This window comes from Streptomyces beigongshangae (assembly GCF_019710745.1).
In the GTDB taxonomy this organism is placed as follows: domain Bacteria; phylum Actinomycetota; class Actinomycetes; order Streptomycetales; family Streptomycetaceae; genus Streptomyces; species Streptomyces beigongshangae.
The window spans coordinates 1-57,113 of the sequence record NZ_JAHKJW010000052.1 but is presented as its reverse complement, the minus strand read 5'-3'; the positions used below and the strand labels follow the sequence as shown (position 1 = coordinate 57,113).

The 57,113-nt window shown below is 73.2% G+C and carries 50 protein-coding genes; 35 read left to right on the top strand and 15 right to left on the bottom strand.

The genetic code is table 11. From position 1 onward, the window contains the following. The 8 genes from KM933_RS30670 to KM933_RS30635 all read left to right on the top strand — a co-directional run. A partial coding sequence (locus KM933_RS30670; RefSeq protein WP_221358237.1) for an immune inhibitor A domain-containing protein occupies positions 1–1,692 on the top strand: 1,692 nt, incomplete at its 5' end. 46 nt (positions 1,693–1,738) lie between these two features. After that, on the top strand, positions 1,739–2,575 hold the full coding sequence (locus tag KM933_RS30665; protein WP_221358235.1) for a M55 family metallopeptidase: 837 nt from the start codon (positions 1,739–1,741) through the stop codon (positions 2,573–2,575). Beyond that, on the top strand, positions 2,568–3,950 hold the full coding sequence (locus KM933_RS30660; protein ID WP_221358234.1) for a M20/M25/M40 family metallo-hydrolase: 1,383 nt from the start codon (positions 2,568–2,570) through the stop codon (positions 3,948–3,950). Before KM933_RS30665 ends, KM933_RS30660 begins: the two co-directional genes overlap by 8 nt. Before the next feature lie 19 nt (positions 3,951–3,969). Further along, on the top strand, positions 3,970–5,961 hold the full coding sequence (locus KM933_RS30655; RefSeq protein WP_221358233.1) for a prolyl oligopeptidase family serine peptidase: 1,992 nt from the start codon (positions 3,970–3,972) through the stop codon (positions 5,959–5,961). Between the two features lie 7 nt (positions 5,962–5,968). Further along, complete coding sequence (locus KM933_RS30650) at positions 5,969–6,895, top strand: S66 peptidase family protein (RefSeq protein WP_221358230.1); 927 nt, start codon at positions 5,969–5,971, stop codon at positions 6,893–6,895. Positions 6,896–6,949: 54 nt separating this feature from the next. Beyond that, positions 6,950–7,582, top strand: a complete 633-nt coding sequence (locus KM933_RS30645) for a GNAT family N-acetyltransferase (protein ID WP_221358227.1) — start codon at positions 6,950–6,952, stop codon at positions 7,580–7,582. 5 nt (positions 7,583–7,587) lie between these two features. Then, positions 7,588–8,481 carry an arginase family protein gene (locus KM933_RS30640; RefSeq protein ID WP_308013595.1) on the top strand — a complete coding sequence of 298 codons (894 nt, stop codon included), beginning with the start codon at positions 7,588–7,590 and terminating at the stop codon, positions 8,479–8,481. Between the two features lie 133 nt (positions 8,482–8,614). After that, a complete protein-coding gene (locus tag KM933_RS30635) occupies positions 8,615–10,591 on the top strand; it encodes a DUF5107 domain-containing protein (protein ID WP_221358223.1) in 1,977 nt (658 codons plus the stop codon). A gap of 42 nt (positions 10,592–10,633) precedes the next feature. Here KM933_RS30635 and KM933_RS30630 read toward each other — a convergent pair whose 3' ends face one another. Further along, positions 10,634–10,987 carry a VOC family protein gene (locus KM933_RS30630; RefSeq protein ID WP_221358221.1) on the bottom strand — a complete coding sequence of 118 codons (354 nt, stop codon included), beginning with the start codon at positions 10,985–10,987 and terminating at the stop codon, positions 10,634–10,636. A 120-nt stretch (positions 10,988–11,107) separates the two neighbouring features. Between KM933_RS30630 and KM933_RS30625 the strand changes: the two genes are divergently transcribed. The 13 genes from KM933_RS30625 to KM933_RS30565 all read left to right on the top strand — a co-directional run bounded on the left by KM933_RS30625 (position 11,108) and on the right by KM933_RS30565 (position 20,021). Beyond that, positions 11,108–11,566, top strand: coding sequence for a phage holin family protein (locus KM933_RS30625; protein WP_221358220.1), 459 nt, complete (start codon positions 11,108–11,110; stop codon positions 11,564–11,566). 222 nt (positions 11,567–11,788) lie between these two features. Continuing rightward, positions 11,789–13,636, top strand: coding sequence for a transketolase (locus tag KM933_RS30620; RefSeq protein ID WP_221358219.1), 1,848 nt, complete (start codon positions 11,789–11,791; stop codon positions 13,634–13,636). Next, positions 13,633–14,559, top strand: coding sequence for a non-homologous end-joining DNA ligase (gene ligD, locus KM933_RS30615; protein WP_221358212.1), 927 nt, complete (start codon positions 13,633–13,635; stop codon positions 14,557–14,559). The genes KM933_RS30620 and ligD overlap by 4 nt, the downstream gene beginning before the upstream one ends. 58 nt (positions 14,560–14,617) lie before the next feature. Continuing rightward, positions 14,618–14,977, top strand: coding sequence for a gas vesicle protein GvpO (locus KM933_RS30610; RefSeq protein ID WP_221358211.1), 360 nt, complete (start codon positions 14,618–14,620; stop codon positions 14,975–14,977). A 47-nt stretch (positions 14,978–15,024) separates the two neighbouring features. Further along, complete coding sequence (locus KM933_RS30605; protein WP_221358210.1) at positions 15,025–15,450, top strand: gas vesicle structural protein GvpA; 426 nt, start codon at positions 15,025–15,027, stop codon at positions 15,448–15,450. Beyond that, positions 15,447–16,205 carry a GvpL/GvpF family gas vesicle protein gene (locus KM933_RS30600; protein WP_221358209.1) on the top strand — a complete coding sequence of 253 codons (759 nt, stop codon included), beginning with the start codon at positions 15,447–15,449 and terminating at the stop codon, positions 16,203–16,205. The genes KM933_RS30605 and KM933_RS30600 overlap by 4 nt, the downstream gene beginning before the upstream one ends. A 25-nt stretch (positions 16,206–16,230) precedes the next feature. Next, positions 16,231–16,497: a gas vesicle protein GvpG gene (locus KM933_RS30595; protein ID WP_221358208.1), complete on the top strand. Its 267-nt coding sequence runs from the start codon at positions 16,231–16,233 to the stop codon at positions 16,495–16,497. 11 nt (positions 16,498–16,508) lie between these two features. Next, positions 16,509–17,174 (top strand): DNA primase, encoded by a 666-nt coding sequence (locus KM933_RS30590; protein WP_260334396.1) that lies wholly within the window; start codon positions 16,509–16,511, stop codon positions 17,172–17,174. Then, the gene (locus KM933_RS30585; protein ID WP_221358206.1) at positions 17,167–18,357 is read left to right on the top strand and encodes an SRPBCC family protein; all 1,191 of its coding nucleotides are present in this window, start codon (positions 17,167–17,169) and stop codon (positions 18,355–18,357) included. The genes KM933_RS30590 and KM933_RS30585 overlap by 8 nt, the downstream gene beginning before the upstream one ends. Further along, the gene (gvpJ, locus tag KM933_RS30580) at positions 18,354–18,713 is read left to right on the top strand and encodes a gas vesicle protein GvpJ (protein WP_221358205.1); all 360 of its coding nucleotides are present in this window, start codon (positions 18,354–18,356) and stop codon (positions 18,711–18,713) included. The genes KM933_RS30585 and gvpJ overlap by 4 nt, the downstream gene beginning before the upstream one ends. Continuing rightward, on the top strand, positions 18,710–19,498 hold the full coding sequence (locus KM933_RS30575) for a GvpL/GvpF family gas vesicle protein (protein WP_221358204.1): 789 nt from the start codon (positions 18,710–18,712) through the stop codon (positions 19,496–19,498). Before gvpJ ends, KM933_RS30575 begins: the two co-directional genes overlap by 4 nt. Then, positions 19,495–19,683: a gas vesicle protein gene (locus tag KM933_RS30570; protein ID WP_107016810.1), complete on the top strand. Its 189-nt coding sequence runs from the start codon at positions 19,495–19,497 to the stop codon at positions 19,681–19,683. Before KM933_RS30575 ends, KM933_RS30570 begins: the two co-directional genes overlap by 4 nt. Positions 19,684–19,724: 41 nt before the next feature. After that, on the top strand, positions 19,725–20,021 hold the full coding sequence (locus KM933_RS30565; RefSeq protein ID WP_221358245.1) for a gas vesicle protein K: 297 nt from the start codon (positions 19,725–19,727) through the stop codon (positions 20,019–20,021). Positions 20,022–20,134: 113 nt separating this feature from the next. Here the strand turns inward: KM933_RS30565 and KM933_RS30560 are convergent, their stop codons facing one another. Both KM933_RS30560 and KM933_RS30555 read right to left on the bottom strand, forming a co-directional pair. Continuing rightward, positions 20,135–20,950 (bottom strand): class I SAM-dependent methyltransferase, encoded by an 816-nt coding sequence (locus KM933_RS30560; protein WP_221358202.1) that lies wholly within the window; start codon positions 20,948–20,950, stop codon positions 20,135–20,137. Between the two features lie 150 nt (positions 20,951–21,100). After that, positions 21,101–22,591: a bifunctional phosphatase PAP2/diacylglycerol kinase family protein gene (locus KM933_RS30555; RefSeq protein WP_221358201.1), complete on the bottom strand. Its 1,491-nt coding sequence runs from the start codon at positions 22,589–22,591 to the stop codon at positions 21,101–21,103. Between the two features lie 81 nt (positions 22,592–22,672). Between KM933_RS30555 and KM933_RS30550 the strand changes: the two genes are divergently transcribed. Further along, positions 22,673–24,292 (top strand): ABC-F family ATP-binding cassette domain-containing protein, encoded by a 1,620-nt coding sequence (locus KM933_RS30550; RefSeq protein ID WP_221358198.1) that lies wholly within the window; start codon positions 22,673–22,675, stop codon positions 24,290–24,292. A gap of 153 nt (positions 24,293–24,445) precedes the next feature. Further along, entirely contained in the window at positions 24,446–24,718 is a 273-nt protein-coding gene (locus tag KM933_RS30545; RefSeq protein WP_221358197.1) for a DUF6158 family protein, read from the top strand. A 115-nt stretch (positions 24,719–24,833) separates the two neighbouring features. On the opposite strand, the gene KM933_RS30540 is transcribed toward KM933_RS30545, so the two are convergent. Next, positions 24,834–25,391 (bottom strand): type 1 glutamine amidotransferase domain-containing protein, encoded by a 558-nt coding sequence (locus KM933_RS30540; protein ID WP_221358195.1) that lies wholly within the window; start codon positions 25,389–25,391, stop codon positions 24,834–24,836. 302 nt (positions 25,392–25,693) lie between these two features. On the opposite strand from KM933_RS30540, the gene KM933_RS30535 reads away from it, so the two are divergent. The 3 genes from KM933_RS30535 (at position 25,694) to KM933_RS30525 (ending at position 28,918) form a co-directional block, all read left to right on the top strand. Further along, positions 25,694–26,488, top strand: coding sequence for an RNA polymerase sigma factor SigF (locus KM933_RS30535; RefSeq protein ID WP_221358193.1), 795 nt, complete (start codon positions 25,694–25,696; stop codon positions 26,486–26,488). 171 nt (positions 26,489–26,659) lie between these two features. After that, positions 26,660–27,550, top strand: a complete 891-nt coding sequence (locus tag KM933_RS30530; RefSeq protein WP_221358191.1) for a hypothetical protein — start codon at positions 26,660–26,662, stop codon at positions 27,548–27,550. A 93-nt stretch (positions 27,551–27,643) separates the two neighbouring features. After that, positions 27,644–28,918, top strand: coding sequence for an aminotransferase class I/II-fold pyridoxal phosphate-dependent enzyme (locus KM933_RS30525; RefSeq protein WP_221358189.1), 1,275 nt, complete (start codon positions 27,644–27,646; stop codon positions 28,916–28,918). Between the two features lie 102 nt (positions 28,919–29,020). Here KM933_RS30525 and KM933_RS30520 read toward each other — a convergent pair whose 3' ends face one another. Beyond that, positions 29,021–29,647: a DedA family protein gene (locus KM933_RS30520; protein WP_221358187.1), complete on the bottom strand. Its 627-nt coding sequence runs from the start codon at positions 29,645–29,647 to the stop codon at positions 29,021–29,023. Continuing rightward, complete coding sequence (locus KM933_RS30515) at positions 29,644–30,483, bottom strand: MBL fold metallo-hydrolase (protein WP_221358186.1); 840 nt, start codon at positions 30,481–30,483, stop codon at positions 29,644–29,646. Before KM933_RS30515 ends, KM933_RS30520 begins: the two co-directional genes overlap by 4 nt. An 84-nt stretch (positions 30,484–30,567) precedes the next feature. Between KM933_RS30515 and KM933_RS30510 the strand changes: the two genes are divergently transcribed. The 4 genes from KM933_RS30510 (at position 30,568) to dnaK (ending at position 36,207) form a co-directional block, all read left to right on the top strand. Next, entirely contained in the window at positions 30,568–30,993 is a 426-nt protein-coding gene (locus KM933_RS30510; protein ID WP_221358184.1) for a hypothetical protein, read from the top strand. 304 nt (positions 30,994–31,297) lie between these two features. Further along, the gene (locus tag KM933_RS30505; protein ID WP_221358183.1) at positions 31,298–33,382 is read left to right on the top strand and encodes an alkaline phosphatase family protein; all 2,085 of its coding nucleotides are present in this window, start codon (positions 31,298–31,300) and stop codon (positions 33,380–33,382) included. A 271-nt stretch (positions 33,383–33,653) separates the two neighbouring features. Continuing rightward, positions 33,654–34,079, top strand: a complete 426-nt coding sequence (locus KM933_RS30500) for an OsmC family peroxiredoxin (RefSeq protein WP_221358182.1) — start codon at positions 33,654–33,656, stop codon at positions 34,077–34,079. 160 nt (positions 34,080–34,239) lie between these two features. Continuing rightward, positions 34,240–36,207: a molecular chaperone DnaK gene (gene dnaK, locus KM933_RS30495; RefSeq protein WP_221358180.1), complete on the top strand. Its 1,968-nt coding sequence runs from the start codon at positions 34,240–34,242 to the stop codon at positions 36,205–36,207. Positions 36,208–36,284: 77 nt separating this feature from the next. Here the strand turns inward: dnaK and KM933_RS30490 are convergent, their stop codons facing one another. Beyond that, positions 36,285–37,148, bottom strand: coding sequence for a helix-turn-helix domain-containing protein (locus tag KM933_RS30490; protein ID WP_221358178.1), 864 nt, complete (start codon positions 37,146–37,148; stop codon positions 36,285–36,287). 273 nt (positions 37,149–37,421) lie between these two features. On the opposite strand from KM933_RS30490, the gene KM933_RS30485 reads away from it, so the two are divergent. From KM933_RS30485 to KM933_RS30475, 3 genes are all read left to right on the top strand, one after another. Beyond that, the gene (locus KM933_RS30485; RefSeq protein WP_221358177.1) at positions 37,422–37,727 is read left to right on the top strand and encodes a 4a-hydroxytetrahydrobiopterin dehydratase; all 306 of its coding nucleotides are present in this window, start codon (positions 37,422–37,424) and stop codon (positions 37,725–37,727) included. An 8-nt stretch (positions 37,728–37,735) separates the two neighbouring features. Beyond that, positions 37,736–38,509, top strand: coding sequence for a class I SAM-dependent methyltransferase (locus tag KM933_RS30480; RefSeq protein ID WP_221358176.1), 774 nt, complete (start codon positions 37,736–37,738; stop codon positions 38,507–38,509). A 94-nt stretch (positions 38,510–38,603) separates the two neighbouring features. Next, on the top strand, positions 38,604–40,511 hold the full coding sequence (locus KM933_RS30475) for a rhamnogalacturonan lyase (RefSeq protein ID WP_430727389.1): 1,908 nt from the start codon (positions 38,604–38,606) through the stop codon (positions 40,509–40,511). A 69-nt stretch (positions 40,512–40,580) separates the two neighbouring features. Here KM933_RS30475 and KM933_RS30470 read toward each other — a convergent pair whose 3' ends face one another. Next, the gene (locus KM933_RS30470; RefSeq protein WP_221358175.1) at positions 40,581–43,247 is read right to left on the bottom strand and encodes a cellulose binding domain-containing protein; all 2,667 of its coding nucleotides are present in this window, start codon (positions 43,245–43,247) and stop codon (positions 40,581–40,583) included. 198 nt (positions 43,248–43,445) lie between these two features. Continuing rightward, entirely contained in the window at positions 43,446–46,358 is a 2,913-nt protein-coding gene (locus KM933_RS30465) for a glycoside hydrolase family 48 protein (protein ID WP_221358174.1), read from the bottom strand. A 484-nt stretch (positions 46,359–46,842) separates the two neighbouring features. Here KM933_RS30465 and KM933_RS30460 point away from each other — a divergent pair, with 484 nt between their 5' ends. Beyond that, entirely contained in the window at positions 46,843–48,555 is a 1,713-nt protein-coding gene (locus tag KM933_RS30460; RefSeq protein ID WP_221358173.1) for a glycoside hydrolase family 6 protein, read from the top strand. Between the two features lie 165 nt (positions 48,556–48,720). On the opposite strand, the gene KM933_RS30455 is transcribed toward KM933_RS30460, so the two are convergent. The 3 genes from KM933_RS30455 to KM933_RS30445 all read right to left on the bottom strand — a co-directional run bounded on the left by KM933_RS30455 (position 48,721) and on the right by KM933_RS30445 (position 53,057). Beyond that, entirely contained in the window at positions 48,721–49,509 is a 789-nt protein-coding gene (locus KM933_RS30455; protein WP_221358243.1) for an aldo/keto reductase, read from the bottom strand. Positions 49,510–49,819: 310 nt separating this feature from the next. Beyond that, positions 49,820–51,055, bottom strand: coding sequence for a DUF5005 domain-containing protein (locus tag KM933_RS30450; protein ID WP_221358167.1), 1,236 nt, complete (start codon positions 51,053–51,055; stop codon positions 49,820–49,822). 10 nt (positions 51,056–51,065) lie between these two features. Continuing rightward, positions 51,066–53,057, bottom strand: a complete 1,992-nt coding sequence (locus KM933_RS30445) for a sialidase family protein (RefSeq protein WP_221358164.1) — start codon at positions 53,055–53,057, stop codon at positions 51,066–51,068. Positions 53,058–53,276: 219 nt separating this feature from the next. Here KM933_RS30445 and KM933_RS30440 point away from each other — a divergent pair, with 219 nt between their 5' ends. Further along, positions 53,277–53,819 (top strand): isochorismatase family protein, encoded by a 543-nt coding sequence (locus KM933_RS30440; RefSeq protein WP_221358162.1) that lies wholly within the window; start codon positions 53,277–53,279, stop codon positions 53,817–53,819. Between the two features lie 230 nt (positions 53,820–54,049). Here the strand turns inward: KM933_RS30440 and fdhD are convergent, their stop codons facing one another. The 3 genes from fdhD to KM933_RS30425 all read right to left on the bottom strand — a co-directional run. Further along, entirely contained in the window at positions 54,050–54,913 is an 864-nt protein-coding gene (gene fdhD / locus KM933_RS30435) for a formate dehydrogenase accessory sulfurtransferase FdhD (protein ID WP_221358159.1), read from the bottom strand. 7 nt (positions 54,914–54,920) lie between these two features. Beyond that, positions 54,921–55,781 (bottom strand): 2Fe-2S iron-sulfur cluster-binding protein, encoded by an 861-nt coding sequence (locus tag KM933_RS30430; protein ID WP_221358158.1) that lies wholly within the window; start codon positions 55,779–55,781, stop codon positions 54,921–54,923. Next, the coding region (locus KM933_RS30425; protein ID WP_221358152.1) for a complex I 51 kDa subunit family protein at positions 55,778–57,113 on the bottom strand (1,336 nt) is incomplete at its 5' end. The genes KM933_RS30430 and KM933_RS30425, both read right to left, overlap by 4 nt.

Sequence of the window (57,113 nt, the reverse complement as noted above, 5' to 3'; positions counted from 1 at the left end):
CCGGCGGCGAACGCGCCCGGCCACGTCCTGCTGAGCGCGGCCGGGCGGCGGACCGAGCGCGCCCGTGCCCTGGCGGCCGCGCAGGTGGCCGCCGGCGAGGCGGTCCCCGAGGTGCACGGCACCTCGCGGCGCGTCGAGTACCGGCGGGGCGCGTACGCGGAGACGGCCCGCACCACGGACCGGATCTTCGTGCTGCCGGTGGAGTTCGCCGACCACACGCACAACCGCATCCCCGAACCCGACCGCGCCACCGACAACTCCACCGTCTGGACCGCCGACCACAGCCGGGCCCACTACCAGCGGCAGATCTTCGGCACGGCCGGTGACGGAGGAGAGCCGGGGGACACCCTCAAGTCGTACCTCCTGCGCCAGTCCGACGGCTCCTACACGATCACCGGCACCGTCCACGACTGGACGCGGGTGGACCGCCCCCTCGCGCACTACGGCACCGACGCCTGCGAGAAGGAGGGCGCGCCGGTCCCGACGTACCACTGCAACCAGCAGCTCGTCACCGACGGCCTCACCCGGTGGTACGAGGACCAGCGGGCCGCCGGCCGGAGCGCCGGCTCGCTGGCCGCCTACCTGTCCCGGTACGACACCTGGGACCGCAACGACCACGACCGCGACGGGACCTTCGACGAACCCGACGGCTACCTCGACCGCGTGATGCTGATCTTCGCGGGGGAGTCGCAGGTCAACGGCGGCGGTGCGCACGGCTCCGACGCCATCGGCTCGCACCGCGGCACCGTCGGCCACCGGCGGACCGGCGCGGACCGGACGGGCCCGGCCGGCGGGGGCCGGGACGGCGGCAGCGAGGTCGGCGACTCGGGGATCTGGGTCAACGACTACACGATGACCAACGAGAACCGGGGCCTGGGCACCCTGGCCCACGAGTACGGCCACGACCTGGGCCTGCCCGACCTGTACGACACCTCCGGCGCCGAGAACTCCACCGGCTTCTGGTCCCTCATGGCCCAGGGGTCGCTCCTCGCCTCGGAGGACGAACTGGCCGCCCACCCCGCGGACCTGGGCGCCTGGGCCAGACTCCAGCTCGGCTGGCTCGACCACGTGAGCGTCGGGGCCGGGGCCGCCGCCACGGTCACGCTCAACCCGCTGTCCGTGCCCTCCTCGACCGAAGGCCCGGAAGCACTCCTGGTGGAGCTCCCGGCCGACGAGGACGGCAACGCACGCCACTACGTCGTCGAGAACCGGCGGTACGTCGGGGAGGACGCGTTCCTGGCGACGGGCCCGTTCCACCTGGGCCGGCCCGACCGGCCCAGGCTCAAGGAACGGCTGCACTACGAGAGCGGTGTCCTGATCTGGTACTGGGACACCAGGTACCGCGACAACAGGACCAGGGCGCACGCGGGGCACGGGCGGATCCTGCCGGTCGACGCCCACGCCGAACCCGCGCGGACCGCCTCGGGGGAGGTGCTCCGCAACCGCCTCCAGTCCTACGACGCCCCCTTCGGCCTGCGGCCCACGGCTCCACTCCACGTCCATGTCGACGGCGTGCGGACGACGGTCCCGTCCCGACCCGCGGTCCCGGTCTTCGACGACCTCCGAGGGGTCCACCACTACGCCGCCGCACCGCACGGATCCAGCCACGACGCCGACTCCGGCACCACCGTCACCGTGGACGAGGAGTACCCCGACGGCCGGGTGAGGGTTTCGGTCGCCCCGGCCGGCTGACCTCCCGGCCCTGTGGGACGCCCCGTGACTGCGATACAACTGGAACATGGTAAAGATCCTCATCAGCGCCGACATGGAGGGCGCCACCGGGGTGACCTGGCCGGCCGACGTGCTGCCGGGCACACCCCAGTGGGAGCGGTGCCGGTCGATGTTCACCTCGGACGTGAACGCCGCGGCGCTCGGCTTCCTCGACGGCGGCGCCGACGAGGTCCTCGTCAACGAGGCCCACTGGACCATGCGCAACCTGCTCCTGGAGCACCTGGACGAACGGGTCGAGATGCTCACCGGGCGGCACAAGGCGCTCTCCATGGTGGAGGGCGTGCAGCACGGCGACGTCGACGGCATCGCCTTCGTCGGCTACCACGCGGGAGCCGGCATGGAGGGCGTCCTCGCCCACACCTACCTCGCCAACTCGATCACCGGCGTGTGGGTCGACGGCGAGCGCGCCAGTGAGGGCCTGCTCAACGCGCGCGTCGTCGCCGAGTACGGGGTCCCCGTCGTCCTGGTCACCGGGGACGACGTGGCCTGCGAGGACGCGCTCGGCTACGCGCCCGGGGCGCTGAAGGTCGCCGTCAAGGACCACGTCTCGCGATACGCGGCGGTGTGCCGCACCCCGGCCCGCACCGCGGCGGACATCCGCTCGGCGGCCACGGAGGCGGCGCGGCTCGCGGTGCGGTACGAACCCGTGCGGGCGGGCCCCTGCACCGTGGCGCTTGAGTTCGACGCCGAGCACCTCGCGATGGCCGCCACCGTCGTCCCGGGTGTCGAACGGACCGGGGAGCGGAAGGTGGCGTACACGAGCGGCACCATGTACGAGGGCATCCGGACCTTCAAGGCGGTCACCACGATCGTCTCGGCTGCCGTGGAGGAGACCTATGGATGACAGCGGCGTGAACGACGGGAGCCCGGTCGGCGCACCGGCCGTCGACGGGCGGACCGTCGACGGGCGGGCGCTGGACGAGGTCGTCCGGTTCACCTCCGACCTGATCCGGATCGACACGACCAACCGCGGCGGTGGCGACTGCCGGGAGCGGCCCGCCGCCGAGTACGCCGCCGCGCTGCTCGCCGGGGCCGGCCTGGAACCGGCCCTCCTGGAGCGCACGAAGGGGCGTACGAACGTCGTCGCGCGCCTGGAGGGCACCGACCCGTCGGCGGACGCGCTGCTCGTCCACGGCCACCTGGACGTCGTACCCGCGCAGGCCGAGGACTGGAGCGTCCACCCGTTCTCCGGCGAGATCCGCGACGGGGTCGTCTGGGGACGGGGCGCCGTCGACATGAAGAACATGGACGCGATGGTCCTCGCGGTCGTCCGGCAGTGGGCGCGCACCGGTGTACGTCCCCGCCGCGACCTCGTCATCGCGTTCACCGCGGACGAGGAGGCGAGCGCGGAGGACGGCGCGGGCTTCCTCGCGGACGAGCACGCGGACCTCTTCGAGGGCTGCACCGAGGGCGTCAGCGAGTCCGGTGCGTTCACCTTCCACGACGGCGCGGGCCGCGAGCTGTACCCCGTCGCGGCCGGCGAGCGCGGCACGGGCTGGCTGAAGCTCACCGCCCGCGGCCGGGCGGGCCACGGCTCCAAGGTGAACGGGTCCAACGCGGTGACCCGCCTCGCCGCGGCCGTCGCGCGGATCGGCGCCCACCGGTGGCCCGTACGGCTCACCCCGACGGTCCGCGCGGCGCTCACCGAACTCGCCGCCCTGTACGGGATCGAGCACGCCCTCGGCGGCCTCGACGACCCCGACGGCGTCGACGTGCTCCTGGAGAAGCTCGGCCCCGCCGCCTCCCTCGTCGAGTCCACGGTGCGCAACAGCGCCAACCCGACCATGCTGGACGCCGGTTACAAGGTCAACGTGATCCCCGGGGAGGCCGTCGCGCACATCGACGGACGCTTCCTGGCCGGCACCGAGGACGAGTTCCGGGCCACCCTCGACGAACTCACCGGACCGGACGTCGACTGGGAGTTCGCGCACCGCGAGACCGCCCTCCAGGCGCCGCTGGACACCACGACGTACGCCCGGATGCGGGCCGCCGTCGAGGAGTTCGCGCCCGGGGGGAAGGTCGTGCCGTACTGCATGTCGGGCGGCACGGACGCCAAGCAGTTCTCCCGCCTCGGCATCACCGGCTACGGTTTCACGCCGCTGAAGCTGCCGCCGGGCTTCGACTACCAGGCCCTCTTCCACGGGGTCGACGAACGGGTGCCCGTGGAGGCGCTGCACTTCGGCGTCCGGGTACTCGACCGCTTCCTGCGCACGGCCTGAAGGACCCAAGGGACAAGAAATGGGGGACACAGTGCAGACGCTGGCCTACGGTTCCTGGCCCTCGCCCATCGACGCGGCGCTCGTCGCCGCGCACGGCGGGGACCCCGACCACGTCGGATTCGTCGGCGACGAGGCATGGTGGACCGAGTCCCGGCCCACCGAGGGCGGCCGCCGCACCCTGGTGCGCCGGCGCCCCGACGGCACCGAGGAGCCGGTGCTGCCCGCCCCGTGGAACGTCCGCAGCCGCGTCATCGAGTACGGCGGACAGCCCTGGGCCGGCGCGGTCCGCGAGGAGGGCCCGCTGGTGGTGTTCGCCCACTTCGCCGACCAGCGGCTGTACGCGTACGAGCCCGCAGCCCACGGAGGACAAGGGGGGAGCGGGCCCCGCCCCCTCACCCCCGTGTCCTCCGTGGGCGGCGGACTGCGCTGGGTGGACCCGCAGGTCCGGCTGGACCGCGGCGAGGTCTGGGGCGTGCTGGAGGAGTTCACCGGCGACGGACCCGGCGACGTACGGCGGGTCCTCGCCGCGGTGCCGCTGGACGGCTCGGCCGCCGGGGACCGGACCGCGGTGCGCGAACTCACCCCCGTCCGGCACCGGTTCGTCACCGGGCCGCGGATCTCGCCCGACGGGCTGCGCGCGGCCTGGCTCGCCTGGGACCACCCGCGGATGCCGTGGGACGGCACCGAGCTGATGGTCGCCGACGTGCGCCCCGACGGGACGCTGGGGGAGCCCCGGACGGCCGCGGGCGGACCGGACGAATCGATCGCCCAGGCGGACTGGGGCCGGGACGGGTCCCTCCTGTACTCCAGCGACCGCACCGGCTGGTGGAACCTCTACCGCGACGGCGAGCCGCTGTGCCCCCGCGAGGAGGAGTTCGGCGGGCCGCTGTGGACGATCGGCCGGCGCTGGTTCGCACCGCTGGACAACGGGCTGATCGCCGTCGTGCACGGCCGCGGCGCCACCGCGCTGGGCATCCTCGACCCGGAGACCGGTGAGGTCGTCGACGCGGCCGGGCCCTGGACCGAGTACGGGGTCACCCTCGCCGTCGACGGCAGCCGCGTCGTCACCGTCGCCGCCAGCCCGCGCAGCGGGTACGAGGTCGTGGAACTGGACGCCCGCACCGGGCGGACCCGGGTCGTGGGGGCCGCGCACGACGACCCGGTGGACCCCGCGTACTACCCGGAACCGCAGATCCGCACGTTCGCCGGACCCGCCGGGCGGGAGATCCACGCGCACATCTACCCGCCCCACCACCCCGGCCACGTGGCCCCCGGCGACGCGCTGCCGCCCTACGTCGTCCGGGCGCACGGCGGCCCCACCAGCCGCACCCCGCTCGTCCTCGACCTGGAGATCGCGTACTTCACCTCGCGCGGCATCGGGGTCGCCGAGGTCGACTACGGCGGTTCCACCGGGTACGGCCGCGAGTACCGCAACCGGCTGCGCGAGCAGTGGGGTGTCGTGGACGTCGAGGACTGCGCGGCCGTCGCGCTCGCCCTCGCCGAGGAGGGCACCGCGGACCGCGACCGGCTGGCCGTCCGGGGCGGCAGCGCGGGCGGCTGGACCTCGGCCGCCTCCCTGGTGAACACCGACGTGTACGCGTGCGGGACGATCCTCTACCCCGTCCTCGACCTGGTGGGCTGGAGCGAGGGCGAGACCCACGACTTCGAGTCCCGGTACCTGGAGAGCCTGGTCGGGCCGTTCGCCGAGGTGCCCGCCCGGTACACCGAGCGGTCGCCCACCGCGCACGCCGACCGGATCACCGCGCCCTTCCTGCTCCTCCAGGGCCTCGACGACGTCATCTGCCCGCCGGCCCAGTGCGAGCGCTTCCTGGCCGGGCTCCAGGAGCGGGCGCGGCCCGTGCCGCACGCCTACATCGCCTTCGAGGGCGAGGGCCACGGCTTCCGCCGCGCCGACACGACGGTGCGGGTCCTGGAGGCCGAACTCGCCCTGTACGCCCAGGTGTTCGGCCTGAACCCGCCGGGTGTCACCGCGCTGGAGCTCGTCAAGTGAACCCCACGTGAAGGATCTCGGCCGGCCCCGGCGCCTGGTCGCCGGGTCGCGGGTCGCCGTCGTCGCCCCCAGCGGACCGGTGCCCGAGGAACGGCTCCAGGCGGGCCTGGACATCCTGCGCGGCTGGGACCTGGACCCCGTCGTCGCGCCCCACGTCCTGGACCGGCACGGGCGCTTCGGCTACCTGGCCGGGACGGACGCGGACCGGGCGGCGGACTTCCGGTCCGCCTGGTGCGACCCGTCCGTGGACGCGGTGTTCTGCGCCCGCGGCGGCTACGGCGCGCAGCGCATGGCCGACCTGCTCGACTGGGAGGCCCTGCGGGCCGCGGGACCGAAGGTGTTCCTCGGCTTCAGCGACATCACGGCCCTGCACGAGGCGTTCGCGACCCGGCTGGGCCTCGTGACGCTGCACGGGCCGATGACCGCGGGCGTCGACTTCGTCAAGAACGCCCGCGCCCAGGAACACCTGAGGGCCACGCTCTTCGCACCGGAGTCCGTGCGGACCGTCACCCCGGCCGGCGGGCGGGCCCTGGTGCCGGGGCGGGCCGCGGGCGTCCTGCTCGGCGGCTGTCTGAGCCTGCTCGCCGCGGAGCTCGGCACACCGCACGCCCGGCCCGGCGCGGCCGGCGGCCTGCTCTGCCTGGAGGACGTGGGGGAGGAGCCGTACCGCCTGGACCGCCATCTGACCCAGCTCCTGCGCGCGGGCTGGTTCGACGGCGTCGCCGGGATCCTGCTCGGCTCCTGGGAGCGGTGCGGCCCGTACGAGCGGGTGCGGGACCTCGTCCTCGACCGGCTCGGCGGACTCGGGGTGCCGATCGCCGAGGAGTTCGGCTTCGGGCACGGTGAGGGCGCGCTGACGATCCCGTTCGGGGTACGGGCGGAACTGGACGCGGCAGCGGGAACCCTGACACTGGACGAACCCGCCCTGAGGTGACCTTCGGGAGGATTCCCGCGTGCCCCGAACGGGGCGCCCACGTACCGTTGGGGGATGTCCGGCACCAGCCTGTACCTCGCCGAAGGCCCCCGCGTGGGCGTACGCCCCTTCACCCGCGGGGACGGGCCCGAGTTCACCGCCCGGGCGCGGGAGAGCAAGGCCCTGCACCAGCCGTGGCTCTTCCCGCCCCGCACCCCCACCGCCTACGCCTCGTACGCCGGACGGCTGATCGACGACCCGACGAAGGCCGGCTTCCTCGTGTGCGAGAAGGACGGCGGGGCGGACGCAGAGGTGAGCGGCGAGAAGGCCGGGGAGGTGAGCGGCGGGAAGGCCGGGGAGAGGGACGGGGAGAAGAGCGACGGCGGGCGGATCGCCGGGTTCATCAACATCAACAACATCGTCGGCGGCGCCTTCCTGTGCGGGGCGCTCGGCTACGGCGCCTTCGCGCACGCCGCCGGGCGCGGGCTCCTGCGGGAGGGCCTCGACCTGGTCGTGCGGTACGCGTTCGGCCCGCTCGGGCTGCACCGGCTGGAGATCAACGTCCAGCCGGGCAACGCCGCCTCGATCGCGCTGGCCCGCCGCTGCGGCTTCCGGCTGGAGGGCTTCTCACCCGCCTTCCTCTTCATCGACGGAGCCTGGCGGGACCACGAACGCTGGGCCGTCACCGCCGATATGATCCGGACATGAGCGCCGTGCGGAACCTCGTCGTCCTGGACGCACCCTCCAACCTCGGGCTCCGCCCGCCCGCCCCCGGCACGGTGCCCGGCTGCCACAAGCTCGCCGGCGCCCTGCGCGAGCAGCGGATCGTGCAGCGACTGGGTGCCCTGGAGGGCGGCGTGGTGGTCCCGCCGCGCTACGACCTGGGCGGCTGGCAGGAGGGCGACGGCGTCTTCAACGCCGCCGCACTCGCCGGCTACACCCGCACCCTCGCCGACCGCGTCGAGCGGCACGTCCGGGCCGGGGAACTGCCCGTCGTGCTCGGCGGCGACTGCTCCATCCAGCTCGGCGCCTCCCTCGCCCTGCGCCGCGTCGGCCGCTACGGGCTCGCGGCCGTGGACGCCTCGCACGACTTCCGCCACCCGGGCAACTCCGACCGGATCGGCGCGGCGGGCGGCGAGGAGGTGGCCCTGGCGACCGGGCGCGGCCAGGACGACCTCACCGACCTGGAGGGGCTCAAGCCCTACCTGCGGGACGAGGACGTACGGTTCTTCGGGATCCGCGACGCCTTCGAGGACGACCGGGCCGAGCTGGCCGCACTGAAGATCCCCACGGTGACCGTGGCGGACATCCGGGAGTGGGGCGCCGACGCCCTGGCCCGGGCCACCGCCGAGGCGTTCGACGTGCCGGACCTGGACGGCTTCTGGGTGCACCTGGACGCCGACGTGCTCGACCCGTCCGTGATGCCCGCCGTCGACAGCCCCGACCCCGACGGACTGCTGCCCGACGAACTGACCGCGCTGCTGCGGCCGCTGGTGCGCTCCCCGCACTGCGCCGGCTTCAACGTCACCATCTACGACCCCGACCTGGACCCCGACGGGACCGCCGGCGCCCTCCTCGCCGACATCGTCGTCGCCGCCTTCGCCTGAGCCCGCCGGTCCCGGCTTGTCCCGAGCGGTCCTGGCCGGTCCCGAGCGGTCCTGGCCGGTCCTGGCCGGTCCTGGCCCGTCCTGTCCGGGAGGAGCCCTGGCCGGTCCGCCGCCCACCCTGTTCCATGGTCGGGTGACGACCATCCGACGTGACGTCCTGACGCTCCCGGTCGCGGAGCCCGGCCCCGCCAACCCCCTGCCCCCGCTGCGGCCGCCCGACGGGACGCACCGCCTGGACGAGCGGGACCGCGCGGGCCTGCCCCGCGACATGGCCCGCCAGATCGGGTACGAGCCGCTGCGCAGCCTCCTGCCCGAGCGCGTCCGGGACGGATACGGCAGGGACCGCACGCCCCGCGGGATCGGGACGATCGTCCTGGAGAACGACCGGCTGCGCGCGACCGTGCTGCCGGGCTTCGGCGGCCGGGTCGTCTCCCTCTTCCACAAGCCGTCCGGCCGTGAACTCCTCTACCGCAACCCGGTGCTCCAGCCCGCCGACTTCGCGCTCAACGGCGCCTGGTTCTCCGGCGGCATCGAGTGGAACATCGGCGCCACCGGCCACTCGGCCCTCGCCTGCGCACCCCTGCACGCCGCCCGGGTCACCGCGCCCGACGGCACGCGGATGCTGCGCCTGTGGGAGTGGGAACGGCTGCGCGACCTGCCCTTCCAGGTCGACCTGTGGCTGCCGGAGGGCTCCGACTTCCTGTACGCCGGCGTACGCGTCCGCAATCCGCACGAACGGGCCGCGCCGCTGTACTGGTGGTCCAACACCGCCGTCCCGGAGGAACGCCGGGTGCTGGCGCCCGCCGAGGATGCCTGGCACTTCGACCATGCGCGCCGTCTGCGCCTGGTGCCCGTCCCCGTGCACGGAGGCGCCGACCGTACGTACCCGCTGCGCAGCACGTACCCGGCCGACCACTTCTACGAGGTGCCCGACGGGCAGCGGCGCTGGATCGCCGCCCTGGACGGCGACGGGCACGGGCTGGTGCAGACGTCCACCGACGTGCTGCGCGGACGCAAACTCTTCGTATGGGGCTCCGGCTCCGGCGGACGCCGCTGGCAGGAATGGCTCACCGAGCCCGGCACCGGCGGCTACTGCGAGATCCAGGCGGGGCTCGCCCGCACCCAGCTGGAGCACGTGCGCCTGGAGGCGGGGAGCGAGACGGCGTGGCTGGAGGCGTACGGGCCGCTGAGCGGCGACGCCCGGCGGGTGAACGGCGACGACTGGACCGACGCCCGTGCGGCCGTCGGGGAACGGCTGGAACAGGCCCTGCCGCGGCGGCAACTGAGTTCTGCGTACGAGCACTGGCGGGCCGCCGCCGCCGACACCGAGCCCGGCGAGGTGCTGGCCGCCGGCTCCGGCTGGGGCGCGCTCGAAGTGCTGCGCGGCGGGTACGCGCTGCCCGGCACGCCCTTCGGCGAGTCCACCCTCCAGGACGCCCAGCGGCCGTGGGTGGAGCTCCTCGGCACCGGTCGCTTCCCCGAACCCCGCCGGGCGGGGCCGCCCGGGGAGACGCTCGTCGCCCCGCACTGGCGGGACATGCTGGAGACGGCGCCCGCGGAGCCGCTCACCGAGTACCACCTCGGCGTCGCCCAGTGGCACGCGGGCGACCGGGCCCAGGCCGTGCGCAGCTGGGAACGCGGCCTCCGGCTGGCCCCGTCGCGCTGGCCCCTGCTGCGCTGCCTCGCCGTGGCCGACCAGGAGGCGGGCAACCGGGAGCGGGCCGCCGACCGGTACGCGGACGCCTTCGACGACCTGTGCCAGGAGCGGCGCGACGACGGCGCGACCTGGACCGCGGCCACCGCCGCGCTGGGCCGCGAGGCGATCGGCGCCCTGCTCGCGGCAGGGCGCCCGGCGGACGCGCGTGCCGTGTGGGAACGGCTGCGTCCGGCCGTCCGCGAACGCGGCCGGTTCCGGCTGATCGAGGCGGGGCTGCTGCTCGCCGAGGGCGACCGGGACGCGGCGCGTGCCGTCTTCGACGCCGGCTTCGAAGTGGCCGACCTGCGCGAGGGCGCCGAGGCGATCGGGGAGCTGTGGTCCCGGATCTGCGACGAACCCCTGCCGGAGCACTACGACTTCAGGATGCGGCCGCCCGCCGACGGCGCCGGCTGAACCTGCCGCGCCTACAGCGCCTGCCGCGCCACGCGGCAGCGCCTACTGCGCCACGCGGCGGTCCACGTACTCGTACACGTAGCCGTCCGGGTGCATCGCGATCAGGTTGCGCCCGGCGGGGGTCGCCACCGGGCCCGCGAGGACGTGGGCGCCCGAGTCGGTGAGCACCCGGTTGGCCTCGTCGACGTCCTGCACGGCGATGGTCGCCGAAACCTTGCGCAGCACCTCCAGTTCGCTCTCCGGGCCGCTCATCAACAGGAAGCAGCCGACGGCGGCGACGGAGACGCCGCCGCGCTCGAAGCGCTGCGCCGGCCCGCCGGCGAGTCTCTCGTAGAAGGGGACCGCAGTCTCCAGGTCGTCGACGCAGATGCGCAGCGTGGCTCCCAGAATGTCCATGGGGACGAGCGTAGTTGGGGCGGGCCGGGAAGGAGATCGTTTCGCGCGGATCCCGTGCCGGGGGCGCCCCGCCGGGTCCGGCGGGCGTTACGCGCCGGGGGCGGCGGGTACCCGGAGGCCATGGACCGTATCGACCCCACGGAACAGCTGGAAGGGCGCCTGGCCGACGAGTTGGCGCGGGCGGCCCGTGACGCCGTGCGCGAGGAACTGCGGGAGCAGACCCGCAAGCAGCGCCGTACGGCGGCCCTGTACGCCGCGTCCGGTGCCGTCGCCCTGTACGCGGGCGCGGCGCTCGCGCTCGCGGTCGGTCTCGCGCTCGCGCTCGGTCTGCCCGGCTGGGCGGCCGCGCTGATCACCGCCGTCCTGCTCGGCGGACTGGCGTACGCGCTGCGCAACGCGGCGCGGCCGTCGGCGTCCCGGCCGGCACCCGGCGGGGCCGCCCGGACGCCCGCCGGGGACGTCGTCGGCGGTGCGGCCGCGGGCATGCCCGCCGTCCCGCCGAAGCCGCCGGTCGCGCCCTCCGTGCCGGGCCCGGACGCCCCGGCCGGTTCCGCGGCACCGCACCAGCAGGAGCGGTAGGCCGCGCCCCCTGCCGACCGGGGCCACGACGAGGTGGCCCCGGTCTCCGCGTGACCGCCCCCGGGGCGGGACACCGCCGTCCGGGTGACCCGACGTTTGGGTTCCCCGGATGGGGGGACGCGGAAGGACCCTCGCGGGCGGCGAGACGCGCACAGGCCGGAGCGCGTGCACCCGAGTTCGCCGGAGGCGCCCCCGGACCCGACGCTCCGTGGAAGGAACACCATGAACTCCCTCCAGCTGTCCGAACTGGGGCAGCAACTGCGTGTCGACAGCGTGCGCGCGGCCGCCGCCGCGGGCTCCGGGCACCCCACCTCCTCGATGTCCGCCGCCGACCTCGTGGCGGTCCTGTTCGCCCGGCGGTTCCGCTACGACTTCGAGCGGCCCGCCCATCCCGGCAACGACCGCCTCGTCCTCTCCAAGGGACACGCCTCGCCGCTGCTGTACGCCGCGTACAAGGCCGCCGGGGTCATCGACGACGCCGAGCTGCTGACCTTCCGCACGCTGGGCAGCCGGCTCGAAGGGCACCCGACACCGCGCCGGCTGCCGTGGGTGGAGACCGCCACCGGCTCGCTGGGCCAGGGACTGCCCGTCGGCGTGGGCATCGCCCTTTCGGGCAAGCGGCTCGACCGGACCGGCTACCGGGTGTGGGTGCTGTGCGGCGACAGCGAGCTGGCCGAGGGCTCCGTCTGGGAGGCCGCCGAGCACGCCGGGTACGAGCGGCTCGACAACCTGACCGTGATCGTGGACGTCAACCGGCTCGGCCAGCGCGGACCGACCCGGCACGGCCACGACCTCGACGCGTACGCCCGCCGCTTCCAGGCATTCGGCTGGCACACCGTCCAGGCCGACGGCCACGACGTCGAGGACATCGAGCGGGCGTACGGAGAGGCCGTGTCCACGGCCGGGCAGCCGACCGCGGTCCTGGCCCGCACCCTCAAGGGCAAGGGCGTCGCGGCCGTGCAGGACCGCGAGGGCCTGCACGGCAAGCCGCTGCCCGACGCCGACGAGGCCGTCGCGGAACTCGGCGGGGTGCGCGACCTGCGCGTCGAGGTCCGGCAGCCGCCCGCCGCGCGGATGCTGCACGCCGTGCCCGCCGGGCAGCCGCGGCTGCCGCGCTGGGAGACCGGCGAGGAGGTCGCCGTCCGCGACGCCTACGGCAGGGCGCTGGCCGCGCTCGGCACCGCACGCGCGGACGTCGTCGCCCTCGACGCCGAGGTGGGCGACTCGACCCGCGCCGAGTTCTTCGCGAAGGAGCACCCCGACCGGTTCTTCGAGTGCTACATCGCCGAGCAGCAGCTCGTCGCGGCCGCCGTGGGGCTCGCCACCCGCGGCCGGGTGCCGTTCGCCTCCAGTTTCGCCGCGTTCCTCACCCGCGCCCACGACGTCGTCCGGATGGCGGCGGTCGGCGGCACGGGCATCAACCTCGTCGGCTCGCACGCGGGAGTCGCGATCGGCGAGGACGGGCCCTCGCAGATGGGTGTCGAGGACCTCGCCATGTTCCGCGCGGTCCTCGGCTCGACCGTGCTCTACCCCTGCGACGCCAACCAGACGGCGAAGCTGGTCGCGTCGATGGCGGACCTGGCGGGCGTCCGCTACCTGCGCACCTCGCGCGGCGCCCGGCCCGTCCTGTACGGGCCGGACGAGGAGTTCCCCGTCGGCGGCAGCAAGGTGCTGCGCGCCTCCCCGGACGACCGGCTGACCGTGGTCGCCGCCGGGGTGACCGTGCACGAGGCCCTGAAGGCCGCGGACGCGCTCGCCGCCGACGGCCTCCCCGTGCGGGTGATCGACCTCTACTCCGTCAAGCCCGTCGACCGGGAGACCCTGCGCACGGCCGCCGGGCAGACCGGCTGCCTGCTCACCGTCGAGGACCACCACGAGGAGGGCGGCCTGGGCGACGCGGTCCTCGACGCCTTCACCGACGGGCGTCCCACCCCGCGCCTGGTCCGCCTCGCCGTACGCGACATGCCCGGATCGGCCACCCCCGCCGAGCAGTTGCGCGCGGCCGGCATCGACGCCGAGTCGATCGTGGCCGCGGCGGAGCTGCTGACCGGGAGCGGGGTCCTGCGATGACCTCCGTACGCGTACGCGCGGGACGGCGCACCGTCGAGGTGCACCGGCCGGACAAGGTGCTGTTCCCCGGCGGCGGCGGGGCGAAGGAGTACACCAAGGCGGACCTCGTCGCGTACCACCGGGAGATCGCCCGGTTCATGCTGCCGCACCTGAAGGGCCGTCCCCTGATGCTGGAGCGGCACCCGAACGGGCTCGACGGGCCCATGTTCATGCAGAAGAACGTCCAGGACCACTACCCGGACTGGATCCGCCGCGTCGAGGTGGCCAAGGAGGGCGGCACGGTCCTGCACCCCGTCTGCGACGACACCGCGACCCTCGTCTACCTCGCCGACCAGGCGTGTCTGACCCTGCACCGGTGGCCGGCCCGGATCCCGTCCGGCGGAACACCGGACCACCCGGACCTGATGGTCTTCGACCTCGACCCGGCCACCGACGACTTCGAGCCGGTGCGCGACACCGCCCGGCTCCTGCACGCGCTCCTCGGTGAACTCGGCCTGCCCGCCGCCCCGATGACCACCGGCTCGCGCGGACTGCACATCGTGGTGCCTCTCGACGGCCGCCACGGCTTCGACGAGGTGCACACCTTCGCCAGGGACGTCGCCGACACCCTCGCCGGGGAGCACCCCGGCCGACTCACCACCGAGGCCCGCAAGAAGGACCGCGGAGACCGCCTCTACCTGGACATCCAGCGCAACGCCTACGCGCAGACCGTGGTCGCCCCCTTCACGGTCCGCGCCAGGCCGGGCGCCCCCGTCGCCGTGCCCGTCGGCTGGGAGCAGCTCGACGATCCCCAACTCACCGCACAGCGCTGGACGATCGCCGACGCGGCCGGGCAGGCGGAGACGAAGCCCTGGTCAGGACTGTTGCGCGGCGGCCGGGCCCTCGGACCGGCCAGGCGCCGGCTGGACGCCCTGCGGGGCTGAGCGCCGCCTCGCAGGTTTGGCGGGGGAGCGGCCGGTCACCCGTATGTCCGAGGTGGCCATGTCGAACACATCCAACACATCAGATTCACAGAGTTCATCGAACGCATCCAAGGGCAAGCGGAAAGACGTGACGGAAGAAGACGAAGAGCTGCGCCCCATGGACGTGCTGCGCGAAGCACGCGCACAACTCGCCGAACTGACCGGCATGGAGGCCGAGTCGGTGTCCTCGTTCGAGCGCACCGAGGACGGCTGGACGCTCGAGGTCGAGGTACTCGAACTCGTTCGGGTCCCCGACACGATGAGCCTGCTCGCGACGTACGAGGTGTCCCTCGACCCGCGCGGTGACATCACCGGGTACCGGCGTGTGCGCCGGTACGAACGAGGACGCGCCGACTCCCGGAAGTCCGGCGGCCGTTAGGCCGTCCACCCCACAACACACCCAACAGACAAGGAGGGTCGGTCGGTATGACCGTGGTTCCCGCACAGCAGTCAGGCGGCGGAGGTGGCTCCAGCGGCCTCTACGACGTTCTCGAACTCGTTCTCGATCGGGGGCTCGTCATCGATGCCTTCATCCGGGTCTCCCTGGTCGGCATCGAGATCCTGAAGATCGACGTCCGTGTCGTCATCGCGAGTGTCGACACGTACCTGCGCTTCGCCGAGGCGTGCAACCGGCTCGACCTGGAGTCCGGCAACAAGAGCAGCCCCGGCCTGCCCGACCTGGTCGGCTCGATCACCGAGTCCGGCGCGAAGGGCAAGTCCAAGGGCGCCCTGTCCGGCGCCGCCGAGACCATCTCGGACGCCTTCAAGCAGTCCCGCGAGGAGAGCCAGTCCGAGTCCCGCCCGCGCACCCGCAAGACCGCCGCCTCGCGCCGTAAGGAGGAGCAGGAGTGAGCACGTACGTCTACGGCATCACGGCCGGTTCGCACCCCTCGCTCCCCGAGGGCATGGACGGCGTCGGCGAGCCGGCGCGCGAAGTGCGGATCATCAAGGAGGGCGACCTGGCCGCCGTCGTCAGCGACGCGCCCGAGGGCCTGCGCCCCAAGCGCCGGGACCTGCTCGCCCACCAGAACGTCCTCTCCGAGACCGGCGCGGGCGGCCCGGTGCTGCCCATGCGGTTCGGCAGCGTCTCGCCGGACGACGCGGCCGTGACCGCCGTCCTGGCCGAGCGCGCCGACCACTTCAAGGAGCGCCTCCAGGCGCTGGCGGACAAGGTCGAGTACAACGTCAAGGCCACGCACGACGAAGAGGCCGTACTGCACCGGGTGATGTCCGAGAACCCCGAGGTCCGGGCGCTCACCGAGGCCAACCGCAGCGCGGGCGGCGGCAGTTACGACGACAAGCTGCGGCTCGGCGAGATGGTGGTCGCCGCGGTGAAGAGGCGCGAGGTGGAGGACGCCGCCGAGATCCAGCGGGCGCTGGAGCCGGCCGCCGCCGCGATCAGCGTGGGCCCCGAGTCCACCGGCTGGCTGGCCAACCTCTCGTTCCTCGTGGAGCGCGAGGCGGGCGACGAGTTCGCCGCCGCCGTCGAGGAGGTCCGCAAGGCGCACCCGCACCTCGACCTGCGGGTCCACGGACCGCTGCCCCCCTACAGCTTCGTCGAGCCGGGCCCCGCCCAGCACGCCGAACCCGCACAGGCACACAACTGAGTTTCCGATACCAGGAGTTGACCGCATGGGGCTGATCGGAGAGGTCCTGATGCTGCCGTTCGCCCCCGTGCGCGGCAGCCTCTGGGCGATGAAGCAGGTGGTGAACGAGGCCGAGCGCCAGTACTACGACCCGGCGGCGATCCGCGCCGAGCTCGGCATCCTCGAAGAGCGTCTCGAGGCCGGCGAGATCGACGAGGCGGAGTTCGACCGCAGGGAGGACGAGCTCCTCGACAGGCTGGAGACAGCGATGACCAGGGGCACCCAAGCAGGCGACAACGGGACACAACGATGAATCGACTAGGCATGGGCCTCGCGGTAGGGGCCGGGTACGTCCTGGGACGTACCAAGAAGATGAAACTGGCGTTCGCCGTGGGCACCATGGTGGCCGGCAAGCGGATGAACCTCAGCCCGCGGGCGCTCGCCGACCTGGTCTCCCAGCAGCTGCAGAACAACCCGCAGTTCAAGGAGATCGGCGACCAGCTGCGCCAGGACGTGCGCGGGGTCGGCAAGGCCGCCACCGGAGCACTCGTCGAGCGGCAGATCAGCGGTCTCGCCGACCGGCTGCACGGGCGGACCAACCAGGTGAAGGACCAGCTCGCCGGTGTGGTCCCGGACGCCCCGCGGGTCGGCGGCAAGCGCCGCCGGGACGAGGAACCGGACGACGACCACGACGAGCGCGACGACCACGACGACCACGACGAGCGCGACGGGCGCGACGGGGACGAGCGGTACGACGACGCGCCCCGCGACGAGGACGAGGAGGCGCCGCGGCCGCGCAAGCGGGCTCCGGCGAGGAAGGCGTCCGCGAGGAAGGCCGCGGACGAGCGGGGCTCCGACGACGGGGCTCCGGCGAAGAAGACCGCGAGGACCGCGAAGAAGGCTCCGGCGAGGAAGGCCGCGGCGGCGAAGACCGCCACGCGCCGCACCTCGCGGGCCCGTACGACGAGGGGAGGCGGCGACGATGACTGACACCCTCGGGTCCGCGACCAAGCAGGCCAAGAGCAACCCGCTGACCTCCCTCGCCCAGAGCGAGGCGGTCGACCGGCTCAAGGAGGAGGCCCAGGCGTACCTGGCCGCCCAGACCCAGCGCCTGCTGGTCGGGGTCGGGACCAAGCTGGGCCAGACGACGGGCAAGCTCAACGACATCGCCGAGGGCAACAGCCCCGGCTTCGCCAAGCTCGCCCTCGACGGCGGCCGCAAGCTGGCCGACGGCAAGGGGCCGCTGCGGACGGCGGTCGAACTCGGCGCGGGCAAGGCCAAGGACGGTGTGGTCGGCGCCTTCAAGAACCTGGTCGGCGGCAAGGGCAGGCGCAAGAGCGGGGCCGGCAAGAAGCCGACCGTCATCCTGGAGTTCATCGACGTCGGTGTGCCGCTGCGCACGGCGTACGACCAGTGGACCCAGTACCAGGACTTCAGCACCTTCGCCAAGGGCGTCAAGAACGCGAACCGCGCCGACGACACGACGTCCGACTGGCAGATGAAGATCTTCTGGTCCACCCGCAGCTGGAAGGCCCACACCACCGAGCAGGTGGCGGACCAGCGGATCAGCTGGACGTCGGAGGGCGCCAAGGGCACCACGAAGGGCGTCGTCACCTTCCACTCGCTCGCCGAGAACCTCACCCGCGTCCTGCTGGTCATCGAGTACTACCCCAAGGGGCTGTTCGAGAAGACCGGCAACATCTGGCGCGCCCAGGGCCGCAGGGCCCGGCTCGACCTCAAGAACTACGCCCGGTTCATCACCATCAAGGGCGAGGCCGACGACGGCTGGCGCGGCGAGATCCGCGACGGCGAGGTCGTGACCAGTCACGAGGACGCCGTCGCCGAGGAGGAGGAGTCCGAGCAGAACTCCGAGAACTCGACCGAGGACGAGGAGACCCCGGAGCACGAGGAGTCAGCCGAGGACGAACTCCACGAGGACGACGACGTCCACGAGGACGACGACGCCTACGAGGACGAGGACGCCCCGGAGGCCGAGTACGAGGACGAGGAGGAGCCGGCGGACGAGGAGGCGTACGAGGACGAGGACGCCCCCGAGGCCGGGACCGAGGCCGAGGACGAGTACGAGGACGACGAGGACGCGCCGGAGTACGACGAGGCGGCCGAGGACGAGGCGGAGGAGCGCGAGCCCGCCGGGACCCGGAGCGGTCGATGACCACGGCTCAGCGTCTGCCCGACCCCTACGGGAGCGGAGGCGGTGCCAACCTCGCGGACATCCTCGAAAGGGTGCTCGACAAGGGCATCGTGATCGCGGGCGACATCCGTATCAACCTGCTAGACATAGAACTGCTCACCATCAAGCTCCGGCTCATCGTGGCCTCCGTCGACAAGGCGAAGGAGATGGGCATCGACTGGTGGGAGACCGACCCGCAGCTGTCCTCCCGCGCCAGTCGTGACGAACTGGCGCGGGAGAACGCCGAGTTGCGTGCCCACGTCGCCGAGTTGGAGAGCGCGCGGGCCGGACTGCCCGAGCGTGAGCGTGAACCCTCGGAGGAGGAAGCCCAAGGATGAGCGGTCTGCGCTACGTCTACGCCGTCTGCCGCCCGTTCGGCACGCCCCTGCCGGCCCAGCTGTCGGGGGTGGCCGGTGTGCCGCCCAAGCAACTGGTCCACCACGACCTGGTCGCCGTGGTGGGGCAGGTCCCGGAGGAGGACTTCTCCGAGGAGCCGCTCCGGGCCCATCTGGAGGACCTGGACTGGCTCGGTGCGACCGCACGGGCCCACCAGAACGTGATCGACGCGCTCACCGTCGTCACCTCGCCGCTGCCGCTCCGGCTCGCCACGGTGTTCCGGGACGACAGCGGTGTCCGCACGATGATGGAGGAGCGGGAGGAGACCTTCCTGCGCACCCTCGACCGGCTCGACGGCCGGGTCGAATGGGGCGTGAAGGTGTACTCGGAACCCAGGGACACCGAGAACCCGCAGGCGTCCGGGGCTCCGGGCGACGGGCCGGGGTCCTCTCCCGCGAAGGCGGCGTCGGGGCGCGACTACCTGCGGCGGCGGCGTGACCAGCGCAAGGAGAGCGAGGAGAGGTGGGAGCGGGCCGAGGAGTTCGCGCGCCGGCTCCACGAGTCCCTGTCCGAGGGCGCGGAGGACACCCGGATCCACGCGCCGCAGGACTCGGCGCTCTCGGGCGCGCCCGGCCGCAACATCCTGAACGCCGCCTACCTGGTGCCGCGCACGGAGTCCGAGGCGTTCGTGGAGCTGGTGGACCGGACGAAGGACGACACCCCCGGGCTGCGCGTCGAGCTGACCGGTCCCTGGGCGGCCTACTCGTTCACCGGGGAGGACGCGTGACCGTCGTGGAACGCCGGGAGGTCGCGCTCGTCGACCTGCTGGACCGGCTGCTCGCGGGCGGGGTCGTCATCACCGGCGACCTCACCCTGCGGATCGCGGACGTCGACCTCGTGCGCATCGACCTGAACGCCCTCATCAGCTCGGTGAACGAGAACGTTCCCGCGCCCTGGGAGGAGATGCTGTGAGCAGCGGGGAAGCCCTCCGGAGGGTCGTCGACGACGCGGTCCTGGGAACCGGGAAGCAGGCCGGGCGCAGCCGTCTCGACCTCGAACCGGACACCGTGGAGCGGGACCTCATCAAGCTCGTGCTCACCGTGGTCGAACTGCTGCGCCAGCTGATGGAGCGGCAGGCCGTGCGGCGGTTCGACACGGGGGACCTCTCGGAGGACCAGGAGGAGCGGATCGGGCTCACGCTGATGCTCCTCGACGACCGGATGGCGGAGCTGCGGGACCGCTACGGGCTGCGGCCCGAGGACCTGAACCTGGACCTCGGGCCCCTGGGACCGCTGCTTCCCCGGGACTAGGTTCCGGGCCGGGCCGGGTCCGGTCGGATCCGGCCGAGTCCCGTCCGCGGGCCCGTGGGGGCCGTTCGCGCAGTTCCCCGCGCCCCCGAAGGGGCCCGGTCCGCGGGTGAACGTCAGGCCGGCTTCCGGCACAGGATCTCCCCGTGCAGGACGGAGAACCAGCCGTCCTCCCGCCCTCCCCACTCCCGCCACGCCGCGGCCACCGCGCTGAGCTGCTCCGTGGTGGCGTGGCCGCCCCCGGTGGCCAGGTCCGCGTAGGCGGAGGCGACCGTACGCTCCGCCCACAGCCCGCTCCACCACGCGCGCTCCCCGGCGGAGGAGTAGCACCAGGTGCTCGACGAGGCCGTGACGTCCGCCAGGCCGGCCGCCAGCGCCCATGACTTCAGGCGCCGTCCGGCGTCCGGCTCGCCCCCGTTGGCGCGGGCCACCCGCCGGTACAGACCGAGCCAGTCGTCCATGCCCGGGACCTGCGGGAACCAGGTCATCGCCGCGTAGTCCGAGTCCCGTACGGCGACCAGTCCGCCCGGCTTGACGACCCGGTGCATCTCCCGCAGCGCCTGCACCGGGTCGCCCACGTGCTGCAGCACCTGGTGGGCGTGGACGACGCAGAAGGTGTCGTCCGGGTACTCCAGCGCGTGGACGTCCGCGACGGCGAAGTCGACGTTCTCCAGACCGCGTCCGGCGGCGGTGGCCCGTGCCCGGTCCAGGATGCCCGGCGCGTGGTCGACGCCGGTGACGTGCCCCCGCGGGACCAGCGCGGCCAGGTCGGCGGTGATGGTACCGGGGCCGCAGCCGATGTCCAGGACCCGCATGTGCGGCTCCAGCGAGCCGAGGAGGTAGGCCGCCGAGTTGGCGGCCGTACGCCAGGTGTGCGAGCGCAGCACGGACTCGTGGTGGCCGTGCGTGTAGACGGCGGTCTCCTTCGGCATGGCGGTGTCCATTCCCTCGTGTCCCTGGTGTCCCTGGTACCGGACCCGCGGAGCGCCTCCGCCGGGGTACGGGTCAACCTACGCCGTCATGCCGAATGGTGAGACCCGTGTCTCGCAATGCGGACCTGCGGTCGGCGGCCCGGCGGACGGTCAGCGGGGCCCGCTCGGGCGGTAGACCGTGAGGGCCTCCGGCAGCTTCTGGATCGTCACGTCGCCCTCCACCTCGACGACCTCGCCGTCATAGGCCAGCCAGGTGCCCGGCTCGACCCCCTGGACGCGCAGCCCGCCGACCCGGAGCGCCGCGTGCACGGGGGAGCGGGTCAGCGGTCCGGCCACGGCCGCGGCGAGGAGGCGTACGGCCGGGAGACGGCCGCCGTGCACGACCCGCACGTCGAGAAGGCCGTCGGAGAGGTCGTATCGGCGGGCGGGCAGCGGCCCCATGCGGTGGTACGTGCCGTTCCCGGCGAACAGCAGCCACAGCGGCCGCTGCCTGCCGCCGAACTCGGCCCGCAGGGGGTGCCGGCCCGCGCGCAGCACGCGCACGGTCGAGACCACACCGGCCGGCCAGCCGCCGATCCGCCCGGACCAGCGGTCCCGCTCGCGCACCAGCTCGGGGTAGACGCCCAGACTGCAGTTGTTGAGGAAGTAGCCCTCCTGGCCGCCGGCGGTGAACCGGCCCACGTCGACCCGTACGGCCTCACCCTCCGTCAGGGCACGGCTCAGGGTCCGTACGTCCTCCACGCCCAGGTCCTGCGCGAAGTGGTTGAGGGTGCCGCCCGGCAGCACGGCGAGCGGGAGGCCGTGGCGCAGGGCCGCCGTGGCGCCCGCGTTGATCGTGCCGTCGCCGCCGCACACCCCCAGCACCTCGGCGCGGGCCGCGGCCTTCTCCAGCGCGTCCCCCAGGTGCGCCGGCTCGCACTCCACGATCTCGGCGAGCGGCAGGGCGTCCTCGACGGCGCGCATCCGGTCCGCGGTGCCGGCCGACTTGTTGACCACCAGCACCAGCCCCTCCCCGTCCGGCAGGGCGGGCACGTCCGCGCGGGGACGCCCGGGGGGCGGCAGCTGGTCGCGTGTCGGCACCAGCCGGCGTACGGCGAAGGCGGTGCCCGCGCCGAACGCCGCCCCGGCCAGCACGTCGCTCGGGAAGTGCGCACCCGTGTAGACGCGGGACAGGGCCACCGCGGCGGCCACCGGCGCCACCACCGCGCCGAGCCGGCGGGACTCCAGGGCCACCCCCGTCGCGAAGGCCGCCGCCGACGCCGAGTGCCCCGAGGGGAAGGAGGTGGTGATGGGCTGCCGCTTCAGCTGCCGCATCACCGGCACGGTGTCCAGCTTCGGGCGCGGACGCCGCACCGAGCGCTTGCCGACCGTGTTGATCGTGGCCGAGGCCACGGCGAGCGAGGCGATGCCGCGGGCTGCCGCGCGGCGCGCCCGCGTCGAGCGGGTCGCCACGAGGGCCGCGGCCGCGCCGAACCACAGCACCCCGTGGTTCGCGCTGCGGCTCAGCCTCGGCAGCAGCGGGTCGGCACCCGGCCAGTGCCGGGTCGCCACCGCCTCGAAGAGGCGGTGGTCCAAGGCCATCAACCGGTCGAGCAGGGCGTGGCCGGCCCCGGTTGCGGTGAGGTCTACGTCTGCGGTCATGCTCCATCGTCTACCCCACCGGACTCCCGCTCCGCATATCCGTTTGCCCGGCCCCCCGTCGGCCCCGGACAATGCGCGACCATGGGACATCTCGAAGCCGCGCATCTGGAGTACCACCTGCCCGACGGGAGGACGCTGCTCGGCGACGTCTCCTTCCGGGTGGGCGAAGGGGCCGCGGTCGCGCTCGTGGGACCCAACGGCGCGGGCAAGACGACACTGCTGCGGCTGATCTCGGGCGAACTGAAACCGCACGGCGGCACCGTCACGGTGAGCGGCGGACTCGGTGTGATGCACCAGTTCGTGGGTTCCGTACGGGACGGGACGACCGTGCGCGACCTGCTCGTGTCGGTGGCCCAGCCGCGCGTCCGCGAGGCCGCGCAGGCCGTGGACCGGGCCGAGCACGCCATCATGACGGTCGACGACGAGGCCGCCCAGCTCCAGTACGCGCAGGCGCTCTCCGACTGGGCGGAGGTCCGCGGGTACGAGGCCGAGACGCTCTGGGACATCTGCACCACGGCCGCGCTCGGCGTGCCCTACGACAAGGCCCAGTTCCGCGAGGTGCGGACCCTGTCGGGCGGTGAGCAGAAGCGGCTCGTCCTGGAGGCACTGCTGCGCGGCTCCGACGAGGTGCTGCTCCTCGACGAACCGGACAACTACCTCGACGTCCCCGGCAAGCGCTGGCTGGAGGAGCGGCTGCGGGAGACCCGCAAGACCGTCCTGTTCGTCTCCCACGACCGGGAACTGCTCGCCCGCTCCGCCGAGAAGATCGTCAGCGTGGAGCCGGGTCCGGCGGGCGCCGACGCCTGGGTGCACGGCGGCGGCTTCGCCACGTACCACGAGGCCCGCCGCGAGCGCTTCGCGCGCTTCGAGGAGCTGCGGCGGCGCTGGGACGAGAAGCACGCCCAGCTCAAGAAGCTCGTGCTCAGCCTGCGCCAGGCGGCCTCCGTCAGCCATGAGCTGGCCTCGCGGTACCAGGCCGCGCAGACGAGGCTGCGCAAGTTCGAGGAGGCCGGGCCGCCGCCCGAGCCGCCGCGCGAGCAGGACATCACGATGCGCCTGCACGGCGGACGCACCGGTGTGCGGGCCATCACCTGCGAGGGACTCGAACTCACCGGGCTGATGAAACCCTTCGACCTGGAGGTCTTCTACGGCGAGCGGGTCGCCGTGCTCGGCTCCAACGGCTCCGGCAAGTCGCACTTCCTGCGGCTCCTCGCGGGCGGCGACGTGGCCCACACGGGGAGGTGGAAGCTCGGCGCGCGGGTCGTGGCGGGCCACTTCGCGCAGACCCACGCACACCCCGAGCTGGAGGGGCGCACCCTGCTCGACATCCTGTGGACCGAGCACTCCCAGGACCGGGGGGCCGCCATGTCGCGGCTGCGGCGGTACGAGCTGACGGCGCAGGCCGAGCAGCGGTTCGACCGGCTGTCGGGCGGGCAGCAGGCCCGCTTCCAGATCCTGCTGCTCGAACTCCAGGGGTCCACGGCGCTGTTCCTCGACGAGCCGACGGACAACCTGGACCTGGAGTCGGCGGAGGCCCTCCAGGAAGGGCTGGAGGCGTATCAGGGGACGGTGCTGGCGGTGACGCACGACCGCTGGTTCGCCCGTGCCTTCGACCGCTACCTGGTGTTCGGGAGCGACGGACGGGTGCGGGAGACGACGGAACCGGTGTGGGACGAGCGCCGGGTGGAGCGGGCGCGGTAGCGCTCCGCCGGGCCGGACGGAGGGACCGTGCGGAAGGCGGGGGCGGGCGCGCGGTTCCCCGCGCCCCTGGAGGGGCGCCCCGGGGCGAGATGTTCGTAAGGTGGGGGTGTAGGGCCGGACCACACCGACGGACATGACGATCGGGGTATCACCATGACCGGAGTCGACGCGGGCCTCCTGGACGACGAGCAGCTGATGAGAGAGCTGGAGACGATCCACCGCACCCGTCATGACACGCTGCTGCACGGTTCGAACGACGCGCTGAGCGCCCACAACCTCCGGATGGCGGAACTGGAGGGCGAGTACCTGCGCCGCAACCCCCGTCGCCCGGTCACCGAGGGCCGGACGCGGGCCGGGGCACGGGACCGCGACCCCGACCAGCCGCAGGCGCCCGGCCAGGCAGGACGGACCGGTCAGGCCGGATAGTCCTTGTCGAGCCGGACGGCCGGACGGTCCTCGTCGAGCCGGAGGGTCTGACGGCCGGACGGTCTGACGGCCCGCCGCCCACCGGGCGGCGGGCCGTCAGACCGGACGCGCGGGGTCAGCCCCGCGTCGCGGACCGCTGCTGCTTCCGGAACTCCGGCACGAACGCCTCGCAGAACGCCTTGAGGTCGTCCGGCTTGCGGCTGGTGATGAGCGTGGCGGGCTGCGCGTCGCAGACCGCCACCTGCTCGTCGACCCAGGTGCCGCCCGCGTTGGTGATGTCCGTGCGCAGGCTCGGCCACGAGGTCAGCGTGCGGCCGCGGACCACGTCGGCCTCGATGAGCGTCCACGGGGCGTGACAGATCGCGGCGACCGGACGCCCCTGCTCGAAGAAGTCACGGACGAACGAGACGGCTTCCCCGTTCATGCGCAGCGCGTCCGGGTTGGCCACGCCGCCGGGCAGCACCAGGCCGTCGAAGGAGTCCGCCGACACCTCGCCCACCACCTGCTGCACGGGGAACACGTCCGCCTTGTCCAGATGGTTGAACGCCTGGATCTGCCCCGGTTCGGTCGACACCAGCACGGGCTCACCGCCCGCGTCGACCACGGCGTGCCAGGGGTCGGTGAGTTCGATCTGCTCGACGCCCTCCGGCGCCGTCAGAAACGCGATACGCATCAGGGTTTCCCGTCCTTTCTCTGCGTGCTCCTGCGCTTCGGTGACGTCGTCCGCAGTACCCCTGACACGACGGGTCAAGCGTCCGGGTGCCCGGACGCGGTGGCCACCGCGCTCCCACGGGTCCGTGCAACCCCGGGTGTTTGCCCCGGAGGAGGAGGGGCAGGCGCACACTCAGTGCTTCGGACAGGAGGCACGTCCGTGGGAGTGGTTCCAACCCCGCCCACGGGTGTGCCCGTCCGGCTCAGGGTGCGCTCCCGCGGTTGACCGTCCGACGAACGCCCCTGGAGAGAGTTGCCCTCATCATGCGTACTCAGGCGAGCGCCAGGCACCATTCGCACGACGATGCCCCCGACACCGCCGAGGACTTCCGCAAGCTCGCGGCACTGCCCCCGGGCCGGGCGCGCGACGCCCTCCGCGACCGGATCACCGAGGCATGGCTGCCCATGGCCGAGCGGCTCGCCGGCCGGTTCCGGAGCCGCGGCGAGAACTTCGACGACCTGAGGCAGGTCGCGGCACTCGGCCTGGTCAAGGCCGTCGAACGCTACGACCCCGAGCGCGGCAACGCCTTCGAGAGCTATGCCGTGCCGACCGTCACCGGTGAGATCAAGCGCCACTTCCGGGACCACATGTGGACCCTGCACGTACCACGCCGGGTCCAGGACCTGCGCAACCGCGTCCGCTTCGCCCGCCAGGACCTGGCCCAGACCATCTCCGGGCGGCAGCCCACCACCACCGAGATCGCCGAACACGCGCACATGAGCGAGGACGACGTACGCACCGGTCTGGGCGCCCTGGAGAGCTTCACGGCGCTCTCCCTCGACGCCGAACTGCCGGGCGGCGACGACGGATACTCGCTCGGCGACGTGCTGGGCTCGGCCGACCCCGCCCTGGACGTCGTGATCGACCGCGAGGCGGTCAAGCCCCGTCTGGAGGCCCTGCCCGAACGTGAACGGGCCATCCTCTACATGCGGTTCTTCGACGACATGACCCAGAGCCGCATCGCCGAGGAACTGGGCATCTCCCAGATGCACGTCTCCCGGCTGATCAGCCGCTGCTGCAGCCGGCTGCGGGAGCAGATCATGCAGGACACCGTCTGACGTCCGGCGTCACCCGCTCGGGTGTCCGCGTGGCACGAATGGTGTCCGGCCGCGCGCGCCCCGGCCGGGCGCGGGCTCTGATGGGCTGCGGGGCATGCCGGTCGTGCTCCGCCTCCGCCGCCGTACCCGGGCGTGGGGGTCCCCCGCCGACGGCCGAAGGAGACCGAGCCCATGCCGCTGAGCCGTACCGCTCGCGCACTGTCCGCCACCGCCCTCACCAGCCTCGTACTCGGTACCGCCGCGACGGCCGCGACGGCCGCGACGGCCGCGACGGCCGCGACGGCCGCGACGGCCGCGACCGCGGACCCGGAGGCCGGGGTCAGCCCGCGCACCGTGGCCCCCGGCGGTACGGTCACCGTCTCCGTCTCGTGCGAGACCCCGGGCGGACGCCCGCCCGGGACCGTCGACGCCACCTCACGGGCCTTCGAGCGCGGCACCGTCCGGCTGCACAGGACCACGGGCGCGGAGGACCCGGCGGGTACGGGCGCGGAGGACCCGGCGGGTACGAGGGCGGAGGATCCGGCGGGCACCGGCATGGAGGATCCGGCGGGCATGGGGGACCCGGCGGTCGACGAGCACTCCGCTGCCGGCGAGGATCCTGTGACCGGCGGGGACCCTGTGACCGGTGACGCCTCCACGGCCGACGAGAACCCGGTCGGTACGGACGACTCCGCGGCCCCGGACGACCCGGTCGGCACGGACGACCCGAAGGGCGACGAGGTGCCGGGGAGCCGCACCGTCTACAGCGGTACCGCCCGTATCGCACCCGCCGCCGACTTCGGGGAGGGCGGACCCGACGGCGTCGGCGGGATCTCCGAGTGGAGCGTCGGCGGCGTCTGCCCGACGGCGCACGGCGGCGCGGGAAAGAAGTGGAGCGCGTCCTTCACGGTGTCCCTCCGGGGCTTCCGCGGCACGGAGGCCCGGCACGGGGTGCACGCCGGCGCGGGCGGTGCCTTCGACGACTCCGCGATCGCCCTGGTCTCCGGTGGTGTCCTCGTCGCGGGCGCGCTCGGCGCGGCCGTCCACAGGCTGCGCAGGCGGGAGCCGTCCTCACGCGGCTGAGGCGGCGGAGCGGGTCACCGGACACCGGACCCGGGAACACGGCCGGCCACGGCCGGACCGGCGGTCCAGGGACCACTGCGCGGAGGTGCACAGATGCGGCGGACCGATCCGGAAGGCCACGGACACGGCCACGGACACGGGCACGGCCACGGGCACGGGCCGGTCCGGTACGGACCGCCCCCGCCCGGCCACGGCCTGCCCCTGCCCCCCGGTCTCGCCGCCGCCGCGGCCGGCGCGCACACCGAACCGGTCGGCGCGGGTCCCGCCCTCCTGGACGCCGCCCGCGGCTACTGGGCCCGGCGCGGCCTGCCCGCAGGCCGTGACCGGACCGTCGCGGCTCCCGGCGCCCCCACCCTGCTCCTCGCCCTGACCGCCGCGGTCGGCGGTGACGTACTGGTGCCACGTCCCTGCGCGGCCTGGTGGGCGCCACAGGCCCGGCTGCTGGGCAGCTCCGTCTTCCCCGTGGCGACGCCCGCCGAATGCGGCGGGGTCCCGGACCCCTACGCCCTCCTGGAGACCGTGCGCCGGGTGCGTGCCGAGGGCGGCGACCCCCGGTTGCTCGTGCTGTCCGTGGCCGACGACCCCACCGCCACCGTCGCCCCGCCCGAGGTGCTCCACGAGACGATCGAGGCCGCCGCGGGCGAGGACCTGCACGTGGTCAGCGACGAGACCTGGCGCGACACGCTGCACGGACAGCACGACACCGTACTGCTCAGCCCCGCCGAGATGCTCCCGGAACGGGTCACCGTCCTGACCGACCTCTCCGGGCCCTTCCTGCCGGCCGGCTGGCCCGCGGCGATCGCCCGCTTCCCCGGCGACGGCACCGGCGGCCTGCTGCGCGACCGCGTCCTGGACGTCCTCACCGCGCTGGGCGCCCGGCTCGCCGGGCCCGTCGCGGCGGCAGCCGGGTACGCGCTCGGCGAACCCGACGAGATCACGCACCGTCTCGCCGGGTCCGTCCGGCTGCACGCCCGCGTGGCCGGCGCCGCCCACCGGACCCTCGTCGCGGCAGGGGCGCTCGTCCGGCCGCCGCGGGCGGGGCGGCACCTGTACGCCGACCTCGGCCCGCTGCGGTCCGCGCTCGGCGCGCTCGGTGTCGGTGACGCGCAGGAACTGGAGGACTTCCTCGGCGCCCGGCTGGGCATGCCGGCGCCCGGCGGCCACCGCTTCGGCGACGACCTCGGCGCGCTGCGCGTACGCCTGGACACCGGGCCGTTCCTCGGGACGACCGACGACGAGCGCACGGCGTCCCTGCTGTCGTCCGACCCCTTGCGACTGCCGCACGTGGAGAGGGCGCTGAGCCTGCTGGGGGCGGTGTTCGACGGCCTGCGCCGGGACGACGACGCGCGGCGGGAGTCCTCCCGGTGACCCGGGACGGGGCTCCTCCGCCACCGTGGACGCGCTGCGGGCGCGTCGTGGCCGGGCGCGCGGTTCCCCGCGCCCCTGACGGGACGCGTGCCCGACGGGCGGCTACCGTGTCGCGCTGCGGGCTCGGCGCCACAGGGCCGGGGCCACGCTGATCACCACCGTCAGGGCGATCGCCGCGGCCACGCCCTCCCACGGCTCCTTGAAGAGGGAGCCGCCCAGCACGCCGATGAGCTGGTACGTCGCGGCCCACGCGAGGCAGGCCGGGCCGTTCCCGTGGGCGAAGCGCCGCGCCGGCCACTTCGCCATCAGGCACGCGAGCATCACGGGGATGCGTCCCGCGGGGACCAGCCGGGACATCACCAGCACCACGACGTCGTGGTCCGCGAGCTTCTGCTGGGCCTGGGCGAGCCGGTCCTCGGGCGCGCGGTCGCGTATCGCCGCGAGCCAGCGCGAGCCGTTCCTCGACTCCATCCCGCGCCGTCCGAGCCAGTACAGCGCCATGTCCCCGAGGAACGCGGCCAGCGCGGCCACCACGAAGACCATCGCCATCGAGAGGGGCGCCGTCTGGTGGACGGCCACCACCGTGGCCGAACTCACCAGCGCGCCGGTCGGAATGACGGGCACCAGCGCACCGATCAGCACCAGCAGGAAGAGCGACGGATAGCCGAGCGCCCGCTGGGTGACCTCCGTCGGCACGGTGATGACCGCGGCGGCGAGCACATGCCTCACCGGGTTCCGCCCTCCCGATCGTCGTCGCCCCGACCGGCCGGCGCGTCCCCAGGTGAAGAGCGGTACCCCGCGACCTGCGGTCGCACACTTTCGCCGTGGTCGAGCAGGTGCACCGTCACGCCGGGCGCACGCTCGGCCGCAAGGCGTACGAACTCCGTACCGGGGGTGTGGAACTCATGGGGGCGCACGGCGTCCATCCCGATGGGCCAGTACGTGCCGTAGTGCACCGGCACCGCGCTCCGCGGCCGCAGCAGGGCCAGCGCGTCGGCGGCCCGCCCGGCGTCCAGGTGCCCCTCGCCCAGGTACGGCCCCCAGCCGCCGACCGGCAGCAGGGCCACGTCGACCGGTCCGACCTCCTCGGCCATCCCGTCGAACAGGGCCGTGTCCCCGGCGAAGTACGTCCGGGACTCGCCCTCGACCACATAGCCGAGGGCGGGCGAGCGCTGCGGTCCGACCGGTAGCCGCCGGCCGTCGTGGTGCGCGGTGACGACCCGTACGACCAGGTCACCGATCCGGACCCGGTCGCCGGGCGCCACCTCGGTGAGCCGCGTCCGGCCGAGTCTGCGCAGCCCGGGCACCGCGCGCAGGGCGCCGCGCGGCACCAGCACCCGGGTGTCCGGGGCGAGCCGGGCCAGCGAGGGGACGTGCAGGTGGTCCGCGTGCAGATGGGAGACGAGTGTCACATCGGCCACCGCCGCCCGGGCCTCGGGGAGCGCCCCCCGGCGCCTGCGCAGATGCGCGAGCCGGCGCGCGAAGAGGGGGTCGGTGAGCACGCGTACTCCCGAGTCCTGGACCGTGCAGGTGGCGTGCCCCCACCAAGTGATCTCCACCGGCACTCCTTTGCCTCCTTCGCGCGACTCCCCCGAGCCTACGGGCAGGAGTATGGTCGGCGGCGAATACCCGGAGGTGAGGGGAAGGCCATGGGAGACACACGCCGTGCCTCCGGCATGCTTCGCGTGACGACGATCGCCAGTCTGACGCCGTTGGAGGAGCTGGACGACGACCCCTTCCTGGTGGATTCGCGCAGCCAGCACGCCATGTGCGCGCGCTGGGCGGCCGAGCAGGGCTACGTGGTCACCAGGGAGCTGCTCCTGCGGGGGCTGCGGCCCGACCACTGTGCGCTCTGGGAGGACGCCGAGGCCGGGCTGGTGGATCTGTTCGTCGCGCCGAGCCGCCGGGTCCTGGAGCGGGCGCTGGCCTCGGTGGACGAGTTCACCGCGGAGTGCGCCCGGCGCGGGGTGCGCGTCGAGACGGTCGGGCACGCGGAACCCGCCTACGACGCCCGGATGAAGGCCCACGTCCACCGGCGGCTGTCGATGCCGACGGCGGGCTACGACGGCCGCTGAGCGCTCCGCGCGGCGACGGGCCGGGCGCCACGGCGGCCCGAGACCGCCCCGCGCCGCCCCCGCGTACGCACGGGCCGACGCCCCCGGTGACGCGTACGGCACGGGCCGACGCCCCGAGCCGCGCCCGAGGACGGCCGGGCCCGCCCAGGACACCGGCGTGACCTCCCGGTACGTGTGCCTCCCGCGGGCCCGCGGAGCCACCGGCACGCCCCCGTGCGCCGGCGGAGGCCCCGCGCCGCGTATGACAGGGTTGGGTCCGAGGCCGCCGGCACGAAGGCGGGTGCGGACGTGAGGCGGGCGTGACGTGGGCGGGCAACGATGGCGGAGGGTGGGCAGCGCGGCCTGGCGGAGCGTCACCGTCTGGGCGGTGTCCACGGTCACCATGCTGGCGCTCGCCGGGATCCTGCCCGACTTCAGGCTCCAGTCCGTCGACGGCGACAGCGCCACGACCATCGCCGCCACCGCCGCACTCGGCGCGGGGGCCTTCGGCCTGCTGTCCTCCCTGGTGTGGCCGCTCCTCGTCCGCACCCTGCTCCTCGTCCCCGCCCTCGTCCTCGGCGTGCTCGTCTTCTTCCTGAACGGCTCGCTCCTGCTCCTGGCCCTGCGCCTGGACCCCTCCGGACAGAGCGAGGCCGCCCCGGAGACCGCCGTGGTCGTGGCCGCGGTGATGTCGGCGGTCGCCTCGGCCACCGGCGGCGCCCTGGCCGTACGGGACGACGACGCCTACCGCCGCAGGCTGTACCGGCTCTCCGACCGCCGCCGCGGCAAGACACCGCCGGCCGGCTCCTTCGCCACCCCCGGCACGGTCTTCCTCCAGCTCGACGGCGTCGGTCACGACGTGCTCGTGGACGCGGTCGGCCGCGGCCTCCTGCCCACCGTGGCCGCCTGGCTGGGCCACGGCGCGGGATCCCGCGCCACCCACCGGCTCGTTCCCTGGCGCACCGACTGGTCCAGCCAGACCGGCGCCAGCCAGCTCGGCATCATGCACGGCTCCAACCACGACGTCCCCGCCTTCCGCTGGTACGAGAAGGACACCGGGGAGATCGTGGTCTGCAACCGGCCCACCAGCGCCGCGGAACTGCAGCGCCGGGCCGTCGAGCGCACCGGCGACGCCGGCCTGCTCACCCTGGACGGCGCGAGCCGCGGCAACCTCTTCAGCGGCGGCGCCGACCAGCTGGCCCTGGTGCTCTCCGTGGCCGCCAGGAGGGGCCGCGAGAACCGCTCCCGGGCGGGCTACTTCGCGTACTTCTCCGACCCGGCCAACGCGGTCCGCACCGCCCTGTCCTTCGTCGCGGACGTCGGCCGCGAGATCGGCGAGTCCACCCGGGCGCGCCTGGGGAAGCGGCGCCCCCGGGTCGGCCGCGGCGGCCTCTACCCGTTCATCCGGGCCTTCGCGACCGTCGTCGAGAGGGACGTCGTCGTCGCGGCGGTGATCGGGGACATGCTCGCGGGGCGCGCCGCGGTCTACGCGGACCTGGTCGCGTACGACGAGGTGGCCCACCACTCCGGGCCGCGCAGCCGGGACGCGGAGAGGGTCCTGCAGCGCCTGGACCGCTCGCTGGCCCTGATCGCGCAGGTCGCCGAGCACGCCCCGCGCCCGTACCGCCTCGTCCTGCTCTCCGACCACGGCCAGAGTCCCGGCGAGACGTTCCGCGCCCGCTACGGCCTGGGCCTGGGCGAGCTGGTGCGGGCCGGGTGCGGGCTGCCCGTGCCCCGCAAGGCGCGGCGCACGCACAGCGGCGCCGAGGCGCGGGCCGCCGTACGGGCCGCGCTGCGCAGGCCCGTCGAGGAGGGGGGCGAGGAGCACCACCCGACCCGTCCGCCGTCGGAGCCCCTGGTGCTGGCCTCCGGGAACCTCGGGCTGGTGTCCTTCCCCGACGTGCCGCACCGGATGAGCCGCGAGGAGATAGACGCCCGGCATCCGGCGCTGCTGACCACGCTCGCCAACCACCCGGGCATCGGATTCGTGCTCGTGCGCAGCGAGGAGCACGGCGGCCTCGTGCTCGGCGCGCACGGCGCGCAGATCCCCCTGGACCGGCTGGACGAGAACCCCGGGCCGCTCGCGGACTTCGGCCCGGGCGCCGCCGACGCCGTACGCCGGACGCACTCGTTCCCGCACGTCGCGGACATCATGGTCAACTCCTGGTACGACCCCGAGGAGGGCGAGGTCCTCGCGTTCGAGGAGCAGATCGGCTCGCACGGTGGTCTCGGCGGGGCCCAGGGGCGGCCCTTCCTGATGTCGCCGCTCGCGTTCTCCGCACCGGTCGGGGACGGGGAGGAACTGGTCGGCGCCGAGCGGGTGCACCGGGTGCTGCGGCGGTGGCTGCGGGAGTGCGACGGGCCGCAGGTACCGGTCGAGGCCGCCCTCGACGGCCGCCAGGCGGCCTGAGCACGGAGACCGGGAGTTCTTCGGGAGTCGGGAGTCGGGGGGCGGGGAGTCCGGGAGTCCGGCAGGGCACCTGCCGTGGTCGGCCAACCGCCGGTCGTACGGGGCCGGCCGCGCGGTTCCCCGCGCCCCTGGAGGGGCGGCGCCCCCTGTTCCACGGGGTTGCACCCCGTAGTTCACCGTGCGGGTGCCGGTCTTTCGCGTATGCCGGGCCCGAGTGTGATCGGATAGTGCTACGGACCCGGAACCGGGACCTCGTCGAAAGGGAATCATCGTGGCAACAACGCGCTCCGCGCACACCGTCTGGGAAGGGAACCTGCTGGAGGGCAACGGAGTCGTCACCTTCGACTCCTCCGGCATCGGCGAGCAGCCGGTGTCGTGGCCGTCGCGCGCCGAGCAGGCGAACGGGAAGACCAGCCCCGAGGAGCTGATCGCCGCCGCCCACTCCAGCTGCTTCTCCATGGCGCTCTCGCACGGCCTCGCCGGTGCGGGCACCCCGCCCACCAAGCTCACCACCTCCGCGGACGTCACGTTCCAGCCGGGTGAGGGCATCACGGGCATCCACCTCACGGTGGAGGGCACCGTGCCGGGCCTCGACGACGCCGCCTTCACCGCCGCCGCCGAGGACGCCAAGAAGAACTGCCCGGTCAGCCAGGCGCTGACGGGCACGACGATCACGCTCACGGCGAAGCTCGCCTGACGGCCCGTCCTCCCGCCGATGCCGCGTCCCCGGAAAGGGGGCGCGGCATCGTCATGTCCGGTGCGGTACGGGGCAGATGCCCCATTGACAGGGAGGCACTCAAGTTTTGTGATGGAACACAGGAAGGGACACGAGCAGGCCCGGGTGGAAGGGGACGGACATGGCACGTGCGGTCGGGATCGACCTGGGGACCACGAACTCGGTGGTGGCCGTACTGGAAGGAGGTGAGCCCACCGTCGTGGCCAACGCCGAGGGCGCGCGCACCACCCCCTCGGTGGTGGCCTTCGCCAAGAACGACGAGGTGCTCGTCGGAGAGGTCGCCAAACGGCAGGCGGTGACGAACATCGAGCGCACCGCGCGCTCCGTCAAACGGCACATGGGGGACCCGGCCTGGCGGTTCCCCGACGCGGACGGCGGCACCATCGACGGCACCCGCTACCGCGCGCAGGAACTCTCCGCGCGCGTGCTGCAGAAACTGAAGCGGGACGCGGAGGCGTACCTCGGCGAGGACGTCACGGACGCCGTGATCACCGTGCCCGCCTACTTCGACGACACCCAGCGCCAGGCCACCAAGGAAGCCGGTGAGATCGCCGGCCTCAACGTCCTGCGGATCATCAACGAGCCGACGGCCGCGGCCCTCGCGTACGGCCTCGACCGCGGCGAGGAGCAGACCGTCCTCGTCTTCGACCTGGGCGGCGGCACCTTCGACGTCTCCCTGCTGGAGATCGGCGACGGCGTCATCGAGGTCAAGGCCACCAACGGCGACACCCGGCTGGGCGGCGACGACTGGGACCAGCGGGTCGTCGAGTACCTCGTCAAGCGCTTCAAGGGGCAGTACGGCATCGACCTCGGCCGGGACAAGATGGCCCTGCAGCGCCTGCGCGAGGGCGCGGAGAAGGCCAAGATCGAGCTGTCCTCGTCCACCGAGACGACCGTCAACCTGCCCTACATCACCGCCACCGGCGACGGCCCGCTGCACCTCGACGAGAAGCTGACGCGCGCCCAGTTCCAGGAACTGACGGCCGACCTGCTCGAACGCTGCAAGGCGCCCTTCCACCAGGCGGTGAAGGACGCCGGGGTGAAGCTCTCGGCGGTCGACCACGTCATCCTCGTCGGCGGTTCGACCCGGATGCCCGCGGTGACCGAGGCCGTCAGGGAACTCACCGGCAGGGACCCGCACAAGGGGGTCAACCCGGACGAGGTCGTGGCCCTCGGCGCCGCCCTCCAGGCGGGTGTCATCCGCGGTGACGTGAAGGACGTCCTGCTCCTCGACGTCACCCCGCTGTCCCTGGGCATCGAGACCAAGGGCGGCATCATGACCAAGCTCATCGAGCGCAACACGACCATCCCCACACGGCGTTCGGAGATCTTCACCACCGCCACGGACAACCAGCCGTCGGTCGGCATCCAGGTCTTCCAGGGCGAGCGGGACATCGCCGCGTACAACAAGAAGCTGGGTGTCTTCGACCTCACCGGACTGCCGCCCGCGCCGCGCGGGGTGCCGCAGATCGAGGTGGCCTTCGACATCGACGCCGACGGGATCATGCACGTCTCGGCCAAGGACCTCGCCACGGGACGGGAGCAGAAGATGACCGTCACGGGCGGTTCCGCGCTCGCCAAGGAAGACATCGACCGCATGATGCGCGAGGCCGAGCAGTACGCCGAGGAGGACCGCAAACGCCGCGAGAGCGCCGAGACCCGCAACCAGGCGGAACAGCTCGTCTACCAGACCGAGAAGTTCGTCCGGGACAACGACGAGCGGATCCCGGCCGGCACGAAGACGGAGGTCGAGACCGCGATCGCCGAACTGAAGGGCCTCCTGGAGGACCGCGACGGCGCCGGCACGGGCGCCCTGCGCACGGGCGTCGAGAAACTCGCCGCCGTCAGCCAGCGGATGGGCCAGGCCATGTACGCGCAGGCCCAGGAGGCGCCTCCGCAGGAGCCCGGGCAGGACGGGCCGGACACCGGGCGGGCCCCGTCGCCGGACGAGGAGGGAGTGGTGGACGCCGAGATCGTCGACGAGGACAGGGACGGGAACAGCGCCGGGGCCGGGAACGGGCCGGGGGAGACCGGCCGCGGAGCCGGGGGCACCGGGGACGGCCGGAGCCCGAAGGACGGCCCGGCCTGAGCCGGTCCGGACGCCGAGCCGGCCCGGCCCCGCCTGAGCCGCACCCGCCCCGCGGGCCGCGGGACCCCGCGCTCCGCTCAGAAGTCCGCCCGGCGCTCCAGGATCATCTCCCTGGTGCGCTGGGCGGAGGCCGCCCCGGTCGCCATGTGGTCCAGCACCTCCAGGTGCGCGCCCACCTCCTTGCGGGAGTCCAGGTAGAGCGCCCCGGTCAGATACTCGGTGTAGACCATGTCCGGCAGCTCGGGCTCCGCGAAACGGAACAGCACGAAGGGCGCGTACGTCCCCGGGTGCGGGCCGGAGGCGAACTCCGCGATCTGCAGCGTGATGTGGTCGTTGTCGACGGTCTCCAGGAGGCGGTCCAGCTGGTCCGCCATCACCTCGGAACGCATGCTGACCGGCCGTTGCAGGACCGTTTCCTCCATGATCACCCAGAGATGGGGCGGACGGTCGCCGGCCAGCAGTTCCTGGCGGGCCATCCGCAGCGACACATGGCGCTCGATCTCCTCCGGCCCCGTCTGCCCGACCGTGCCCGCCTCCAGGACCGCACGGGCGTAGTCCTCGGTCTGCAGCAGCCCGGGCACGAAGTGGGGCTCGTAGGACCGGATGACCGACGCCGCGCCCTCCAGGCTCACATAGAGGCTGAACCAGTCCGGCAGCACGTCGTGGAAGCGCTGCCACCAGCCGGGCTGGTTCGCCTCCTCGACCAGCCGGACGAACGCCGCGATCTCGTCGTCGGGCACCCCGTACACCGACAGCAGGACCTGGACGTACGGGATCTTCAGCGCGACCTCGGCCATCTCCATCCGCCGGACGGTCGCGCCCGTGACCCGCAGGATCCGTGCGGCGTCGTCGCGCTTCAGGCCGGACGACTCGCGCAGCTCCTGGAGCCGTCTGCCCAGCACCACCTGCCCCACGGTCGGCGCAGGACGTCTTTCACTCACACCGCGCCTCCCCTGGCCGTGCATGGCGAGAAGTGTGCCACGTTCTCATGAAAGCCTCACCGGATCCCCGCACTTGATCCAAGTGATCACCATTACCCTCCGGCTCCGGCCGACTCACCCGGCGCCGCTCGCGCAGCAGCGGCCCGGCCCACTCGCCGGGGGCGGACCCCGCCGCCCGCCGGGCGCGCGCCCGACCAGGGACGGGAGGGCCGGACTGTGGCACGCTGAGCGGAACCGGACACCCTGGCCGGACATCGTGGAAGGAGCGGGGTCATGCCCCTGGAACCGCTGTCGCAGAAGGACGTCGAGGACCGGCTCGCGGAACTGCCCGGCTGGTCCCTGGACGGAGACAGGATCACCCGCTCCTACCGGCTGGACTCGCACTTCGCCGCCGCCGCGCTGGTCGTGCACATCGCCCGCGTGCAGGAGGAGCTGGACCACCACTCCGACCTCACCCTCGGCCACCGCACCGTCGTCCTGGCCGTGCACACGCATAGCGCGGGCGGCGCCGTCACCGAGAAGGACTTCGAACTGGCCGGCCGGGTCGAGCAGCTCGCCGCCGGTCACGGCGCCGGCTGAGCACGCCGGTGTTCGACTACGACGAGGAGGCCGAGCGGTACGACGACTCCCGGGGCGGTGAACCCCGTGCCGCGGCGGCCGCGGCCGCCGTGCTCGGGCTGGTCCCCGCGGGTGCGGCCACGCTCCTGGACGTCGCCTGCGGCACCGGCATCGTGACCCGCCGGTTCGCGGCGGCCGGTCTCGGCGTGACGGGCGCCGACGCGGCGTGCGGCATGCTGCGGCGGGCCGCCGGGCGGCTGCCGGGCCGGGTCGTGCTGGCCGACGGCCGCCGGCTCCCCTTCCCGGACGCGTCGTTCGACGCCGTGACGGCGATCTGGCTGCTGCACCTGCTGGACGACGCGGAGCGGGTGGTCGCCGAGGCGGCCCGGGTGCTGCGCCCCGGCGGTGTCTTCGTCACGACCGTGGACAAGGCCGCCTCGCACGACGTGGGCAGTGACGTCGACGCCGTGCTGGCACCGCGTCCCCGGCGCGCCGCCCGTGACGGCTCCGGCCTGGTGGCCTCGTACGCCGGCCGGCACGCGCTGCTGCCTGCCGGACGGTCGGGCTTCCGCGGCCGCGGCCAGGGGCGGGCCCCGGCGCGGACCGCGGCCGACGTGCGGCGCGGCTGGTACACCCTGCTGCCGCCCGGCGCACCCCTCACCGAGCGGCTCGCGGCCCGTCTGGAACAGCTCCCGGACCAGCACGTCCCGCGCGCGGAACCGGAGTTCGCCCTGCGGGCGTTCCGGAAGCCGGAACGCCCGCAGGAGCGCCCACGGGCAACGCCTGCTCCCGGCGGGCCGTGAGCCGCGGGACACCGTCCCGGTGCGGCGGCAACTCCCGTGCGGGCGGCGGCGACTGAGGTGGCAGAACCCGTCTGCCCCCCAGGGAGGTACCCCCGTGCAGCACCCGCACCGCAGACGCAGCATGAACCGCCCCCGCCCCCGCCCCCGCCCCCACTCCCGTCCCTGCCCCCTCCTCTCGGCCGTACTGGCCGCCGCCCTCGCCGCCGCCGGACTGACCACGCTCACCGCGGCACCGGCGCGGGCCGCGACCGCGCGCCAGGCGGAGAGACTCGACCGGGGTGTCGTCAGCGTCCACACGGACGCGGGCAACCTGGTCGGCTGGCGCTGGCTCGGCACCGACCCGAACGACGTGTCGTTCAACGTCTACCGGGCCGGTGCGAAGGTCAACGCGACCCCGGTCAGCGGCTCGACGAACTACTTCCACGCGGGCGCGCCCGCCCAGGCCGACTACACGGTCCGCGCGGTCGTCGGCGGCGTCGAGCAGGGCGACTCCGTGCACGCGATCCAGTTCCGCACCGGGTACAAGGACATTCCCATCAGCCCGCCCGCCGGCGGGACGACCCCGGACGGCGTGGCGTACACCTACGAGGCGAACGACGCCTCGGTCGGCGACCTGGACGGTGACGGCGCGCTCGACTTCGTCCTGAAGTGGCAGCCCACCAACGCCAAGGACAACTCCCAGTCCGGCTACACCGGCAACACGATCATCGACGGGATCAGGCTCGACGGCACCCGGCTGTGGCGCGTCGACCTCGGGCGCAACATCCGCTCGGGCGCGCACTACACGCAGTTCCAGGTGTACGACTACGACGGCGACGGCAGGGCCGAGGTGGCCGCGAAGACCGCCGACGCCACGGTGGACGGGACGGGCGCGGTCATCGGCAGCCCCTCCGCCGACCACCGCAACTCCAGCGGGTACGTCCTGACCGGGCCCGAGTACCTGACCATGTTCAACGGGCAGACGGGCCGGGCGATGGGGACCGTGGACTACGTCCCGGCGCGCGGCACGGTCTCCTCGTGGGGCGATTCCTACGGCAACCGCGTGGACCGGTTCCTGGCCGGCACCGCCTACCTGGACGGCGCCCGGCCCTCGCTGATCATGGCGCGCGGCTACTACACGCGCTCGGTGATCGCGGCCTGGGACTGGCGGAACGGGGCGTTCACCCGGCGCTGGACCTTCGACACCGACTCCTCCACCAACACCGGCAGGGGCTTCGACGGCCAGGGCTCGCACAGCCTCTCCGTCGGGGACGTCGACGACGACGGCAAGGACGAGATCGTCTACGGTTCGATGGCCGTCGACGACAACGGCAGCGGCCTGTGGACCACGAGGACCGGGCACGGCGACGCCCAGCACCTCGGCGACCTCGACCCGGGAACGCCCGGCCTGGAGTACTTCAAGGTCTCCGAGTCCACCTCCCAGCCCGCCGAGCTGTACATCGACCCGTCCGACGGCGCGGTCCGCTGGAAGCTCGCCGCCTGCTGCGACAACGGCAGGGGAGTGGCCGGGGACATCCACGCGGGCAACGACGGCGCGGAGGTCTGGTCCTCCTCCGACACCGCCGTCCGCGACGAGGCGGGCGCCACCAAGGGCCGCAAGCCGTCCTCCGCCAACTTCCTGTCCTGGTGGGACGGGGACACCACCCGGGAACTCCTCGACGGCACCCACATCGACAAGTACGGCACGTCGTCCGACACCCGCCTGCTGACGGGGGCGTCGGTCCACTCCAACAACGGCACCAAGGCGACCCCGGCCCTCTCGGGCGACCTCTTCGGCGACTGGCGCGAGGAGGTGGTCTGGGCGACCACCGACAACAGGGCCCTGCGCGTCTACTCGACCCCGGCCGAGACGACCACGAGGATCACCACCCTGCTCCACGACACGATGTACCGCACGGGCATCGCGTGGCAGAACACCGCGTACAACCAGCCCCCGCACCCGAGCTTCCACATGGGCAACGGAATGGCGACGGCACCCCGTCCGACGATCCACACGCCGTAGCACGCGGAGCGCACAAGGAGGGCGCGGACCGGATCCGGCCCGCGCCCTCCCGTTCGTCCGGCCCGGGGGTCAGGTCACCGAGCAGGACTGGTCCGCCAGTTCGAACGCCGTCGGTGTGCTGGTCGCGGCCGAGCCGGTGGCTGTGAAGCCGAAGCTCACCGAGGAACCCGGTGCCACGTTCGCGTTCCAGCTCACGTTCTTCGCCGTGACCGAGGCGCCGGACTGCGTGTGCTCGGTGTTCCACGCCTGCGTGACACCCTGCCCGGCGGGGAACGACCAGCCCAGCGACCAGCCGCTCCAGGCCGCCGTGCCGGTGTTGGCGAGCCGGACGTCCGCCTGGAAGCCGCCCGACCACTGGTTGGTCACCCGGTACGTCACCGCGCAGGCGCCGGTCGGCCCCGGATCCGTGCCCCCGCCGCCGTCGCCCCCGCCGGACGAGTCGCCGTAGACGACCCCGCGCCCGTTCGTCGACACGTACACGCGCCCGTAGACCCGCGGGTCACCGGTGATGGCCGCGCCCGTCCAGCCCCACTGGTGCGCGTCGTCGTTGACGCGCGTCCAGCTCGCGCCCTTGTCCGTGGAGCGGAAGATGCCGCGTACGCCGCCGATCTTCGCGCTCGTGTAGAGCGCCTGGTACGACGCGCCGGGCGCCGCCTTGCCGAAGCCGATCGTGTCGGCCTGCTCGACCCCCGGCAGCTTGGTGAAGGTCGCGCCGGAGTCCGTGGAGTGCCACAGCCCGTACGCCCCGTCGCTCGCGCCGCCCGCCAGCCAGATGTCGCCCTTCGTGCCGGGCAGCGCCTTGAACCGTACGCTGTCGCCGCTCGGCAGTCCCGTCGCGGAGGAGGCGGTGAAGGTCGCGCCGCCGTCCGAACTGACGTAGAACCTGCCGGACTTGAAGCCGTAGAAGGTCTTCGGGTCGACCCGGTCCGACTCGACGACCGCGCCGGCCGGGATCCCGCTCGACGCCGACCACGACGTGCCGAACCCGGTCGCGTGGTGCACGCCCGCACCCTCCGGGCTCCACACGAACCGGCTCCCGTCGGCGGCCGCGGCGACCGTGCCGCCGCCGCTCACCCCCGAGGGGTCGGTGCCGGCGAACCAGTTGGCGCCGTTGTCCGTGGAGAACGCCACGTGCGGACCCGAGTCGAGGTTCCCGGCCCGCACCACGATCCCCGGGTTCGACTCCGCGAAGTCGAGGCTCGTCGTGGTGGTGAAGTTCGGCGAGGTGAACATCATCGACGGGACCTCGGTGAGGTCCGTGTGCCGGAAGCCGCCGACGTCACCGAGCGCGCTCAGCAGCCGGGCGCCGCCGGACGGGGGAGCGGCCAGGTCGTTCACGGCCGTCTCCTCCAGCCCTTGCACCATCGGCCTGATGGTGAACTGGCCGCCGCTGTCCCACCGGCCCAGGTCCTCGGTGCCGTAGATCGTCGCGCCCGTCCCGTACATCATGCGGGAGGAGTTGAACGGGTCGATCTCCAGCGCCTCGGTCATCCACCCCAGTTTGGGCGTCTGCTCGGGCGGCGACGGATTGGCGCCCCAGGTCAGCCAGGGCGAGGACGACACGTCCATGGTGTAGCGGTTCGAGCGGTTCGGGTACGAGGTGTAGTCCCAGGCCTTCGTCCAGGTGCCGCCGCTGTCCGTGGAGCGGAAGATCTGCGTGTCCGGCCACCAGGAGCTGTACGCCGTCGCCATCACCGTTCCCGGCTTCTGCCGGTCGACCGTCAGCCCGCTGAAACCGTAGGAGGTGTCGGCCTCCGCGACCGGGCTGATGTCCGTCCAGGTGCCGCTCGCCGTCGCGTACCGGAACAGCCGGCCCTTCCCGCCGTCGTACGGGCCCCCCTTGTCGCTGTACGCGAGGTACAGGTAGCCGTTCTTCGCGTCCAGCACGCCCTTGTGGGCCAGGTACCCGGTGGGCTGACCGGCCAGCCGCGACCAGGTCGCGCCCGCGTCGGTCGAGCGGTAGACAGCGTTGTCCTTGTCGGCCACCCCGACGTAGATGGTGCGGGTGGCGTCGGTGCCCGTGGCCGACGACTCGTCGAAGGTCACCCAGGCGATGCCCTGGTTGTCGGAGGCGTACCCGCTGGCGTCGGTCGGGTCCTGCACGTAGTTCCCGGGGTTCGGGAAGCTCGTCACCTGCGACCAGGAGGCCCCCGAGTCGGTGGACCGCCACAGCCCCCTGCCGCTGGGCGCGCCCAGGTACAGCACGCTGTTGCGGTGCGGGTCGACCGCGAGCCGCTCGCCCATGCCGCGCCCCGGCATGTTGCCGCCCAGCTTGAACGGCAGGTCGGCCTTCTGCCAGGTCGCACCCCGGTCGGCGGACCTGAGCACGGCCCCGTTGCCGGGGTCCCAGCTGTTCGTGTACGTGCCCACGGCGGCGTACACCTTGCTCGGCGCCACGGGGTCGGAGGCGAGGCTCACCACCCCGGTGTGCCCCCAGCGCTCCCAGCCGACCGAGTCGAGCAGCGGGGTCCAGGTCTTCGACGCCTCCTGCCAGCGGTAGGCGCCGCCGATGTCGGTGCGGGCGTACGCGAGGTTCTTCTCGGACCGGCTGAAGACGATGCCGGGCACGAAGCCGCCGCCGTCGATACGGGCGTTCTTCCAGGTGTACGTGTCGGCGGCGACCGACACGGCGGGCGCGGTCCTCTCGGCGGCCTGCGCGGCCAGGGCGGGAGGCGTACCGGCCAGCAGCCCGGCGGCGAGCCCGAGCACGGCGGTCAGGACGGGGGTTCTTCGCACGGTGGGGGTCCCTTTCGAGAGGAGAAAGGCGTGACGGCCGGACGGCTCCGTGAGGGGAAGCCGCCCGGCCGGGTGCACACGGAGCTCCGGACGCCCCGCGCCCCTCAGGGGCGCGGGGAACTGCGCGGCCGGCCACATCGGGCCCGCAGCCTCCGCACCGGCCTCCTCACGGAGCACCCCGCGGAGCGCCCTGCGGGACTATTCGAGGAGCTCCGCGTACGAGCCCATGGCGAGCGCGATGTCCGCCTGGGCCCAGAACCGGTGGTACGTGAACGTGGGCGCGGCCCCGCCCGCCAGATACGCCTCGATCTTCGACCAGGCCGGATCGTCCTCGTAGAACGAGCGGATCGAGTCGAAGGTCGACGACGAGTTGATCGGGTCGCCGTTCGGCATCGTGCCGGTCCAGCCGCTCGGGACGTACACCGGGTCGTCGAACCGGTTGTAGTCGGCGCGGGTCTCCGGGACCGCGATGCCCAGCGCGTCCTGGTTGTTCTCCCACATGCCGTCCAGCAGCGCCTTGGCCGTCGTCGCGGCCTCGGTGTCACCGGACCGGTCGGCGTAGTACGTCAGGGTCTTGGCGTACGCGGCCGCCACCCCGACGTCGTTCGTGTAGTCGGCCACGGTCACGTGGAGACCCGTGTTGGCACCGGGACTCGACGCGTTCCAGGTGTCCGGCTTGCCCGACCACCGGAGCGTGTTCGGGATCCGGAAGGAGCCGTCCGGGTTGACCGTCGTGTTGGCCAGTGCCCAGTCGACCCACTTGTCGAGGACGACCTTGGCGTCCGTGTCACCCGTCTGCTGGTAGTACTCGGCGACCCGCTCCATCGACCACGCCTGGAAGCCGAACCACTGGTTGGACGGCGGGTCGTGGTAGACGGGCTTCTCGTCGTAGAACATGCCGTAGAAGGTCGGCGTCCCGGAGGGCGGTGTCGCGTAGCGGCCCTGCCAGCTGTTGGTGGCACCGCCCGCGATGGCCCCCTCGCTGGACTGGAGCCAGCGGTAGAACTCCAGCTGCCGGTCCAGGGACTTGGCCCAGTCCGCCTGCCCCGTCGCCGACTTCGGCTTCAGGTCGGCGTACGAGCTGAGCGCGTAGGCGGCCAGGGGGTTCTGGTAGCCGCCGTGCGTGTGGCTGGAGCCGATGCGCCAGGCCCAGCCCGCCGAGGAGTCGGTCGCGCCGCCCCAGGCGTAGTACCAGTTCAGCAGGTAGTGCGAGGCGTCCTTGCCGGTGGCCGCCGGGCAGGACGTCGGCCCCACACAGTTGCCGATCTTCTTGAAGTACTTGTCGTACATCGAGTAGCGGAGGTAGTCACCCATCTTCGCGGCCTTGCCGACGGTCGCCGACACCTGGGATCCCTTGCCCTGCGCCTCGGCCCAGATGTCCGCCCAGTACGCGGCCTGCACGGCCCGCGCGTCGGCGTCCGGGGCGTTGGTGAACTTCCACTGCTTGGCGTAGGACGCGTCCTTGGTGAACAGGTCCAGGTAGCCGTTCTTTCCGCCGTACTTGAAGGCGTCGCAGGTCGGCTGCGGCACGGTCTCGAACACCGACTCCTGCGCACCGCGCTGGAAGGTGTTGATGTAGGACGGCCCGGTGTCGGAGGGGCCCGCCTCGCACTTGCCCGGCGAGTTCCCGTACCCGTAGACGTTGTCCACGTCCTGCAGCCAGTGCATGCCGTAGATGTCGTCCGTGCCGTACGCGCTCTTCAGCTCGGCGGCGATCGGGTCGGCGCCCACGGAGACACCCGAGTCCAGCTGCGCCGGGTACTCGTTCGGGGTGTCCAGCTCGGGCGCGTACGTCGCGGGCTTGGAGGCGTTGTAGAACGAGTTGGTCGGCTGGTCGGCACGGGTGGGAATCATGAACTTCTCCATGATGTCCCAGGCGCCGTTGAACCTCGTCCAGTCGCCGGTCACCTTGCCGTACATGGCCTGCAGCCACAGCAGGTAGCTGTACGCCTCGGAGGTCGTCTCGTGCCCGTGGTCGGGCGCCTCGACGATCAGTGTCTCCACCGAGTGGTACGGGATGCCCTCCGGCGAGAAGTAGCCGTTCGCCGGGTCGGTGATCTTCCCGTAGAGCTCCAGGAAGCGGGCGTCGTACTCCTTCGACGCGGCGAGCTGGGTGACGGTGACCGCGGCCTTGGCGTGCCCGGTGGCGGTCGACTCGAAGGTCGCCGTACCGGTGCCCGAGGCACTGGCGGTGACGGTCACCTTCTGCGCCGTGTTCCAGTTCGACGGGGTGAAGGTGAGCGAGGCCCCGCCGGTGACGGACAGCCCCGTGTTGCCGCTCGCCCGGGCGGTCGTCACCGTCACGTTCGCCGACGGCTGGGTCGAGAGCTTGACGTCGTACGTACCGGTCTTGCCCTGCTGGACGCCGAGCTGGCCCGGCGAGGCCACCACGGCGGGACCCGAGGCGACCGTGATGCCGACCGGGGTGGACTCCGCCGACGCGCCCAGGCTGTCGTACGCCTTCGCGAGCAACGAATGACTGCCCACGGTCAAGCCAGTGGCCGAGAACGTGTAGGGCGCGCTGGTGTCGGTGCCCAGCAGCGTCGTGTCGTCGTAGAACTCGACCTTGCCGATCGTCGCGCCGTCCGCGGCCGCGGCGGTCGCGGCGAGCGGGACGGCGGTGCCCTGCGAGTAGACGGCGCCCGCCGAGGGGCTGGTCAGCACGGTGATCGGCGGCTGGTGAGCACCGGCGCAGGTGGTGCCGTTGATCGCGAAGGAGGTGGGTGCGGCGTTGGTGCCGCTGTAGGTGAACTGGGCGCCGGTCGTGACCGCGGCGCCGGCCGCGATCTTCCCGTTCCAGGAGGCGCTCCTGGCGGTGACCGTCTTCCCCGACTGCGACCAGGTGCCGCTCCAGCCGCTGCTGAGCTGCTGGTTGCCGGCGTAGTCGTAGGTCAGGGCCCAGCCGTCGATCGCCTCCGTGCCGCGGTTGGTGAGGGTGAGCTCGGCGGTGAAACCGGAGCCCCAGTCGTTCGCCTTGTAGTCGACGCTGCACTGGACGGCCGCCGCCTGCGCGGCAGTCGTACCGGTCGCCAGCATGGTCAGCGGGAGGGCGAGGGCCGCCACCACGGCGGTCCACATCCGCCGCACGCGGCGGTTGTGTCTGAGTGCCATGTTCTGGTTCCTCTCCTTGCGGCTCGGAGACGGGGGTGGAGCAACAAGCCTTGAACCAGTGGGAGCGCTCCCATATTGGAGAGAGGGGTGCAAGGGGTCAAGGTGCTTGAAGAGTCGAAATGATTCGATAGATCAAGAGTGCACCCCCTCTGTTGTTCGCCAAGACTTGGCGCTACCTTCGTCCGCACCAGTGGGAGCGGTTCCAACAGTCGACGTGTCCGTCAGGGCGCGGCCGTACTTCGAGGAGTCGCTCATGCGTCACCCCCGTGTTCGCCTTTCCCCATGGTCGGCGCCACCGCACTCCTTCATCGGCCGCGTCATGACGTGCCCCGGCACGCGCGCCATCCTGTCCGGCCGGCCCCGGAGCACCCGGGTCCTGCGCCTTCGGACCGGTTCCGCGCTCCTTTCACGACGGCACCACCACGTCGTTCGGCATCGGGTTGCGTGCCCCCCGCGCACCCTCGACGAATAGGACACCCCGCACATGAGCCGTACCAGAACTGCACTCCTCGCGGCGCTGGCGCTGGTCGCCGGCACCGCGGGCGCCGCCGTCGCGGCGACGCCCCCGGACGCCGGCGCGGCCGCCGTCCCCTGCACCGTGGAGTACAAGGTGCAGAACCAGTGGGACACCGGCTTCACCACCGCGGTGACGGTCACCAACAACAGCGCGGCCAAGACGGGCTGGTCCCTGAAGTGGTCGTACGCGGGCAACCAGAAGATCACCAGCGGCTGGAACGCGAAGCTCAGCCAGAGCGGCAGCGCGGTCACCGCCACCAACGAGAACTACAACGGCCCCTTGGGGACCGGAAGTTCGATCAGCTTCGGCTTCAACGGCACCTACAGCGGCACCAACGCGCTGCCCACGACCTTCACCCTCGACGGCGTGACCTGCAACGTCGACGACGGAGGCTCGGGCCCCACCGACCCGCCGGACCCGGGGACGGGCACCAGGGTGGACAACCCGTACGCGGGCGCCAAGGTGTACGTGAACCCGGAGTGGCGGGCGAAGGCCGCCGCCGAGCCCGGCGGCAGCCGCATCGCCAACCAGCCGACCGGCGTGTGGCTCGACCGGACCGCCGCGATCAACGGCGTGAACGGCGGCATGGGGCTGCGCGCCCACCTGGACGCGGCGCTCGCGCAGAAGGGCTCCGACGAGCTGGTCGTCCAGCTGGTCATCTACAACCTGCCCGGCCGTGACTGCGCCGCACTGGCGTCGAACGGCGAACTCGGCCCGACGGAGATCGACAAGTACAAGACGCAGTACATCGACCCGATCGCGGCGATCCTCAAGGACACCAAGTACGCGGGTCTGCGCATCGTCACCACCGTCGAGATCGACTCGCTGCCGAACCTCGTCACCAACGTGTCGCCCCGCGCCACCGCCACCCCCAACTGCGACACGATGAAGGCGAACGGCAACTACATCAAGGGTGTCGGCTACGCCCTGAACAAGCTGGGCGACGCGCCCAACGTCTACAACTACGTGGACGCCGGACACCACGGCTGGCTCGGCTGGGACGACAACTTCGCGCCCTCCGCCGCGCTCTTCAAGGAGGCCGCCTCCGCCGAGGGCGCGACCCTCGCCGACGTGCACGGGTTCATCGTGAACACCGCCAACTACAGCGCCACCAAGGAGAACAACTTCACGGTCAACGACACCGTGAACGGGGCCTCGGTCCGTACGTCGAAGTGGATCGACTGGAACCGGTACGTGGACGAGCAGTCCTACGCGCAGGCCATGCGCAACCAGCTGGTCTCGATCGGCTTCAACTCCGGCCTCGGCATGCTGATCGACACCTCCCGCAACGGCTGGGGCGGTACGGCCAGGCCCACCGGTCCCGGGGCGACGACCACCGTGGACACGTACGTCGACGGGGGACGCTACGACCGGCGCATCCACCTCGGCAACTGGTGCAACCAGGCCGGTGCGGGTCTCGGCGAGCGGCCGCAGGCAGCGCCGGCGACCGGTATCGACGCGTACGTGTGGATGAAGCCCCCGGGCGAGTCGGACGGGTCGAGCACCGCCATCCCCAACGACGAGGGCAAGGGCTTCGACCGGATGTGCGACCCGACGTACACCGGCAACCCGCGGAACAACAACAACATGTCCGGTGCGCTGCCGAACTCCCCGCTGTCCGGGCACTGGTTCTCCGCGCAGTTCCAGGAGCTCATGAAGAACGCGTACCCGGCCCTGTGACCTCCGCGTACCGCGTGGTCGTCTGAGAGGTGGAAGAACACGCAGTTCCCCGCGCCCCTGAAGGGGCGCGGGGAACTGCTGCCGCTCAGGGCGGGCGTCCTCCGCCGGCCGGCTCCGTCACGCCGCGCGTCACACGTTCACGTGGTCACACGACCGTGCGGTCCGTCACTCGTTGACCGTCGCCGGGTCCGAGCCCAGCCGCCGGTCCTCGTTGAGGGCGCTGATCGCCGCGATGTCCTCGTCGTCCAGCGCGAAGCCGAAGACGTCGATGTTCTCCTTGATCCGGGACGGGGTCACGGACTTGGGGATCACCACGTTCCCCAGCTGGAGGTGCCAGCGCAGGACGACCTGGGCGGGTGTGCGGTCGTGCTTGCGGGCTATGGCCACGAGCGCCGGGACCTCCAGGAGGCCCTTGCCCTGGCCGAGCGGGGACCATGCCTCGGTGGCGATGCCCTTCGCCGCGTGGTGGGAGCGCGCTTCCGCCTGCTGCAGGTGCGGGTGCAGCTCGATCTGGTTGACGGCCGGGACGACGGACGTGGCGTCGATCAGCCTGTCCAGGTACTCCGGGTGGAAGTTGGAGACACCGATGGCCTTGGCGCGGCCGTCCGCGTAGATCTTCTCGAACGCCTTGTAGGTGTCGACGTACGTGTCCCTGTCCGGCATCGGCCAGTGGATCAGGTACAGGTCGACGTGGTCGAGACCGAGCTTCTCCAGGGACTCGTCGAAGGCGCGCAGCGTGGAGTCGTACCCCTGCTCCGTGTTCCAGAGCTTGGTGGTGACGAAGAGCTCCTCGCGGGCGATGCCGGAGGAGGCGAGGCCCCTGCCGGTGCCCTTCTCGTTGCCGTAGATCGCGGCGGTGTCGATGCTGCGGTACCCGGCCTCCAGCGCGGTGGCGACGGCTCGCTCCGCCTCGTCGTCCGGCACCTGCCAGACACCGAAGCCCAGCTGGGGCATCTCGACGCCGTTGTTCAGGATGATCGGGGGGACCTTGCTCACGAGCTCTCGATCCTTTAAGTCGTCGGATGGTACGGGTGGTACCCCATCGTCAACGATCACGGACCGTTCCGCATTCCAGTCCCGCGGGTTCGCCGGACGAGAGGCATATCGGCCGGGAAGTACCCTCTTTCGCGGGTCCGAACCACATGCATCGGCCAGGCCGCCCACCGGCGGTGCCGAGGCCGGGGGAGGGCCGGTGAACCCGCGCGATCCCCCTCCTCGTCCGTACGGCCCGCTCGCGCCGCCCCGCGGCGGTGTCGGCCGGCCCTCACCCCGGGCCCAGCCGCAGTGTCACGAACCGCGGCCGGTACAGGGACACGTTCCGGCTGAGGTGCGCCTGGGCCGCCGCCCCGCCGGCCGCGTCCAGCCAGTTGACGTCGTAGCTCAGCACGAGCCCGCCCCGGCCGACCGCCGGATGGACCTGCGGGTTGTACGCGGCCACCCCGGCCCGCTGCTCCGGCAGGGGCGGGCTGAAGCCCTTGCCGGGCCCGTGCCAGGGCCCGGCCGGGGAGCACGCCCAGTACGAGGTGACGGTCGTCAGCCCCTCGGCGCCCGCCGCCATCGTGAACAGGACGTACGTCCCGCCGTCGCGCGCCACCGTGAACGCGCTGCCCACCCCCTTGCGCCCGCCGTCCCCCAGCACGGGCTCCATGTGCGAGGGGATGCTCCACTCCCCGCCGTCCCAGTACTGCCACGCGGCGGGGTCCGCGAGCCGTCCCCGCGGCACGCGCGCGACGTACGCGTGCGAGGCGGGCCGGGCGGCGGCCCGCGCGTCGTCCCCGCCGAAGACGTACGTCCAGTCCTCGTCGTGGGTCAGCGCGGTCGTGCCGAACAGCACCCGCCGCGCCGGATCCCGCACCCGCCGCTGGTCGAGAACACGGGTGATCCCTTCGAGACGCAGTCCGGGCAGCGACAGCGTGGCCACCTCGGTGCCGGTCGGCACCCCGTAGATCCAGGGGTACGCGCCGGTCGTACGGGTCCACAGCACCACCCGTACGACCTGCTCGGACGAGCCGGGGGAGCGGGGCTCGACCCGCGCCGCCACCGGCCAGCGCCACTGCCCGGGCGCCGGGTCCGCGAACAGCGGCGCGGGAAGCGTGCGCCGCAGCCGCCCGCCCTCCATGACCACGGCCGAGTTGCGCACCATCGGGGCCGTCGTGTCCCGCCAGGCGTAGGACTCGCCCACCGGATTGGGCGGACGGTGCACCTGGCCGAGGTAGGTGTCCGAGAAGAGCCAGAGCACCCGCCCGTCCGGCAGCCGCACCGAGTGCGTGCCGTCGCCGCCGGTCCAGTCGTCGGCCCGCGAGGCGTCGTCCCCGTACCGCGCGAACTCGCCGGTGACGCCCTGGTCGGGGACCCAGGAGGCGACCGTGCGGGGCCGGCAGGCGGCGACCCCGCCGTCGTCCCGCGCGCGGACGGTGAGCAGCACGGCGCCGAGGACCAGGACCAGGAGCAGACCCAGGCCGGTCCTCGCGCGCTGTCGTGCTCGTGCGTCGTCGGGCACGCCCGGGACGTTAGTGGCTGCCGCGCACCCGGTCCATGGGCAGCCACAGGACGGTGCCCCGCGTCACCGGCCCGCGCACGGCGCCCGCCCCGGCCGGTTCGCCCGTTCCGGCCGTTCCGGCCAGTTCGGCCAGTTCGGTCTCGTCCAGCGCCCGGTCGTGGACCCGCACGTCGTCGACGGCTCCCGTGAGGTGGGCGCGGCTGTCCAGTTTCTGGCCGACGTGCACACCGAACGGAGAGTTGCGGCTCACGGATCCCGCCGGTGCGTCCGCCGTGCCGGCCGCGGTCCCGTCGACGAACAGCGTGAGCAGCCCCCCGCCGCGGCGCAGCGCCAGGTGGTGCCACCGTCCGTCGTTGTACGCGCCGCTCGTGCGCACGGACGCGGACCGCGGCGCGCCCCCGCCGTCCCGCACGGTGATCAGCCCCTGGAGCCGGTCGCCCGCGGGCTCACCGCGCAGCCACACCTGCGGCTGGGTGGTGCCGACCCCGCCCATCCACAGCAGGGGCTGCTCGCCCGCGGTGGCCGTGTAGCGGAACCACAGCGACGCCGTGAAGTCCTCCGTCCCGAGCGGCAGCGCGGCGCGGTACGGCAGGCGTACGGCGTCGTCGGTGCCGTCGAACGCGAGGGCGCGGCCGTGCACGCCGTCCGTCGTCCGCGCGCCCCCGAGGACCGCCGCGCCGGGTGCGCCCGGGGCGAGGTCGGCGGTGGTCGGGTCCGGGCCGCGGCGCGGGCTCAGCCAGTCCTCGGTGAACCGGGCGAAGCGGATCTCGTCGCGCGCGTCCACGGCGCCGCCCTCGTACAGCAGGCCCACCGCCGCGCCGCCGATGTCCACCAGGTCGGAGTAGCCGGACCAGTCCCGCGTGACCACCGTGCCCCGGTCGACGCTCTCCCAGGTGCGTCCGCCGTCGTAGGAGGAGCGGATCATCATCGTGCGGCGGCGGTCCGGGTCGCCGGGGCAGGCCAGCAGGAGCCGGCCGCCCAGGCGCAGCGTGGACCCCTGGACCTGGGGCGTGTAGAGGCTCGGCAGGGCACGGAAGGGCGAGGCGAAGCTGTCGCCGCCGTCGGTGCTGAACGTCTGGGTGCGGTGCCCGAGGTCGGTGCCGTCCTGTTCGCGTCCGCTGACGAGGACCGCGCCGTCCGCGCGCTCGGTCACGGTCATCTCGGACGGCTTCTGGCGGAACGTGCCGTCCTGCGCTGTCGGGTACGAGCGGGTCGCCCCGACACGCCAGTGGTCGCCGCCGTCGTCGCTCACGACCAGCGCGGCGTGGTTCGCGCTGACGCGGGTGCCCTCCCACGTCTCGGCGTTGACACCGAGGACGAGCCGGCCCGCGTGCCGGCCGCGGGTGAGCTGGATGCCGTGCACGGGTCCGGTGGCGTACCAGGAGTTCCAGTGCGCGGGGAGGATCTCGTCGCTGAGGTCGCGCGGCGCGGACCAGGTGAGGCCGTCGTCGTCGCTGTGCTGCAGATGCGGGGTGCGGTCGCAGGGGACGGGGCAGTTGCCGCCGCCGGGGAGACCCGTGTTGTACGTCTCGGCCAGCACGATCCGGCCGGTCGTGCGGTCCACGACCGGGGCGGGGTTGCCGTGGGTGTCGCCCGCGCCCTCGTCGACCACCTGGAGCGGGCCCCAGGTGCGGCCGCCGTCCGTGGAGCGCTTGAGCACGATGTCTATGTCGCCGGCGTCGCTGCAGTCGTTCACCCGGCCCTCGGCGAACGCCAGCAGGGTGCCCTCCGTCGTCCGCACGACGGCCGGGATGCGGTAGCAGGCGTATCCGGGGTCCTGGGACGCCTTGAAGAGCACCTGCTGCTCGAACTGTCCGGACGAGCCGCTCCCGGCGGCTCTGTCGGCTCTGTCAGCCCTGTCGGCTCTGTCGGCTCTGTCGGTCCTGTCCGGTCCGGGGGCGGGACCGGCGTGTCCGGTGCCCGGCAGCGCGAGCAGCGCGGTGGCGGTGAGGACCGCGGTCAGACCGAGGACCCGGGGGAGCGCGCGAAGACTCGACGGCATGGTGCGACCTGCCCTTCATGCAACTGGACATTCGGACATCTGTACATCTGGACATCCCACGTCTTCCGTGCGGCCACCGACGCTACTGGGACGCCAGGCACCTCACAAGGAGCGTGCGCGGCCGTGCCGTACGGGCGCGCCGGGACCGCCCCGGTTGATTCACCGCTTCGTTGATCGGGATTTCCCCCATGAACGACCCGTACGGGCTAACGTTCCGTCATGAACGCAGCAGACACGGGGACTTACCCCGTCCTCGACCCCGCACGTACCGCACTCGTACTGATCGATCTGATGGACCGTATCGTCGGACTGCCCATGGAGCCCCGGAAGGGACCCGAGGTGCTGTCCGCCTGCGAGAAGCTGATCGCCGCCTTCCGCGCGGCGGACGCGCCCGTCGTGCTCGTCCGCGCCGAGCGGCCCGGTGTCGCCGAGCAGCCGCCCGGCAGCGGGCTGGTCGCGGGACTCGCGGCCGACGGTGACATCGAGATAGTGAAGCGGACCTTCAGCGCCTTCCAGGACACCGGTCTCGACGAGCGGCTACGCGAACGCGGGGTGACCACGGTGGTGATCGGCGGGATCGCCACGAACCTCGGGGTCGAGTCCACCGGCCGGGTGGCCCGGGACCTCGGCTACGACGTCGTCTTCGTCGAGGACACCATGGCCACCTACACCACCGCCGAGCACGAGGCATCGGTGAAGCTGAACTTCCCGCGCCTGGGCACGGTGGTCACCACGGCGGAGGTGAGCTTCACCACCGCCTGAGCGCAACCGGCACCCCCTTCACCGCCCTGCGAGTGAGCCGAAGGGGCGCGCCTGGGTCGAGGGGGCAAGCGCGCGGAGGCCCGACGAAGGAGGGCTGAGCACGGTTGCCCCCTCGACCCAGGCTTCTGCGCCCCGGAGGCGAACCGAGCACTGAACAGAGGAGCCCCGGCCGGCGCAGGGGGCGCTCCCCGCCGGGCCGGGGCCCCGCCGCCGTGCCGCGGGGGACCGGGTCAGCCCTGCGCGGCCGCGGCCCGCAGGGCGATGCGGTGCTCGCCCGCGTACACGTTCATGGAGGCGCCCCGCAGGAAGCCGACCAGCGTCAGGTTCGACTCGGCGGCCAGGTCCACCGCCAGCGAGGACGGCGCCGAGACCGCGGCGAGCACCGGGATGCCGGCCATCACCGCCTTCTGGGCCAGTTCGAAGGAGGCGCGCCCCGACACGAGCAGCACCGTGCGGGAGAGCGGCAGCGAGCCGTTCTGCAGGGCGCGGCCGACCAGCTTGTCGACCGCGTTGTGCCGGCCCACGTCCTCCCGGACGTCGACCAGCTCGCCGTCCTCGGTGAACAACGCCGCCGCGTGCAGGCCCCCGGTCCGGTCGAACACGCGCTGCGCCGCGCGCAGCCGGTCGGGGAGGCCCGCGAGCAGTTCGGGTTCGAGCCGTACCGGGGGAGCCGTGTCGCCGTACGTGTCGTCGATCGTCCAGCGGGCCGTCGTGCGGACCGCGTCCAGGCTGGCCTTGCCGCACAGTCCGCAGGACGACGTCGTGTACACGTTGCGTTCGAGGGTGATGTCGGGGATGACGACGCCGGACGCCGTCCGCACGTCGACGACGTTGTAGGTGTTGGAACCGTCCGCCGTCGCGCCCGCGCAGTAGACGATGTTCTGCAGCTCGTCGGCCCGGCCCAGAACGCCCTCGCTGACCAGGAAGCCCGCCGCGAGCGCGAAGTCGTCGCCCGGGGTGCGCATCGTGATCGCGAGGGGTTTCCCGTCGAGGCGGATCTCCAGTGGTTCCTCGGCGACGAGCGTGTCGGGACGGGCGGAGACCGCCCCGTCCCGGATGCGGATCACCTTGCGTCGTTCCGTGACTCGTCCCATGTCCTGATCAGTCCCGGTTCTGTACGTGCTGGTAGCCGAAGCGGCCCTTGATGCAGAGGTTGCCGTGGGTCACCGGGTCGTCGTGCGGCGAGGTGACCTTGACGATCTCATTGTCCTGTACGTGCAGGGTGAGGTTGCAGCCCACTCCGCAGTAGGCGCAGACCGTGGTCGTCTCGGTCTGCGCCGACTCGTCCCACGTACCCGCCGCACGCATGTCGAACTCCGACTTGGAGGAAAGTGCTCCGGTCGGGCACACCTCGACGCAGTTGCCGCAGTACACGCAGGCCGAATCGGTGAGCGGGGCGTCGTGCTCGACGGCGATCCGGGCGTCGAAGCCGCGACCGGCCACCGAGATCGCGAAGGTGTTCTGCCACTGGTCGCCGCAGGCGTCGACGCACTTGTAGCAGAGGATGCACTTGCCGTAGTCGCGCACGTACAGGTCGTTGTCGACCCTCGGCTCCTCGTCGACGCGGGCCGCGTCCGGACCGAACCGGCCGGGCTCCGCCCCGTACTCCTGGAGCCGGCCGGCCACCTCCGGCGTGGTGGAGAGGTCGACCGAGGACGCGAGGAGTTCCAGGACGACCTTGCGGCTGTGCCGGGCCCGCTCGGTGTCCGTGCGCACCTCCATGCCCGCCTCCGCCCTGCGCGAGCAGGCCGGGACGAGGGTGCGCGCGCCCTCCACCTCGACCACGCACACCCGGCAGGCGTTCTTCGGGGCGAGGGTGTCGCCCTGGCACAGGGTCGGCACGTCCTTGCCCGCGGAGCGGCAGGCGTCGAGGATCGTGGCGCCCTCCGGTGCCCATACGGGCTCGCCGTCGATGCGGAACTCCAGCAGGCGGCGGGGTATCCCCAGCGGTGTCACGGTCATTCGTACGCCCCCAGGCGGTCGATGGCGGATTCCACGGCGTTCCACGCGGTCTGGCCCAGACCGCAGATCGAGGCGTCCCTCATGGCCCGGCCCACCTCCCGCAGCAGCGCGACGTCGGCGGCGGCGTCCGCGCCGGTCCGCCCGGCGATGCGGTGCAGGGCCTCCTCCTGGCGCACGGTGCCGACCCGGCACGGCACGCACTGCCCGCACGACTCGTCGCGGAAGAACTCGGCGATCCGCAGCAGCAGGCGCGGCAGCGGCACGGTGTCGTCGAAGGCCAGCACGACCCCCGAGCCGAGCGTCGTGCCGGCCGCCCGCGTGCCCTCGAAGGTGAGCGGGATGTCGAGTTCGTCGGGCCGTACGAAGCCGCCGGCCGCCCCGCCGAGCAGCACCGCGCGCAGCCGGTCGCGTACCCCCGCGAGCTCCAGGAGTTCGCCGAGCGTCGCGCCGAACGGCAGCTCGTAGACCCCGGGCCGGTCGACGCTGCCCGACACGCAGAACAGCTTCGGCCCGGTGGACGTGCCGGTGCCGATCGCCGCGTACGCCGGGGCGCCGAGGGTGAGGATCGGCAGGACGTTGACCAGCGTCTCGACGTTGTTCTCCGCGGTGGGCTTGCCGAACAGGCCCCTCTCCACCGGGAAGGGCGGCTTCGGGCGCGGCTCGCCCCGGTACCCCTCGATGGAGTTGAAGAGGGCCGTCTCCTCGCCGCAGACGTACGCGCCCGCACCGCGCCTGATCTCGATGTCGAAGGCGTACCCCTGGCCGAGGACGTCGTCCCCGAGCAGCCCGCGCGCCCGCGCCTGCCCGACGGCGTGCTCCATACGGCGCAGCGCCCGCGGGTACTCGCCGCGCAGGTACAGGTGGCCCTGGTGCGCCCCGACCGCGTACGCCGCGATCGTCATCGCCTCCACCAGGGCGTACGGGTCGCCCTCCATGAGCACGCGGTCCTTGAAGGTGCCGGGCTCGGACTCGTCGGCGTTGCACACCAGGTGGTGCGGGCGGTCGGGCTGCGACGCCGTGGCCTGCCACTTGCGGCCGGTGGGGAAGGCGGCGCCGCCGCGTCCGACCAGACCCGCGTCGGTGACCTCGCGGATCACCCCGGCGGGGCCGATCGCGAAGGCGCGGCGCAGAGCCGTGTAGCCGCCGTGCGCCCGGTAGTCGTCGAGCGAGGCCGGGTCGACCGCGCCGACCCGGCCCAGCAGCATCAGCGAGGGGTCCCCGGCCTGCGGGACCGCCGACGCGGCGGCCGGCTCCCCGGGCGCCGCGTCGGGCGCGCTCGCCGCGAGCACCGCCCGCTCGACGGTCGCGGGCGCCGCCACGGCCGTACGCACC

Coding starts and splice junctions, on each gene's coding strand:
- KM933_RS30625 (WP_221358220.1), top strand. CDS start 11,108: ATGGACCGTATCGACCCCACGGAACAGCTGGAAGGGCGCCTGGCCGAC.
- KM933_RS30535 (WP_221358193.1), top strand. CDS start 25,694: ATGCGTACTCAGGCGAGCGCCAGGCACCATTCGCACGACGATGCCCCC.
- KM933_RS30620 (WP_221358219.1), top strand. CDS start 11,789: ATGAACTCCCTCCAGCTGTCCGAACTGGGGCAGCAACTGCGTGTCGAC.
- ligD (WP_221358212.1), top strand. CDS start 13,633: ATGACCTCCGTACGCGTACGCGCGGGACGGCGCACCGTCGAGGTGCAC.
- KM933_RS30485 (WP_221358177.1), top strand. CDS start 37,422: ATGCCCCTGGAACCGCTGTCGCAGAAGGACGTCGAGGACCGGCTCGCG.
- KM933_RS30595 (WP_221358208.1), top strand. CDS start 16,231: ATGGGGCTGATCGGAGAGGTCCTGATGCTGCCGTTCGCCCCCGTGCGC.
- KM933_RS30440 (WP_221358162.1), top strand. CDS start 53,277: ATGAACGCAGCAGACACGGGGACTTACCCCGTCCTCGACCCCGCACGT.
- KM933_RS30585 (WP_221358206.1), top strand. CDS start 17,167: ATGACTGACACCCTCGGGTCCGCGACCAAGCAGGCCAAGAGCAACCCG.
- KM933_RS30455 (WP_221358243.1), bottom strand. CDS start 49,509: ATGCCCCAGCTGGGCTTCGGTGTCTGGCAGGTGCCGGACGACGAGGCG.
- KM933_RS30575 (WP_221358204.1), top strand. CDS start 18,710: ATGAGCGGTCTGCGCTACGTCTACGCCGTCTGCCGCCCGTTCGGCACG.
- KM933_RS30465 (WP_221358174.1), bottom strand. CDS start 46,358: ATGGCACTCAGACACAACCGCCGCGTGCGGCGGATGTGGACCGCCGTG.
- KM933_RS30630 (WP_221358221.1), bottom strand. CDS start 10,987: ATGGACATTCTGGGAGCCACGCTGCGCATCTGCGTCGACGACCTGGAG.
- KM933_RS30560 (WP_221358202.1), bottom strand. CDS start 20,950: ATGCCGAAGGAGACCGCCGTCTACACGCACGGCCACCACGAGTCCGTG.
- fdhD (WP_221358159.1), bottom strand. CDS start 54,913: ATGGGACGAGTCACGGAACGACGCAAGGTGATCCGCATCCGGGACGGG.
- KM933_RS30545 (WP_221358197.1), top strand. CDS start 24,446: ATGACCGGAGTCGACGCGGGCCTCCTGGACGACGAGCAGCTGATGAGA.
- KM933_RS30665 (WP_221358235.1), top strand. CDS start 1,739: ATGGTAAAGATCCTCATCAGCGCCGACATGGAGGGCGCCACCGGGGTG.
- KM933_RS30525 (WP_221358189.1), top strand. CDS start 27,644: ATGCGGCGGACCGATCCGGAAGGCCACGGACACGGCCACGGACACGGG.
- KM933_RS30655 (WP_221358233.1), top strand. CDS start 3,970: ATGGGGGACACAGTGCAGACGCTGGCCTACGGTTCCTGGCCCTCGCCC.
- KM933_RS30530 (WP_221358191.1), top strand. CDS start 26,660: ATGCCGCTGAGCCGTACCGCTCGCGCACTGTCCGCCACCGCCCTCACC.
- KM933_RS30660 (WP_221358234.1), top strand. CDS start 2,568: ATGGATGACAGCGGCGTGAACGACGGGAGCCCGGTCGGCGCACCGGCC.
- KM933_RS30460 (WP_221358173.1), top strand. CDS start 46,843: ATGAGCCGTACCAGAACTGCACTCCTCGCGGCGCTGGCGCTGGTCGCC.
- dnaK (WP_221358180.1), top strand. CDS start 34,240: ATGGCACGTGCGGTCGGGATCGACCTGGGGACCACGAACTCGGTGGTG.
- KM933_RS30590 (WP_260334396.1), top strand. CDS start 16,509: ATGGGCCTCGCGGTAGGGGCCGGGTACGTCCTGGGACGTACCAAGAAG.
- KM933_RS30430 (WP_221358158.1), bottom strand. CDS start 55,781: ATGACCGTGACACCGCTGGGGATACCCCGCCGCCTGCTGGAGTTCCGC.
- KM933_RS30605 (WP_221358210.1), top strand. CDS start 15,025: ATGACCGTGGTTCCCGCACAGCAGTCAGGCGGCGGAGGTGGCTCCAGC.
- KM933_RS30550 (WP_221358198.1), top strand. CDS start 22,673: ATGGGACATCTCGAAGCCGCGCATCTGGAGTACCACCTGCCCGACGGG.
- KM933_RS30510 (WP_221358184.1), top strand. CDS start 30,568: ATGGGAGACACACGCCGTGCCTCCGGCATGCTTCGCGTGACGACGATC.
- KM933_RS30645 (WP_221358227.1), top strand. CDS start 6,950: ATGTCCGGCACCAGCCTGTACCTCGCCGAAGGCCCCCGCGTGGGCGTA.
- KM933_RS30610 (WP_221358211.1), top strand. CDS start 14,618: ATGTCGAACACATCCAACACATCAGATTCACAGAGTTCATCGAACGCA.
- gvpJ (WP_221358205.1), top strand. CDS start 18,354: ATGACCACGGCTCAGCGTCTGCCCGACCCCTACGGGAGCGGAGGCGGT.
- KM933_RS30445 (WP_221358164.1), bottom strand. CDS start 53,057: ATGCCGTCGAGTCTTCGCGCGCTCCCCCGGGTCCTCGGTCTGACCGCG.
- KM933_RS30555 (WP_221358201.1), bottom strand. CDS start 22,591: ATGACCGCAGACGTAGACCTCACCGCAACCGGGGCCGGCCACGCCCTG.
- KM933_RS30540 (WP_221358195.1), bottom strand. CDS start 25,391: ATGCGTATCGCGTTTCTGACGGCGCCGGAGGGCGTCGAGCAGATCGAA.